Below are 48,485 nucleotides of genomic sequence, written 5' to 3' on the forward strand. Positions count from 1 at the left end.
ACCCGGGCAGCCGGCGGCAGTCGCATCCGCCAGATCAGGATCGGCAGCATCTATCCGGCCACCATGGGCATGCTGCCAACCTTCCTTGCCAAGATCGCCCGCAAGTATCCCGATGTCCGCATCCATATCGCGTCGGGCAATACCGGCGAGATCATCCGCGGCCTGGAGACCGGCCAGCTCAATTTAGGCTTCATCCGGCCGGTGGAAAACATCGGCTCCTTGCGCTTCGTCTCGCTTGCGCATGAGCGCTACTACCTGGCAGTTGGCCATGCCAATCCGCTGGCAGCCAAAGAGGAGATCAGCATCGACGATCTGCGCACTCAGAAGATCATCGCCTTCAACCGGCAGAACCTGTCGTTTTCGGAACGCTACTTCAATGAGAAGTTCGCGGAATACGACCTCACCGCCAACATTGCCTTCAGCTGCGATGACACCTATGCGCTGGTGTCACTGGTCTCTGCCGGGCTTGGCATCGGCTTTGCCCCGGAATGGACGCTTGATCTTCCCAATCGCGGCTTTGAACTGAAGAAGGTAAGCGGGATCGACTTTAGGATCGGGCTTGGCATTGCCTGGAGCAAAGAGGATCCAACCGCTGGCCGAGACGATATCGTCGACATCGCACGGTCGCTGGCTCGGGCAGGGCGGTGAGCGCTCGAGAGTGTGCCTGCGCTGGTGCCGACTTTTCCGCTGCTCCGGCAGATTGCCGAGCTTGGCTAGGCAGTTTTAGCTTAGCCCGAGGGGCCTGCCCCCTTACAATTCCAGTTTACGCGAGCTAGAAGTGGTTGCGTAAGGTTGAGGCTCGTCATGACCGTTACCATGCTTTCAGGCCGAGAACTCAATCAGGACCTCGGCCGCGCAAAGCGCGCCACCAGGGATGGACCGGTGATCATCACCGACAGGGGCCGGCCTGCGCATGTCCTCCTGTCGTTCGATGAGTACAAGCGGCTTATCGGTAAAATGCGGACGCTCGGTGACATGCTGGCCGCGCCCGGAGCGGATGATGTTGACTTACCGCTCCCGCAGCGCACGGAACATGCCCGGTCGGTTGACCTATCCTGAAACGAAACCGTCGATCCGGCCGAGACCCCTTCGGTTCGATTCCGTTCAAGACCTTCGTCCTACCAGACAAACTTAGGCGGGAACTGGAATACGGTGGGTGATGGCCAATCTCTGACAACCAGGCAATTCTCTCAAGCTGTCCTATACCGCAACTGAGATTCAAACTCGGATGGCAAGCGGGCTCAACCGACGAGATCTTTGATCGTTGCAATAGGCAGGAACATCCGCATCGGCATAGAGGGAAAAGGCTGAAACCCGTATCCGATGTAGAGGTCCTTGCGCTGCTGCGTTTTTCCGGGGTCTCCGCAATCGAGTACATCCAGGACGATGACGGCCGTGCCGATCTGCTCCGCAATCCGGACAATCCGTTGGAGGCAATCGGCAAGAAGAATGCCGCCGTATCCACCGCCTCTGAATCGTTCGTCGCGACCGACCATGGAGATGTACGCGGCAGGTATCGCGCCGTGCCCCGGACGATTGCGGGCGAAATTTTCCGGCAGTTCGTCGTAATAGATCGAATGAGCGTTGATCGCGTAGAACCCGATGATCGACTTCTCGTCCTCCGCCGTCAGCACCCAAACACGAAGATTATCTGCCTTCGTGAGCTTGTTGGCCGTCTTCTTGATAAAGTTATCGACTTGGCTAACGCCACACGAAAAAGCCGCCCGATCGTGTTTGGAAGGATCGAGCGGCTCGATGAGGAGTTTCGGCTTTACGTCTTCTGCCATTACTTGGAAACGACGGTCTCGCGATGACGCCTGAAAGCTTCCTTCAGGCTGTTCGTCGGCGCAGGCGGATTATCGAGAGCCTCGAAAAATGCCGTGTGATCGACAGCCTTAAGACCGGTCGCTTCGTGGGCCGCGATCGTTTCGATTGCAGACTTGTAGGCTGCATTGATCGTAAAGGCGGAATCGTCCATGCCAGAAAGCGCAGCCGCCCGGTGAATGGCATCCTTGATACGAGGCTTCGTACGGAAATTCATCCGCGCGTTGCTCGGCTCGTCGATATCGACAGTGATGTCTTTGAAAGCAACCATAGTCGCCTCCTGCCTTAGAAACTAGATCGCGTTGTACGCCTCATCGACGTACAAGGTCAAGTCATATTGCATGCGTCCGTCCGTGCGACGTACGTTGGAAGGCAACATATACGAGACTGATGATTGCGGCGACTTCCGGGGAGCAGGCCAAGAGCGCTCCAGAGACCGGTCGCCATCATTTACATCGGTCCCGACTATGAAATGGAGGTCGTAAGTGTGATGCAAGCCTGACTGATATGGAGATAGATGCGGCGAGAGCGGCATCGGGGTCGAACACGTTGGTCGCGGCGGATGTCTACCCCTTCGATAACTCCCGCTTTGACTTCTGGCCTGTCCCAGCGACCGTGGACCAGACAATCGTGGTCGGTGTCGCCTTCGATCCAGGGCGTCGACCGCCAAATGTTGATGCATTGATGGAGACGGTCGCGCTAGTCTTTGCAGCGACGATTGAACGCTACAAGGCATAGGTCGGCTGTCACCAAACTCCGCGGTGTGTTCTGGCACAGACGCGTCACCGTCGAGAACCGCGTCACCGCCGTGAAACATGGCATTTGTTGGAGCTATTTGCGTTCCGGTGGCGCAGGTCTTTTACCCGCCAGGACTGTTTCAGTTCTCGTCTTGGGAGCGTTTCCAACGGTGCGCCTGAGGCAGTCAAATGGCCTAGGCAGCAACAGGGTCGGCGGTTCGTCTCCGTTCAAGACCTGCGAAGCCTCCAGCTAAAAAGGTGGCAGTCATAGCCGACACCCGCAGTCGACCTCTTGGAAAGCAGCCCGACCCAATCGGCCAGCGTGGAGCGGACGAGGTCCTCAGGTGCAGGCAGAACAAGCTTTCTCTGCCGCGCTATCGTTCGCCAAGTCGAAAGGCGGTTCCCCGCAACGGGCCGAGGCTCTCCGACACGATCTGCGCATTGACTTCATCAGGCCAATGCCGAGATTTGCTAACGAGGCTGAGGATCAGCGCGTGGTTGAAGCCCGAGCAACAAGTTCAGGCGCAAATCGTTCCACCACCCGATCGTCGGCGCTTCCTTTCGATCCGGTCGAGGAGCCGACGCGTTGCGCGACGTGCAACCTCCTGGAAAGGCAGAAGCAATGTAGAAAGCGGTGGCTCCATAAAACGTGCGAAGGGGTGGTTTCCCCACCGCATAACCAACACATCATCCGGGATGCGGATGCGACGCTCGCGTAGAGCTCGGTAGAGGCCGAGCGCATAATAATCATCCCCGACCACGAACGCATCCGGTCGACGGCCGCGGTCCAGGAGGTCGCTGGCGACGCGATATGCGTCGTAAGCTTGCCAGGATTGAGAGACCCTACCCGGCCGTATGCCGGGGGAAGACGGTATTTCTATTCGGATTGCAGGAGACGCGGTAATCACTCTAGCGGGGGAAACCTCAAATACTTTAAAGAGGACCTTGAGAAGGTCTTCGCGATGTTCCCGCGCCTGAAGGAGCGCCAGGCTGCAGGATTTCCGTGCCGCCGATCATCACGACCGCGGCAACCGCGATACCCGGTCAGCGAAGGACGACCTTGCTGACCAGAATTTGTACGCAAACTTTGGACAGCTTGTCGCTGACCAGTATTTGTATATAATCTTTGGACATTGGAGAACCAATGCCCGACCCGACGTCAGATACCCTTGAGCAAATTCACTCCCGGATCAGCGCTGGCGCTCCTTCGGGTGTGTGGTCCCGCGGTGACTTCCTTGATATCGCCAGCCCGAACGCCGTTGAGAAAGCGCTGCAGCGCCTGACAAACCGTGGCGATATTCGTCGACCTTACCGCGGGCTCTACGACAAACCCTCTATCAGCAAGCTCACTGGAAAGCTGGTGTTCCCGCCGCGCGCATCATTCGTTGATGCAATCGCCCGCCGGGACAAGCTTCGGATACTCGTGGACGGAATGACCGCGGCTAATGATCTCGGGCTCACAACGGCTGCTCCCGCGCGATCGACAATCTACGCGGACACATATCCGCGGACGATCGAAATCGATGCAACCACCGGGGATCCCAAGGTARGCGCCCCGGTCATCTACACGCTCGATTTCAAGCGAGTCTCGGCTAAAGCCGCATTCTGGGCCGGCCGGCCGGCCATGCGCATAGTCCAGGCGTTAGCTTGGGTGCGCGATGATCGCAGCAATTTGGAACCGGCCATAAGCGGGATCGTCCAGAAACTGAGGAAGAGCCCGGACCGAGAAGCGATTTCGGATGATCTCCGATCCAACCTCTCGGCTCTGCCAGCCTGGATGTATTCGGCTGCGCAAGAAATAGCCGACGGCTTAGCACCACACGGCCAAGAAACGACGCCAGAGGGGACCGCCGATGCAGACCACGTTCATTGAGGTTCTTCGACCGAACCCCGACGAACGCCGTGCGCTGTATGCGGCAGCCGCAGCTGGCCTCCAGACGCGCGCTGAGAATGTCGAAAAGGATCTCTATGTCTGTTGGATCCTGGACTTTCTGTTCAATCAGCGAGATGGCGATCCGGTCAATCTCTACTTCAAAGGCGGCACCAGCCTGAGCAAGGCCTATGACGTCATCAAAAGGTTCTCCTAAGATATCGACTTTGGCGTCTATAAAGCCGACATTGAAGCACCCCTTGAAGACGAGATTGCCGCACAGGGCTCGGTGACCAAGCAACAGAAAATGCTCGCAGAGAAGGTCGACGATGCGGCGCGCACCTACATCTCCGGCCCTTTACGCGACCAGCTTCTCCGCAAGATTGCAGAGATCGAGGCGATAGTTGGCGAACAAGGCCATTTCACCGTCGAGTACGGCTACGATGCCTATCGGAAACGTGACGCGCTCGACATTCTTGTCGTCACCTATAAGAGCGTGCTTGGGACCGATGCCGATTATGTTAGGCCGGCCGTCCGGATAGAGGGCGGCGCCCGCCCTGATCCTGTTCCCGTCGAAGCTCGCACGATCATCCCCTACATCGCGTCCGAACTGACCTCCGCGGACGACTTGGCGGTCAATGGGGTAACGACCGTGAAGCCGGAAAGAACCTTCTGGGAGAAGGTGCTTATTCTCCATGCGATGACCGAAATGACGCAGAAGCGAGCCGACGAGCAGAACCCCGAAAAGCCGGTACCTGATCTCAACCGGTACTCGCGGCACTACTATGATGTCCATCAAATCTGGACGAACGGCGCTTATGGAAAGAAAACGGCCCGCATGAGTGAGTTGGCCGAGGCCTGCCGAGTGCACAAGGAACTGATGTTTCGGGCGCCAGATCATCGCTATGATCGCGCAGTGCCGGGAAGCTACCGGCTAAACCCAAATTCTGAGATGCTGGAAAAGCTCGCACGCGACTACGAGCGTATGTCAGCCATGATCTTCGGCGAAATCCCGAAATTCGGGGATGTGATGCGAAGCATTGCTGAACTCGAGCAGTTCCTGAATTCGGTTTCTGAAGAGAAAAATTGAGGAGGTCATGTCGGACTAGCTCCAGGTGCTGCCGTGACATTTGCGCGCCGTTTGGAGAAGCCCCAAGTGCATCACACCCGTCTTGCAGGGTAGGGGATCACGCGTCATCCTGCAATGCGCCATGAACACCTCGGCTGGAGTGTTGTAGCCAAGGCATTTACGGGGTTGGTCATTGACGGGCGAGTTGGATCAGGTCGCGTTGTGACACGGCGGCCAGATCTGTAGCTCCTGGCATGAAGCGGCGTAGGCGCTTGCTGGCGTTTTCCAGGGCTCCCTTTTGCCACTCTACACTGGGGTCGCAGAACCAGCTACGCGCGGATCCCCTTCGTCCAAAGCCCTGAATCCGGCAAACTCGGTACCGCGATCAAACATGAAGCTTTGACGCGCAAATGCCGGCAATGGAGAAAGAGCTCTGATGATTTTGTCCATGATCAGGGAGCGAATGCCGGCTTGGATTCTTGATGAGAACGGTGCAGCGGCTCTTGCGCTCCACGAAGGACGTGACATTGGCATGGCCGAGTGGACACTCAAACACGGTGACGGTCCAATTGCCTGCGACCATCACCGCGAGCTCCGCGCCGCCGCCATGAACCTTCGGACGCAAATCACTCGGGTATGACAGACGGATAGAGAACGGCCTGTTCGCCATTGGTCCGCCACCGTTAGGTGTACGATGCCAGCTAGTAGCATTCTTGAGAAACCACTGGCTAGCATGTAGCTCAGGATCAGCCCGAGTCATCGCGGCGGCGTTCGAACGACTTTATGGCCGCCGCAGCATCGAACGGCGTGCCATCTTGGAACTTTGACACCGTCAGCCTGAGCGAAAGGTGCGTCAGAGACCTTAGCAGCGTGCTCCGAAATCCTCTGTATGGCGCGTAGACGGTTAGCTCTCGACGGCTCAAGTTGCACGTGGTCGGGCGCCCTTCGCTGCCCGCAGGTGAAATGCCAGCTTGCGAGCGTAACTACTGCCTTACGAAGTCAAGAAAATTGCGACTTTCATGAATTTTGGCATTGACGCCACCGCGGATTGCGGGGCAGTTTGAACCACTTGGAAATTGGTTCGAACCAATAAGCAAAATGGCAGTACAAGGACTACCCGAAAATTCAACTTATGCTCTCGAGAAGCTCCGAGAGCTGCTGAGCTCTTCCGATCTTCCTGCGGACGGCAAGCTGCCGACCGAGCGTGCTCTCTCCGATCTGTTTGGCGTCAGTCGCCGCGCCATTCGCCGGGCGCTGGAAGTCCTTGATGCCGAGGGCAGGATTTCTCGCCGCCAGGGATCCGGGACTTACGCGGGTCAGCGAGCCGAAGGGCTTAGCCGGCATGTCGGCGCTATCGTCGCCGGAACCAATTTTCTGGAAATCATGGAAGTGCGGCTGCGAATAGAGCCGCAGCTGGCGCAACTTGCTGCCGTCCGTGCCAAGCCAGCCGACATCGAGCGCATGCGTGAATTGACGAAGAAGATCGTCGCGAGTGAGGATGCCGACGCGCGCGAATTGTGGGATGGCGCGCTGCACCGGCTGATCGCCCAAAGCGCCGGCAATCAGTTCTTTCTCGAAATCTTCGATGTCATCAACCATGTCCGCCAGGACGACGCCTGGCAGGCGATCCGCGAAATGGCTCGGCGCAGCCATAAGACGGAAGAGCGCGCTTATGCGCAGCACGCCGCCGTGATCGACGCAATCGCCGAGCGGGATCCGTTGCGCGCCGCCGAAGCGATGCGCCAGCATTTGCTGATGCTGCAGGAAAGCCTCATCCGCGTCACCTCCTTCGATCTGCCGGAAGAGGGAAGCGAAGAGAAACGAAAAGCTGACGGAGTTGCTCCCGACGCCTGACGATCGGCCGGCCGGGGAAGCCGGCCCGGAAAACTGGTTCAAACATAAGAGGGAACGAGATGAAAACTGCCAACTTCCTTGCTACTCTTGGCGCAAGCGTCCTGTTAGCGCTACCAACCTTTGCCGCCGAACTGAAGATCGGCCTTGCCGATGACGCTGACGTCTTGGATCCGGCACAATCGCGTTCGTTCGTCGGTCGTATCGTCTACACGGCGCTCTGCGACAAGCTGTTCGACGTCACGCCCGATCTCAAGATCGTCGGGCAGCTGGCAACGGATTACAAATGGTCCGCCGACGGCAAGGAACTGACGCTGACGCTGCGCCAAGGCGTGAAATTCCAGGATGATACGCCATTCAATGCCCAGGCCGTCGTCGACAACATCACCCGCGCGATGACCCTGCCAGAATCGCGCCGCAAGAGCGAGCTTTCCTCCGTCTCCAAGGTCGAGGCAACAGGGGACTACGAGGTGAAGTTCACGCTGAAGGCTCCGGATGTTACGCTGGTCGCACAGCTTTCCGACCGCGCCGGCATGATGATCTCGCCGAAGGCCGCCAAGGAACTCGGCGCCAAGTTTGGTGACCATCCCGTCTGCTCCGGCCCGTTCAAATTCGTTGAACGCGTGCAGCAGGACCGCATCGTGCTCGAAAAGTTCCAGGACTACTGGAACAAGGACAACATCTTCATCGACAAGATCACCTACCGGCCGATCCCGGATAGCGCGGTGCGGCTCGCTAACCTGCGCTCGGGTGATCTCGATCTGATCGAGCGCGTGGCGCCGACGGATGTCGAGACCGTGAAGGGCGATTCCAACCTGGACATGGTCGACAAGGTCAATATCGGCAACCTCGGCATCTACTTCAACGTCGGCAACGGCGCCCGCGCCGACAATCCGCTTGGCAAGGACAAGCGGCTTCGCCAGGCTTTCTCGCTGGCGATCGACCGCGAGGCAGCCATGCAGATCGTCTATGACGGGACGGGTGTTGCCGGCAACCAGCCGTTCCCGCCGTCGAGCCCATGGTTCAACAAAGATCTCCCGGTTCCGGCCCGCGACGTGGAAAAAGCCAAGGCCCTGATCAAGGAAGCAGGCTTCGACCGCGTTCCGGTCGAGCTCAACATGGCCAACGATCCGATCATCGCCCAGATGATGCAGATCATCCAGTCGATGGTCGCCGAAGCCGGGTTCGACGTGACCTTGAAGGCCACCGAATTCGCCACGCTGCTCAACGACCAGACCGCCGGCAACTACCAGGTCAGCCGCTCGGATTGGTCCGGCCGCGTCGACCCTGACGGCAACACCAACCAGTTCTACACCACTGGCGCGGGCCTCAACGACATGCACTACAGCAACCCCGACGTGGACAAACTGCTTGCCGAAGCCCGCCAGTCGCAGGACGATGCCGTGCGCAAGCAGAAGTACGATGCCGCCGGCAAGATCCTCGCTGAGGACCTCCCGATCGTCTACATCGGACATCAGGCCTGGATCTGGGGCTACAACAAGAAAGTCACCGGCTTTGTCCCGTCACCGGACGGCATGATCCGCCTCGTGGGCGTGAAGAAAGCCGACTAACAAAAGAACCGCCGCGCGGGGGTTGTCTCCCGCGCGGCGCCTGCAACGCGACTGACGAGCATCGGGATCTCCTCATGTATACCTACATCGGAAAGCGGCTGCTGCTTGCCATACCGACGCTGCTGATCATCTCCGTCTTCGTCTTCTCGCTTCAGAAGCTTCTGCCGGGTGATCCGGTCCTGGCCATGGCCGGCGAGGACCGCAGTCCGCAAGTGCTGGAGCTCTTGCGCGAAAAATACCGGCTGAACGATCCGGTGGTCTACCAGTACGGCTACTGGCTGGCGGGTGCGGTGAAGGGCGATCTCGGCATCTCGCTTAGGACGAACCAGGAAGTGACGACGCTGATCGCCGAGAAGCTGCCGGTGACGATCCAGCTCGCCGTGATGTCGATCGTCTTTGCACTGTTGATCGGCATCCCCATGGGCATACTCGCTGCAGTCAAGAAAAACACCGCGCTCGATCTTGTGGCCAATTTCATCGCGCTCTGCGGCCTGTCGATCCCGAACTTCTGGTTCGGCATCATGCTTATCCTCTTCATCTCGGTAAAGCTCGGCTGGCTGCCGGCCTCGGGCTACGCGCCCTTTTTCGAAGATCCGCTGCATTCGATCGAAACAATGATCATGCCGGCGTTCGTTCTCGGCAACGCGCTCGCAGCCACGCTGATGCGCCATACGCGCTCCTCGATGCTGAGCGTGCTCAGCGCCGACTATATCCGCACCGCCCGTGCCAAGGGTCTGTCGGAGGGGGCGGTCGTCTTGCAGCATTCCTTCCGCAACGCACTGCTTCCGATCGTCACCGTCACGGCGCTTCTCTTCGGCGAGCTGCTTGCGGGTGCTGTTCTGACCGAGCAGATCTTCACCATTCCCGGTTTCGGCAAGTTGATCGTCGATGCCGTGTTCAACCGCGACTATGCCGTCGTGCAGGGCATCGTGCTTTGTACCGCAACCGGCTTCATCCTGATGAATCTCGTCGCCGACGTGCTCTACGTCCTGCTCAACCCGCGCATGAGGACCGCCCTATGACCGCCATCGAGCAGTCGGCCACAGCAGTCGAGCCGCGTTCGCAAAACCGCGCCTGGCGCAAGATGAAGGCCAACAAGGGCTCGCTTGCTGGCCTTGTCATCGTCCTCTTCTTTGCGCTCGTCGCGATCTCCGCGCCGCTGCTGCCGATACCCGACCCGGCGGCGACGAGCTGGTCGGCGATCCGCAAGGCGCCGTCGCTTGCCCATCTTCTCGGCACCGACGAACTCGGTCGCGACATCCTTTCGCGCATGGTCTGGGGCGCCCGGGCATCGCTGCTGGCCGGCATCTTTTCGGTCGCGATCGCGGTTGTCGTCGGCGTGCCCTTCGGCCTGATCGCCGRCTATTTCGGCGGTTGGATCGACCATGTGATCTCGCGCATCATCGAGGCGTTCCTGGCGATGCCGTTCCTGATCACGGCGATCGCGCTCGCCGCCTTCCTGGGGCCGAGCCTCTCCAATGCGATGATCGCGATCGGGCTCTCGGCCATGCCGATCTTCGTGCGGCTGACGCGCGGCCAGACGCTCGCCGTCAAGACCGAGGAATTCGTGGAAGGCGCGCGCGCCATCGGGCTTCGACACTTCAATATCATCAGACGCTACGTCCTGCCGAACGTCTTTGCGCCTATCCTCGTGCAGGCGACGCTGACGATCGCCACTGCTATTATCGCCGAGGCAAGCCTGTCCTTCCTCGGTCTCGGCCAGCAGCCGCCGGCGCCGAGCTGGGGTTCGATGCTCAACGTCGCCAAGAACTTTCTCAACCAGGCGCCCTGGATGGCGCTGTGGCCGGGACTGGCGATCTTTCTCGTCGTCATGGGTTTCAATCTTCTCGGGGACGGCCTGCGTGATGCGCTGGACCCTCGCGAAGCGTAATTTCTTCGAAAGGAAATTGAGATGAGTACGTTCACGACCCGCCCCGAAATTCTCGGCACCTTCGGTGTCGTCACCTCGACGCACTGGATCGCCTCGGCCGTCGGCATGAGCATCCTGGAAAAGGGCGGCAACGCCTTCGACGCGGCGGTCGCGACCGGTTTCGTACTCCAGATCGTCGAGCCGCATCTGGTCGGCCCTGGCGGCGACCTGCCGGCGATCATCTATTCGAAGAAGAAGGACAAGGTCGAGGTCATCTGCGCCCAGGCGCCGGCGCCGGCCGGAGCCACGATCGAGCACTATACGAACGAGGGACTGAAGATGATCCCCGGCGACGGTCTGCTCGCGACCGTCATTCCGGGCTCCTTCGATGGCTGGATGCTGATGCTGCGCGACTACGGTCGCTTGAGCGTCCGCGACGTTCTCGAACCGGCGATCCATTATGCTGAGAACGGCCATCCCGTGCTGCCGCGTGTCTCGGCCACCATCGCCGGCCTTGCCGACTTCTTTGAAAAGGAATGGCCGACCTCGTTCGAAACCTGGTTGCCCGGCGGCTCTGCGCCGGCTCCCTGGTCCAACTTCAAGAACCCCGTGCTTGCCAAGACCTGGAAGCGCATCGTCTCGGAATCGGAGAGCAAGTCCGGCCGCGAAGCGCAGATCGAAGCCGCGCGCGACGCCTTCTATCGCGGTTTCGTCGCCGAGGCGATCGACACTTACCTGCGCGAGGCGGAAGTGATGGATGCAAGCGGCAACCACCACAAGGGCGTGCTGAGCGCGGACGACATGGCGAACTGGCAGGCGACCGTCGAGGCGCCTGTCACCCATGACTATCACGGCTGGACGGTCGCAAAGACCGGTCCGTGGGGACAGGGGCCAGTACTCCTGCAATCGCTGTCGCTGCTGAAGGGCTTCGATCTCGCCTCCATGGATCCGGCCGGTCCAGATTTCGTACACACCGTCGTTGAGGCGATGAAGCTCGCCTATGCCGACCGCGAGGTCTACTATGGCGATCCTGATTTCACCGACGTACCGCTTGAAGAGCTTCTGTCGGACGCCTACGCCGCCGAGCGCCGCAAGCTGATCACGAACGAAGCCTCCTTCGATCTGCGTCCCGGCCGTCTTTCCGGCTTCGAGGCACAGTACGATGCCACCATGGCGCTGCTTGAAGGCGCCAAGACGGGTGCTGTCTACGAGCCGACCATGGCGCATCTGAGCGAGAAGCGCGGCGACACCGTGCATATCGACGTCATCGACAGCGAAGGCAACATGGTGTCGGTGACGCCCTCCGGCGGATGGCTGCAATCCTCCCCGATCGTTCCCGGCCTGGGCTTCTGCCTCAATTCGCGCGCTCAGATGTTCTGGCTGAAACCAGGTCTGCCGTCGTCGCTCGCCCCGGGCAAGCGTCCACGCACGACGCTAACGCCTTCCATCGCCCTCCATGACGGCCGGCCGACACTCGCCTTCGGTACGCCAGGCGGCGACCAGCAGGACCAGTGGCAGCTCGCTTTCTTCCTGCGCTATGTCCATCATGGCATGAACCTGCAGGAAGCGATCGACCAGCCGCTCTTCCATACCGCGCATTTCCCGGGCTCCTTCTATCCGCGCACCCGGGCGCCGGGTGACCTGACGGCCGAAGCCAACTTCCCGGCGGCAGTGCTCGAGGCGTTGCGCCAGAAAGGCCATCAGCTCACGGTTGCCGATCCATGGACCGTCGGGCGCCTGACAGCGGCGCGGCGCGATGCCGACGGACTGTTGCGCGCGGCCGCCACGCCGCGCCTGATGCAGGCCTACGCGGTCGGGAGATAATCGCCATGACCTGGTCCATCGTTGCCCGCGAACCGGAATCCGGCCATCTGGCGATCGCGGTCGCCACCCGCTTCTTCGCCGCCGGCGGCGTCGTGCCGCACATTCGCGGCCGCGTCGGTGCGGTCGCGACACAGGCCTTCGTGAGCCCGCTCTACGGCACCGATGGCCTCGCCATGCTCGCCGCCGGCAAGTCGCCGGAGGAGATCATTCCGGCTCTGACCGGGCGCGACGAGGGGCGGGACCAGCGCCAGCTGCACCTCGTTGATGCCAAGGGCCGCAACGCGGCCTTCACCGGCACCAAGTGCATCGATTGGGCTGGCCATCTGGTCGACGACAACGTCTCGGTCGCCGGCAACATGCTGGCGGGACCGCAGGTGATCGCCGAAACGCTCGCCACCTTCAAGAAGACGGCGGGCAGGCCCCTGGCCGAACGGCTGCTCGAAGCCATGCAGGCCGGCGAGGACGCCGGCGGCGACAAGCGCGGCAAGCAGTCGGCAGCGCTCCTCATCTACCGCGATCAGGATTTTGCCTGGCTCAATCTGCGCGTCGACGACCACGCCGATCCCTTGGGCGAACTCAACCGGCTCTACGCCGTCGCCAAGGAGCGCTACCTGCATGTCGCCGAGACCATGCCGACCCGGGACAATCCGAGCGGCATGATCGACCGGCGCGAAATCGACGAGCGGATCGCAGGGCTGGAGGCGGAACGCGTGGCGGCCGGAAGACCGTCCGCCTCGTTCGCCACGCCGCTCAAAGCCGCGACCTGATGCAAATGGAAGGTGAGCCCATGACAACCGCAGCCGCCGTCAAGCCCGCCGCAGGCCTGGCACCCGTCCTGTCGGTCTCCGGCCTGACGACGTCGTTCAAAGTGGACGGCGCCTGGCGGCCGGTCGTGCGCGACGTCTCCTTCGACGTGATGCCCGGCGAAACCGTCGCCATCGTCGGCGAAAGCGGCTCCGGCAAGAGCGTTACGTCGCTCTCGATCATGCGGCTGCTTGCGAAAGGCAGCAGTCGCGTCGAAGGCCGCATCCTGCTCAATGGCAAGAATCTCCTTTCGCTCTCCGACAAGGAGATGCGCGGTGTCCGCGGCAAGGACGTCGCGATGATTTTTCAGGAGCCGATGACCTCGCTGAATCCGATCTTCACCATCGGGCGGCAGATTTCCGAGGCACTGACCTGCCATGGCAATCTTTCGGCGGCGGAAGCCAGGGCTGAGACGATCCGTCTGCTCGAAAAGGTCCGGATCCCGAATGCGGCCTCCCGCTTCGACGAATATCCCCACCAGTTTTCCGGCGGCATGCGCCAGCGGGTGATGATTGCCATGGCGCTCGCCCTGCGTCCCAAGTTGTTGATTGCCGACGAGCCGACGACCGCGCTCGATGTCACCATCCAGGGCCAGATCCTCGATCTCATAAAGACGCTGCAGGAAGAGGAGGGTATGTCCGTCCTTTTCATCACCCACGATATGGGCGTGGTAGCAGAGATTTCGGATCGCACCGTCGTCATGTATCGTGGCGAGGCCGTTGAAACAGGAAAGACGGAAGACGTTTTCCACCGCGGCCAGCATCCCTACACCCGCGCCCTGCTTTCAGCGGTGCCGCGTTTGGGTTCGATGACGGATCGTGCAAGCCCGCTTCCATTCCCGGTGGTGGACGCGGTGACCGGCCAGCTGAAAGAGGCCGCAGAGGCTTGCCGAACCGTTGACGATAACAGGAAGCCGGTCCTCGAAGTCAAAGGGCTGGTCACCCGCTTCGACATTCGCGGCGGGCTGCTCGGGCGCAAAACCGGTGCGATACACGCGGTCGAGAACGTTTCCTTCGACCTTCACCAGGGCGAAACACTCTCGCTCGTCGGTGAATCCGGCTGCGGCAAGTCCACGACCGGCCGCTCGATCATGCGCCTTCTCGATGCGCGGGCCGGCAGCGTTCGCTTCGAGGGGAAGGACGTGTTGAAACTCGACGGCACCAGCCTGCGCACCATGCGCCGCAACATCCAGATGATCTTTCAGGATCCCTTTGCCAGCCTTAACCCGCGCATGAGCGTCGGCACCTTGATCGCCGAACCCTTCAGCGAACACGGCCTTGGAACGCGCGCCCAGGCACGCGACAAGGCCGCCGACCTCATGGAACGGGTCGGGCTGAAGGCGGAGATGATGAGCCGCTATCCGCACGAATTCTCGGGCGGCCAGCGCCAGCGCATCTGCATTGCCCGTGCACTGTCACTTGATCCGAAGGTCATCGTGGCCGACGAAAGCGTTTCGGCGCTCGATGTCTCGATCAAGGCGCAGGTCTGCAATCTCCTGATGGACCTGCAAAAGAGCCTCGACCTGGCCTATCTCTTCATCTCCCACGACATGGCCGTCGTCGAGCGCCTCAGCCACCGGGTCGCAGTCATGTATCTTGGCGAGATCGTGGAAATCGGGCCGCGTCCGGCGGTCTTCGGCAATCCGCAGCACAGCTATACGAAGAAACTGATAGCTGCAGTGCCGGTCCCCGATCCTGCTCGCCGAGGTATCCGGCGAAACCTCGCGGCTGACGAGCTGAAAAGCCCGGTGCGTCCGCTCGACTATGTCCCACCCACACGCCAGTATCGCGAAGTCAGCCCCGGCCACCTGGTCAGGATCGACCAAGACGCCTAGGACCTAGGTTTGTGCCACTACGGTCGTGTTCTTCGACGTTTGATCGGATCGCGGGCGGACGGCGGGATTGAGAGATTCCCACCGGTCTGTGGCCCGCTTCTATCCGGAAAAACTCCTTAGCCTGCATCAGCAGGTTATAGGCGATCGCTTCGCTGGAAATACTAGATCCGAAGCCCTTCATGGACACCATTGCCGATTATGGAAGGACGACGGGAAGCAAAAGTCGTTTTGAGATGGATATGTTGACTCCTTGCAAACAGGGCTTCATGCCGCAAATGGATCACAACCTCACGCGTGATTGACTGGTCGGCCAATGACGGCCGTGCACCCTGGCAAAGTGAGCGGTCCGAGCGTTTGCGATAGGCACATTCTTTTTCGACATATTGCATCGCCGAATGGCTGTCATATTATGCGCATCCATTCGAAGTGATCGTGGTGACTAAATGCGCGATAGCGGTGGCTACGGGGAAGGCTTCGGCAAAAGGCTTGGCGCGCAGGCAACGTCCTTTGTCAGCAGAGCGCTTCGAAAATCGACGATCGCCGCAACCGAACTCCGATATGATAGTCCGAGCTTTGAACTCTCCACTCCTCCAAAGGAGGAAGATGCGTTCATGGTCGGGCACTATCTTGTCGGCTGTCCATCCTATCTTTACTGGGAGAGTGGTCGTCCCGCTCCGGCCTCGGCAATAGGTCAAGGGCAGACCATCATTTATGACCTCAAGCGACAGCCGACATTTCTCCTGAATCACGGCTTCCACACTGTTCACTACTATTTCTCCCGTGCCGCCCTAAGCGCCCTCTCAGAGGAAGCAGGTGCTTCTCCTATCGATGAGCTGCAATACAAGCCGGCATTGGCCACCGACGATCCTGTTATGCGGAATATGTCAGCCGGATTGTTGCCGTTCTTTGGGCGCCCCGAAGAAGCGAGCGTGCTCTTTATGGACCATGTGATGCTTGCGATCGGAATCCACGTGGCCGCTCGCTATGGCGGCATGAGGCTTAGGCGGGAAGGCGCGCGCGGCGGGCTTGCACCTTGGCAGGAGAAGCGGGCTAAGGAAATGATCGTGTCTAGACTTGGTGAGGATATCTCGCTCGCCGCAGTCGCCAGCGAATGCGGGGTGTCGGCCCGTCATTTTTCCCGGGCGTTTCGACAATCGACCGGTATTTCGCCGCACCAGTGGCTGACGCGGCAACGCGTGGAGACTGCGAAGCGGCTTCTCGCCGCCAACGAACTGAACCTCACCCAGGTGGCCCTGGCTTGCGGCTTTGCTGACCAGAGCCATTTCACACGAGTTTTCGTGGCGCTAACCGGAACGAGCCCAGGGTTATGGCGGCGGAATAACGCCATATGAGCGTTGTCAGGGCCGAGAGAACAGCGATCCGCCCTTAAACTTATTCCTGTCCGAATCAAACAATAGATGACCCGTCGCTTCCAGCGGCCTTCCAGTTCATCGCTTAGGATGATCCCGTCTTCAGTTGGAAACGCGGGAGAAAAAGATGGACTACGAGGCATTTTTCAATGAACGGTTGTCAGACCTTAGGTCTGAGGGCAGGTATCGGATTTTCGCCGATCTTGAGCGCACCGAGGGCACATTCCCCCGAGCTATGATTCATTCGCCGGACGGATCACGTGAAGTGATCGTGTGGTGCTCCAACGACTATCTCGGCATGGGGCAGCACCCTGCTGTCGTCTCCGCTATGAAGGAGGCCGTGGATTCATATGGGGCCGGAGCCGGGGGCACCCGCAATATCGCCGGTACCAATCACCTTCATGTCCTTCTTGAGAGCGAACTTGCCGCCTTGCATGGCAAAGAGGCGGCTTTGACATTCAGTTCCGGCTATATGTCGAACTGGGCCACTCTGACGACACTAGGCACGCATATACCCGATCTTATTGTCTTCTCGGACGCAGCTAATCACGCTTCGATGATTGAAGGCATCCGCCATTCGAGGTGTGAGCGCATTGTCTGGCGGCACAATGACATCCGCGATCTGGACGACAAGCTCCGTGCAGCCGATCCTCACGCCCCGAAACTGATTGCCTTTGAATCTCTCTATTCGATGGATGGTGACATTGCTCCCATCCGTGACATCTGCGACCTCGCCGAGAACTATGGTGCGATGACCTACCTTGATGAGGTCCATGCCGTCGGAATGTACGGGCACACCGGCGGCGGTATTGCCGAAAGTCAGGGTTTGTCAGACCGTCTGACGATTATCGAGGGAACGCTGGCCAAGGCGTACGGGGTCATGGGCGGTTACATCGCCGCGTCGGCAGCGCTCTGTGATTTCATTCGCTCGTTCGCCTCTGGCTTCATTTTTACGACAGCGTTGCCACCGGCGCTTACCGCCGGGGCATTAGCCTCGATAAGGCATCTTAAAAAGAGTCCATTCGAGCGCGCCCGGCATCAGGATCGGGTCGCCCGATTGCGCGCGCTTCTCGACCGAGCCGCCATTCCTCACATTGATAATCCCAGTCACATTATCCCGATCGTCATTGGCGACGCGGCCAAATGCAAGTGGGTATCCGACCTTCTCGTTCGGGATTTCGGCATTTACGCRCAGCCAATCAACTATCCGACTGTCCCCCGTCGGACCGAGCGTCTCCGGATCACGCCTACACCACTTCACACCGATGCGGACATCGAACACCTCGTTGGCGCACTCTCGTCCTTGTGGTCGCAGTGCGCGCTTTCCAAAGCGGCAGCCTGAGCCCGAGTATCGCGGCAATCGTTGCTGGCCGTCCGAACAAAGGAATTCGTCATGGAACAGCAGGTAAAGCCATCAGTCGCCCCACAATCCGGCATTCCACTTCGTCCCTTAGGCGCTGTGGAGCAATACTTCTGGCTTAGCGACCAAAATAGTCCCAAACACTTCTGCATGACGCTGCAGGTGTCGGGCGAAACGACAATTGAATCCTGGAAGAGTGCTCTCGAGGCTACCCGGTTGCGGCACCCACTCCTGCGTTCGAAGATCGCAAGGAATGAGTTCGGCGTTCCAAGTTTTTACATGGGCAGTGGTCGCCCGATCCCGCTAGAAGTCATCAGGTCCGAGCCGCCACATGCGTGGAAGACAGTGGTGTCGGATGAACTAATGAAGCCGTTCGAACAAACCGATGCGCCGCTCGTTCGCGCAGTTTTGTTTCACTCACCTCGCTATGCGACACTGGTCTTCACTGCGCATCACGCAGTAGCTGACGGCATGTCGATCGCATTTGTATTGCGAGACATGCTAGAGGTGATGAGTGGCGGTCACCGCGGACAGCTCGGGCTGGCCCTCGCGCAAGAGAGCATCGCCTCTGAATGGGACGTTAGTTCCGTCGGGGCAGCCCAGGGCGCAACGGCGATCCCGGCGCGAATGCTTGATAGGTCAAAGGGCTGGCCCGTCATTTCGAGCCTGCAACTGTCGCAGGAATTCTCAGCGCAGCTTAGGGTGGCTGTGCGGCGTCATGCGACGACCGTCCATGGCGCGCTCCTGTCGGCCATCATTCTGGCAGGTCGGCGGCTTTCAAAAGCATGGTGCGACGCGACAATCCGCGCCGTATCCCCGGTCAATCTCAGGCCGACGCTCGGTATCACAGACGACTGTGTTGTCTCCATCGTCTTCCCGATCGGCGGATACGCGCCGGGCATCGCGACCGGGCTCTGGGATTTGGCCAAGGATATCCGCCAAGACCTGATGCCGATGAAGACTCGAGAGGCAATTGTCGAGTCCTTCGGTGCGTTTCAGCATATCTTCGACACTTCGCCCTCGGTCGAGGAGCTCGCCGCCATCGAGTTGCAGGCTTGTGCTTGCGAAATGATGCTCTCGAACCTTGGGGAAGCGCCCTTGTCTGACGCGTACGGCGCTGTCCGTGTCGAAGCCCTTTGGGGACCATCGGTTTTTGTCGGCATCGAGGGCGAGCAGATGATCGGTGTAGCGACAGTCGGCGGCCGCATCCATTTGCTCCACACGAGCTTCACACCGATTCCCGGCCTTCTGAAGGCTGCCGAAAACCTGCTCCGGGAAGCCGTTGATTGATCATGAAGCGCAGACGATTTTGTCCTTTTTAGACAAAACATCGCCGCCCAGTTCACGACACCCGAGATGCCGCTACTAAACTCAACGAACACCAACGCGGTTCGCCGGAGGTATAGGCGATGGCTGATGTGATCGAAAACACCGAATTTGTCCCGGCCGAGGGAGCCGCGACGCCGGCGTCGATTGTGGCGGCCCTCAAGGCTGTTGCGGGCAATCCTCCAAAGGTTCGAGCAAGTTTCGCAAAGGGTCGGTGCGTACGCGGCCGCTACGTGCCTTCCGAGCGCGTAGCGGAAATTACACGTTCTGTGAATTTCACGAGACCAGGCCGTGTACTCGCGCGGTTCTCGATGGGTGGCGGCAACCCGAATGTGCCGGATACGAACAGGTTGGTGTTGCGCGGGTTCAGCTTTCGCATCGAGACCGACGGCGAGACGTCGGACATCCTTGTCGAAAGCGCACCGGTCCATTTCGCTCGCACTCTCGACCAGATGCTTGCCTTCCTTAAGGCCCGCATTCCCGGGCCGGACGGCAAACCGGACCCCGCCAAAGTCAAATCCTTTTCGGACGCCAATCCCGAGACGCTCAACCAGGCGAAGTACATTGCGGCCCGTTCGCTCCCGGCGAGCTTTGCGGGAACCACGTACTGGGGAGTTCACTCATTCCCCGTTATCAACGAAGCAGGCAAGACGAGATTCATTAAATTCAAGATCGTGCCACGGATCGGAGAGATCGTTCTGACCGATGAAGAGGCGAAAGAGAAGGCTGTGGACTTTCTCCACCATGACCTTGAGGATCGCATCCGGAACGGCGGGATAGAGTTTGACATTCTGGCGTTGCTCGATCGACCAGGCGATCCGACCATGGATGTTACCGCTCGCTGGCCCGGAGAAGATGAACGTGAAACAGTTGTCCTCGGTACGATCACGATCGATGCGATCGATAGTGATCATGCCTGCGATGTCTCGATTTTCGATCCGGGTACGTTGGCCCACGGAGTTGGCTATCCGCCCGACGAAATCTTCGCCGCGCGTCTGAAGGCCTATCGAATTTCCTTGGCAAAGCGCCAATAACGACCGATCGAACTACGAGAGCTGCCCGCGAGGAAACTGAGATGCGCAGTCAGGGAGTTTATGGACAAAGTCTCGGAGACCACTTTCACCTGGACGACGCTCCGGCCATCGTGACCAAGACGCTGAAGCGATCGGAAGTGGCAGTCACACACATTAAGTGTCGGAAACCTAGCCTGACGTCATCGATCCCGYCCGAAGATGCCTATCTGGTGGCGTATCAGATCGAAGACTGCATCGAGCACGAGCTTTGGATCAACGGCAAGGGTACCGGCAGGCTTCCCTTTTTCGGCGGCCAAACATCCTTCTACGATCTGCGTGAAGACCCAACGTCCTTCATCGGCGAAACTTCGAATTGCATGATGTACTACCTGCCGAAAAGCGCCATGGATATGATAGCGGAGGAACATGGCAAGCGATTTGGAGAGCTGGAGATGCGGTCCGACAAGCCCGCTGATGATCCGGTCATCGCCGCCCTTAGCACAACCCTGATGCCCGCTTTTGCAAATCCCGAATATGCGAGCCAACTCTTCCTCGATCACACGACGCTTGCCGTCGCCAATCATATCGCCCACCGTTACGGCGGTCTGCACGTGATTGCGCGGGCTGTCGCTGGAGGTCTCTCCGCGAAGAATGAACGGCGCGCGAAGGAAATCATCGACGCCAATCTTACGGGAGAGATTTCCCTCGCGGAACTTGCATCGCACTGCGGACTGTCGCCTCGCCATTTCGCGCGCGCCTTCAAGCAATCTACGGGAATGCCCGCGCATCACTGGATGGTGGTGCGGCGTTGCGATCGGGCAAAGGAGCTGCTTCGGGATACCGGATTGCCGATTTCCGACATTGCACTCGCCTGCGGTTTCGCAGACCAAAGTCATTTCACCCGCACCTTTTCCCGCATTGTCGGCATCTCGCCCGGCGCGTGGCGCAGGCGCGCTTAGGAGAACGATATGGAAGAGACCGGTGCTTACGGTGAGCGGTTGAGAAAGACTTTCAAAGTCGCCCGCGCGCCATCCCTTGTCGCCAAAACCTTGAAGAACGCCCGGATCGCCATCACGGAAATCCGTTGTGATAAGGCAAACACGGGCCTGAGCGAGCCGATCGCAGTCGAGGACGCGTTCCTCATGACCGTACAGTTGCGCGACGTTCCCGCTCACGACCTGTTCCTTGATGGCAAGCAAATGAAAACCGCGTTTCTGCCTGTGGGGACAACGAGCTTTTACGATCTGCGCTCGTCTCCGGTGGCCAATAGTATAAGCGCTTTTAACCACATTAGCTTCTATGTGCCCCGGACAGCATTGACGGCTATCACCGATAAGGAAGGAATTCCGTCGGTCGACGCTTTCAATCACAACCCGGGCGTTGGCGTGCAGGACCCCGTCATGCATAATCTGGTCCGTGCCATACTTCCGGCGTTCCGTTCCCCTGGTCTCGCCAATCAGTTGTTTGTCGACCATCTGACAGTTGCTGCAACCGCCCACGCAGTGCGCCATCACGCATGTGCGTTTCGACAAAAAGCGACGCGGCGCAAGACCTTGTCGGACGGAGAGGTCTCAAGAGCACAGGAAAAGCTCTCAGAACATCTGGACGGTGACCTCAGGCTGGAGGAACTTTCGGATGAGTGCGGCATGTCGCCACTAGAATTTGTGTCCGCCTTCGAGGAAACCGTCGGCGGCTCCGTTCACGCCTGGAGGGACGACCTCAGGATTGAGCGTGCGAAGCGCCTGTTGGTCCGCGGCTACGAAGCCGGAGAAGTGGCCGCGCTCCTTGGTTATGAGCAAGTTTCCGACTTCGTCGGCGATTTCATCCGAAAAGTCGGGACCGACCCGCGTGGTGTCCACTGACTATCACTACCGGTCGCTCTTTTGCACTTTCGTACGGATTCAATTTGCTCTTTGTTTGCCTCCTCTCCGCTCTATGCAATGGGTCGATCGTGCCAATAGTTGTTCGCCGCAGCGATGGCTTGAAAGTTCATCGCAATGATTTGGCAGGCCATTAAAATGGTTTCGGCATCGTCCTCGTAGATCACCACCAGCCGGTCCCGTATGCTCTTCGAAGGCTGGACCTTCCTCACCATTTCCCATGCAAGCCTGGCGGCCAGATCGACGCCTTCGCGGGGCGTTGCGGTTTCAAGTGATGCAGCGAACTCTTTCACGGATGCCTCCCAGCTTCTTTTGCCGTTGCAGGATAGTTCACTCAGGTTCGCAGGTATTGGACGGTGGCGCCGCTGCTTGCACTATCCGGCCATTCCGTACTGCACCTGAATGTTCAATTTGATGGCCCGATTTGGAAAAGAATGACAGTTGCGGAAAATCCGGATTGTGGCGTCTCGGGCAAAATTGCGTGGTGAATATAGCGAAAAGGAGCAATCGCATGTCGAACCTCACTTCCGCCAATTTCCGGATCAAACGTTGCCTGGCGGCATCAGTCTTTTGGGCCGCCGTGATAACGTCGGCCGCCTGGGCGGACGGGCAGAAAGAAACGCCGCAGGACCTCATAAACACACTCCACGGGACATTTGGTGCGCACCACGAACGGGCGGTGCACACCAAGGGCGTGATGGTCGTTGGTACATTCACGCCGACCAGGGACGCGAGTAAACTCACGAAAGCTTCGGTGTTCTCCGAAGGAAAACTCCCCGTCGTTGCGCGTTTCTCCCTTTTTGCCGGCGTGCCCGACATTCCCGATACGGCGAATGGCGCGGCACCAACCGGCCTAGCGATCAAAATCAAGGCCAAGGACGGGACTGAGTTTGATTTCGCCACCGATCAACACAACGGATTCGTCGTCGCGACGAGTGACGAATTCGCCAACTTTCTACGTTTGGTAGCCGCGAGCGGTCCGGGCGTGGAACATCCGACGCCGTTGGAAAAGTTCCTCGATAGCCATCCAATCTCTAAGCATTTTGTCGAGACACTCACGTCCCCCGCATCCTACGCAACTGCGACCTTCTTTGGGATCAACTCATTCAAATTTACCAATGGTGACGGAAAGTCGGCGTTTGTGCGCTATCGCTTTGTGCCGAAAGCCGGAGAGCATTACTTGAATCCCGAGGAACTCAACAGGATGGGACCGAACTATCTCCAAGAGGAAATCGTGTCGAGGATTTCCAAGAAGCCGGTCGTATTCGATTGGTATGCGCAGGTGGCCGAAGATGGCGACAAGATCGAAGACCCGTCTATTGCATGGCCGGAGAGCCGCAACCTCGTAAGGCTTGGCACATTCAACTTCGATGGCTTACCGCGCGATAAGGCCGTCGCCGACAAGCAAACGCTTTTCCTCCCGGGTACCAGTCACCCTGGTATCGAACCGGCTGACCCCATGCTGACGTTTCGCAACCACACCTATCCGATATCGTTCGGAGAGCGGCAGTAGGAAGCGCCAGTTGCCGGCCGCCGCCCTGTTGCGCCACGAACATTGAAAACAAAGCGCTTTTTTCGGGCGCAGATGGGCCGCGTTTCGCATCCGTTCCCCATCTGCGCCCATAATTATTTTGGGCGCAAGGGCAGGGCGACGTGTCTGCTTTGCGGCAAGAGCGATCATAGCCGTGCAAGTGAAGCAACGTCCTGTCGGCGATCTTGCGTTCTTTTGGAACCTTGACCTTCATGATGTTCGGCGCAGGACCCTGCCGGCAGATGACGTGGGAGAGCACCTCTGCAACCATTTCCTCGCTTGCATGCAGTTTGTGCTGCTGAGGCGCGCACGAAGTGGAACAAAACCACCATCAGTCCGCTCGAGGTCCAGGTCACGGTCTTGACGACCATCGAACGAGGGCGAGCAATGTGTTAATCGTCCTGGAAGGCATGAGATTAGAACGGACGCATCAATCGCTGGATCGGGCGGTGAACGCATATCTCGCAAGCTCGCGGCGCTGGCGGCCAAACTCCGGTGAAGCCGGCGGGCTGTCGAATGAGACTGCACAAAAGTCGTGAATACTCACTGAGGGATGAGGCAATGGACGAAGATCATACGAAACGCATGATCCTTGAATTCCTGAGGAAGCACACTTTGGCGGTCATTGCGACATGCCACGGCAATGGAACGCCGGAGGCGGCTACGGTCGACTTCTCGGTGCGGGACAATCTTGAGATCGTGTTCGACACTTTCAAAGACACCCGGAAGTTCAACAATCTTGCGGAGCGTCTCGGCGTCGCGTTCGTTGTCGGATGGGACGACAACATCACGGTTCAATACGAGGGTAAGGCCACAAGGGTTCCTGCCGCAGATATCGAACAATACCAGGAAGCCCATCTCAACAGCGTTCCGGCCGAAAGGGAGTTCATCGAGAGAGGGGCCGAGATGTTCAAAGCGACGCCGCGGTGGATTCGATATTCCGATTTCAACAAGGAGCCTCCCGAGCTGATCGAGATTCAATTCTGACAGACGCAACCGCTTCGGATCGCCGTCCGAGGGCGTCGGCAAAATCGTGACACCGGCCTTGAGGGCACGATAACCTAGAGGATCGCGGAGGCTCAGCAAACCCGATCATCAAGATAAATGCGGGCACTCCCAACGCTCGCGAATCGTGGGCTCGGCGACGCGTTTCGTTCTCGGAACGGCTGCTTTGGGTAGTGGGTTCAATTGATCGCCGCAACACATTCTGCAAATTTTTCCGCGGGCGTCTGATAAAGCAAGGTCTTTCTTGGACGTTCGTTGAGCTGCCAGGCGATAGGATTGAGCAGGGCTTGGCTATGTACGGACAGGCCGGGCGGAAAAATGGCCTTCGGGCCTCACGAACGAAGTCCTTTTGCAGGGCGACCTCGTCGATCGGAGCGAGCCTACTTGCCAGACAGCATCGTTTGCAGGACCCCATCGCGTCGAACTAGACCATGGAAGAGCGCTGCCGCCAGATGCACCATCACGAGGGCAAAGAACGCGAAGGCGAGATAGAAATGCGCGCTCCACAGCATTGTATGGAGGCTCGCGCTCTGCGGTAGGATCGGCGGAAGGCGGAACCCACCAAAAAGCACGATGGGATAGGCGGCTGCGGACATCATGGCCCAGCCGATCAGGGGCATGCCGATCATCAGCGCGTACAAGCCAACATGGGAGAGATGCGCAGCGAGTCTCATCGGCTCGGGAAGGTCTGCGGGCAGTGCTGGTGCGCCTGATACGAAGCGCACCAAAAGACGAACCAAGGCAAGAACGAGAATGGCGATTCCCAGCGTCTTGTGGGTTATCAGCAGCGGTACGTACTGCCGTCCGATGGTCGAGACCATTCCGACGCCGATGAACAGCATGGCCAGAATTCCGATCGCCATCAGCCAATGCAACAAACGCTGAACGGCGGAGAAGCGTGTTTTTATGTCCGTCATGGCTTTGCGCTCACTGCTGTTCGAGGATAGTGGTTCGCCTCACTGGTCCGCAGATCATAGGATCTGGCATAAGCTGCCGATCGGGCTGCCGGGAACGGATCATCGCCAACCTTGATACCGTCAGGCAAAATGGTCGGGTCAAAATTGATATCCCGGCAGGGACCATCAACCTCCGGCTCGATTTTCTGCACCACGAGCGTTCCAGCTTCGACAGTACGCCGCTCGGGCGGCCAGGCCCCCGTCGGATCCGATGTTGGATCTGAGGGGTCGGCAACTGTCAGCACGAGTGTCCAGCGCTGCGGCGATTTGGCAACGCGCTCAGTAATGTCTTCTTCGAGATGATTGGGGCCGAGTTTCGTGAAATCCGCGCCGGAGATTGGCACGGCCTGCGTTTCTGGGCGCAATGACCAACGCACTGCGTTCTTTGTACCCGCAGCATCCGTGAATATGAATGCATTGAGACTGTTAAAAGTCACCTCCGCGTAGCTGGCCGTCCAGGGAGCCGTGGTTGCCCACTCGCCAAACGCAGCAAATTCTGGATGTGCTGCCACGAAGCCTTTCATCGCTTCGGGATCCTTACTCTTCGAGGCCTCGAGCAGGTCGTAGAACCCGTGAGGCGTCGAGACCGCGAAGACGGGTGGGTCAATTAGTGCCATGCGCCAGACGCTGTTGTCAGGCGCTGAGATTTGCACGCCGACGCCCCGCACCCGCACCGTCGGATCAGCGGCGTTCGGATCAGGAGTTGCCAAGTTGAAGCGCCCGAGAACGGGGTAGTGTCCTGCGGTGAATACCGTTGCCTTCGAAAGCGCCACGGCGGTCCCATTCGATTCAAAGGTGCCAGTGAAGCAGACGCCCTTTGCGTGATTCCGCCGATGTCCCAGCGCGGGTCCGCCTGGAGGCGCCAGGGCGCTGACAAGTTCTGTTGAAGAAAGGCGGCCGGGCGAAAGCCATCCGGCAGTGTAGGCAAAGGCGCCGACGCTGAAACCGACCACCGCGGCAATCAGCATCAAGGATCCGAGAGCGGAACGCTGCGAGCCCGGCATACAAGCCTCTCCGTCTTTAGCAGTTTCTCTGCGATGCTAGGAAATCAAAGCTAGTGCGTCGACAGGCGACGACGCGGGTTTCAGCGCTTCTCCTGTTCTTGGGCCACGGAGGATGGCATTGTTGTTGAGCGCGGTCAAATCGGACTTCATAACGGGAAACGCATCCTCAATGGCCGGGATGGGGTACCTGGAAGAGGTGGCGAATCCGTGCTGTGATCGATGTTGGATGGAGCTGAGCGCCTCAAGTCATTCGACAGGTGAACTCGCTCTCCACTCGCAGTACCACGCTGTCAGCACGGATGAGCGTATTGGTGAGCCCCGGTCGGCAATCATGTCGGCGTGCCGCTGGGGCGGCTCGCGAGAACGGTATTGGTCGCTTTCATGGCTCCTTCCTTTTTCGAGGATCAAGCGGGCAAATCCGGATTCGCGCCATTATCAGGCAACATTGATGAGCGCCTTGATGTTCACGCGCGTTGCAAGCATGGACCGAAGCATCGAAGCTTCAGGCGGGGCACGGCTCGCCAGTCACTAATCGGGCGAGAAGATCTCCAGCCTCAGAGCCAGGGACACCGAGGTCGCGAACTGAGTCCATGTGGTTCCGAGCTGCCAGGATCTTCCGGACTGCCGGGAGCCCTTGCCCTCGCAAGGTAGACAGAAACGCATTAGATTGCGCATGAAAAGGATCTGTCTCTTTTGCGCCAACCGCTAGGATAACGCGGCAGTGCGGGTCGTGGTGGTGAGAGAGAGGTGTGAAGCGCGCCACCTCTTCATCCGATAGCGCAATCTCGTTTTGAAGAAACGACCGCTGCAATGGAGCGAGGTCGTAAAGGCCACCGAGCAAGAACGCACCTTCGATGCGGGAGGGGATGGTACTCCCATGAAATAGGAAGCTTGCGAGGTGTGCGCCAGCCGAATGCCCGCTCACCGTTAGTGTCGAGGGGTCGCCTCCATACTCTGCGATGCGGTCAATCACCCATCGTTTGGCGCGTACGACTTGGTCGACAAGGACCTCCATCCTGTAGGCAGGCATTAATGCATAGTCGACGATGACCGCGATCGCGCCTGCCTGGGTGATGGTGTTTGCAACACAGGAATAGTCGCGCTTGGAGAACATCCGCCAATAGCCCCCATGGATGAACATGTGGACCGGAAGGTTCTTTCGTGTCCCTTCCGGATAGAAGATATCCAAGCTTTCGGAGGGACCGTCGCCATAGACGACGTTCCCAGTCATTGATAGAGTTTCGCGAGTTCTTTCACTCGCTTTCACGATCTCGCTGACAATGCTGTCGAAGTGCGCAACATGATCACGTATGCGAAATGGGTCCGTTTCCACGATTGCTCCCCAGCTCAGAAACTTGTTGCGATATATTTCGCTTCCATGAATTCGGCAATGCCATGATGCTGACCACCCTCGCGGCCAAGGCCGCTTTGCTTCACACCGCCAAACGGGGCTGCAGGATCGGATACAAGACCACGGTTTAAAGCAATCATCCCAGCCTCGATGCCGTCGGAGACCCGCAGCCCGCGTGCAAGGTCGCGCGTATAGACGTAGGCAGCCAGGCCGTGTTCCGTGTCATTGGCTCTCCGGACGGCTTCTTCCTCGGTTTCGAAGCGATAGAGCGGCGCGACCGGACCGAAGATTTCCTCTGAGGCCATCTCTGACTCAAATGGTACATCCGCCAGAACAGTCGGAGGATAGAAATAGCCGTCACCTGCCGGGGCGTCGCCGCCACAGAGTACACGGGCTCCTCGGACCTTTGCATCGTCCACGAGGCGTGCGATCTTGTCGACCGCCTTGCGGGTGATCATTGGACCGCATTCGGTGTCCCCGGAAACTCCCGACCCCATAATGAGCGCGCCCATGCGCCTTGTGAGGCCTTCGGCAAATGCATCGTATATCCCCGACTGGACGTAGAAGCGGTTGGCCGCGGTGCAGGCTTCGCCGGCGTTTCGCATCTTGGCGATCATCGCACCGTCAAGGGCCGCTTCCAGGTCTGCGTCGTCGAACACCACGAAAGGTGCGTTGCCGCCCAACTCCATGGAGCAGGAGATGACGTTCTTCGCAGCCTCGGCCAAGAGGCCGCGACCGACACCAGTCGATCCTGTAAAAGAGAGCTTTCTGACACGTGGATCCGCGAGAACCTCTGCCGTTAATGGTCCGGGGTTGGTCGTCGTCAGTACGTTTACGACACCGTTCGGCACCCCGGCCTCCTCATAGATTGCAGCCAATGCGTAAGCAGTCAGCGGTGTTTCGCTGGCGGGCTTCAGTATCACGGTGCAACCAGCAGCAAGCGCAGGCGCGATCTTCCGGGTAGCCATCGCCGCCGGAAAATTCCACGGCGTGATCAGCAGGCAGATGCCTATTGGCTGGTAGTCGACGATGATGCGATTGGTGCCTGATGGCGCTATGCCGAACTCGCCCGTAATGCGGACAGCTTCTTCCGCATTCCAGCGGAAGAACTCGGCTGCGTAGGCGACCTCACCACGCGCGTCGCGCAACGCCTTGCCATTTTCCAGCGAGATCAGTGTCGCCAGCATCTCGGAGCGCTCGATCATAAGCTCGAAGCACCGGCGCAGGATCTCGGAGCGCTTGCGTGGGGGCGTAGCCCGCCATCCCGGCGCTGCAGTGGATGCAGCTTCGACACTGGCGCGGGCATCCTCGATCGTGGCATCCGGCACGGTGGCGAGAACCTCGCCCGTCGAAGGGTTCACGACGTCGATTGTCCGACCGGACCGAGATGGCTGCCAGGCTCCATCGATGTAGAGGCCGCGTGCGGTCGCCGTGAGATCCGGCAGTTGGTGGTCGACTTGAGGTATGTGTTGGGCAATGGTCATGATGCTTCCCCGATTCTCTTAGTTGGCGGATGCGACGAGATCGCCTTCGTAGGCCGCTCTGACGAGACGCTTCATGGCGTCGAGGTCAAAAGACCGCGGATTGTTTTTGATGAGCCTGTCGATGCCGAAGGCCTGTTCAGCGGTCCAGTCCAGCTTGTCGGCAGCAAGGCCCAGATCCGCGAGCGTCCGTGTAATGCCTATTGTTGCAAACAGCCTGCGGATCTCTTCGATAGCGGCGACTGCAAGTTCTTCGTCGCTACGGTTCGCGTTGTCGAGGCCGAGTGCGGTGCCGATTTCGGCCATCTCGGCAGCGGACACGGATCTGTTGTAATTCATCACATAGGGCATCATGGTAGCGACACCGAGACCGTGTGCTGTGTGGGTCAGCGCTCCGGCCGGATATTGGATCGCGTGAGCCGCAGCGGTCCCTGCAGTCCCAAAGGCACATCCGGCCGCCAACGCACCCATCATGACATCGGCCCGTGCGTCTTCATCGGAGCCATTCTTGCAGGCCCTCTCCAGGCTGCGGCCGAGAAGCTTGATCGCCAGCAACGCGAAATGATCGGTAAGAGCGCTCTTTCCGATGAATACATGGTTCTGAGCAAGCAGCGGATCGGTACCGCGTCGCGCCGCGGTGAAGGCCTCGATTGCGTGGGTGAGGGCGTCGGCCCCCGCAACCGCCGTCAGTCCGGGCGGGCAGGTCATCGTAAGTTCGGGATCGCAGATGGCGGTCGTGGCGATCAGATAGGGACTGGATATCCCAACCTTGAGCGTGCGTTCGGAATCGGAAATGACAGCGACGGGCGTGACTTCGGACCCCGTCCCTGCCGTCGTCGGCACAGCGATGATCGGAAGCGTCGGGCCGGGCACCTTGTACTCGCCGTAGTAGTCCTTCAACTGCCCGCCATGGCTAAGGAGCAAGGCGGCACACTTTGCCATGTCCAGACAGCTTCCTCCACCAATGCCAATCACCATGTCCGGGTGAAAGGTTCGTGCTTCCTCCACACAGACGGAAACTGTCTCGATGGGAACGTCCGGCTGGACACCATCGTGGATCAGTACTGTGATCGAGGCGGCCTCGAGCGCCTTCACGATATCCGCGAAGACGGGCGTAGCAGCGAACCGCTCGTCAGTGCATAGCAACGCACGCCTGCCCAGCTTCGCGGCAATGTGCGGGAGGGCATGACGTTGTCCCTTGCCGAAGAGAATTTCCTGGGGAAGCCGAATGGCGGCGAAAAGGGTCATTGTGCATGTCCTTTGACAAGTGCTTCGTTTGAGCGGGAAAGGGCGTTAAGTTCGTCCCAAAGCCTTCCAGGAATCTCGATTCCGTCGCAGAGCGCCTGCTGGCGGCGCGACCAGGTGCCGTCGCCAGGGACCGTTACTGGTCGTGTGGGCTCGGCTGGACGCGATTTCCGGATGCGATCGAGGTAGGTACTGAAGCAAGCGAGGAGGTCGGGCTGCTTGCCGGCGTCGATGGCAATCAACACGTCCCCCTTGTTGCAGATGGCATCGGCATCCAGCGTTCCCCGGACGTCAGGCGCAGTCGATGAGTCCGCAATCGAGGCCACCAGCAATTCAAGTGCCATACCAAGAGCGTATCCCTTGGCGTCGCCGAACGGAGCGATCGACCCGTTCATTGCAGCGGCGGCGTCGGTCGTCATTTCTCCGTCGCTGTCGCGTGCCCAACCCTCCGGGATCGCGCATCCGTTTGCCGCATGGTGATGGATCTTCCCCATTGAAACCACAGAGGTCGCGAGATCGACGACAAGCGGTCGGTCCGCAGTCGGCACGGCAATCGCAAGGGGATTGGTGCCGAGGAGGGGCGTTGTCCCGCCATATGGGTGGACAAGTGCCTCGCTCGAAGATAGCGCGATCCCGATGATGCCTTCTTTCGCGAGGTGCTCTACGTAATAGGCGAGCATCCCCAGGTGGTTTGAGTTCCTGATGCCAGCAACGGCGACGCCTGTCGAAGAAGCTCGTTCAGAGAGCATGGTGCATGCCTGGAGAGCGACCACTGGCCCCAGTCCGCGCAGCCCGTCGATCTTCAGGAATGACGGCGTTCGCCAGTGTGATTTCCCTTGGGTGCTTGGATCGATGAGACCATTGCCAATTCTCTGAAGAATCCTCGGCAGCCTTTGAAGGCCATGCGATGGATGACCTCTCAACTCTGCTTCGACGAGAACGTCGGTTTGCTGCAAAGCGTATGAACGAGGGGTCCCTTTTTCCTCGAGAAGGTTCCTCACCAGGTCCGCCGCTATCTCCCTCTTTACTCTCACGACAGCTCCAAATAAAATCCTATAGGATATAGTATTGAATATCGGCGAGCATCGTGTTAGCGATTGGTTCTGTCAAGAGGCAATAGATGATGCAGAATAGAACACCCACGATCCTTAACGATGCGCCGGACACGGGCGCGTTCATCCCGAGGGCCAATAGTCTTGCGGGAAGCGTCTATGAGGCAATCTTCGCCCAATTGATGGCTTTGAAGATTCCCCCAGGCGCAAGGATCAATGTCGATAATCTGGTGCGCGAACTGAATGTCTCGCAGACGCCCATCCGCGAAGCGCTTGGGCGGCTGGAAGGGGAGGGACTGGTAGTCAAGACCCACCTAATCGGTTACAGCGCGGCTCCCCAGATCGCCCGACGCCGCTTCGACGAGCTTTATCAGCTGCGTCTTCTGCTTGAGCCGGACAGCGCAGCCAGAGCGGCCCTCGCGATGGACGATGAAAAGCTTGCAACGCTTCGCGAAGCAGCCGGAGTGATGGGGCGACGTGATGGCACCGATGAGCGCCTTCGCTATTCGACCTTCGCGCGCCAGGACGCAATGTTCCACGACCGTATCCTCGAATATGCGGGCAACGAGCTCATCCGCGAGACGCTCAATCACCAGCACACGCATTTCCATATCTTCCGTCTGATGTTCCACTCACGGGTGACCGAGGAGGCTCTCGACGAACACGAAGCGTTACTGACGGCATTCGCTGCAGGCGACGCTTCCGCCGCCGAGAAGGCGATGCGCGTCCACCTTGAGCATTCGCGGGACAGGCTGCTCCCAGCTTTCGATTGAGGAATCTGCGATGTCGAGCGTTGTCAGCATTCAGAGAGATGGAAGAGCGCCCGTGGTTCAGGCCGATGACCTCGCACGTCAGCCGGTGTTGCGTGCCGAAAACCTTTCCAAGGAGTATGGCCAGGTCACGGTTCTTTCGGATGTGACACTGGACATCCTTCCCGGCGAGATTCACGCGATCATCGGCGAGAACGGTGCCGGCAAATCGACTTTCATGCGGCTTCTGTCCGGCTACGCCGAACCTACCGCAGGTTCGCTGAGCATGGACAAGGGCGTGGTCCGTTTTGTCGGGCCTGAGCAGGCCCAGCAGGCTGGTATTGTTCTGGTCCATCAGGAAATTCTGCTTGCCGATGCCCTGACTGTCGCGGAAAACCTGTTCCTCGGCCGCGAATTGATGCGCAACGGAGTCGTTGACGACCGGACGATGCGCCGTCTCGCCGCTGAGAAGCTGGCCGAACTCGGAAGCATGGTTTCCCCCAATGCGCTGGTGCGAAACATCTCGCTTGCCGACCGCCAGCTTGTCCAGATCGCTCGGGCGCTGCTGGATGATCATAGGCTGGTGATCTTCGACGAACCGACAGCCGTCCTTACGGGGGACGAGGTCGAGCGATTGCTCTCGATCATCTTGCAACTCAAGGCGCAGGAGATTGCTGTCCTCTATATCAGCCACCGTCTCGACGAGGTGCAGCGAATTGCAGACAAGGTAACGGTGCTGCGCGACGGCAAGCTGGTCGGCACGCACCCGGGCCACAGTCTCAGTCAGTTGGACATGGCGCGTCTGATGGTCGGACGCGACCTCGCGGCGCTCTATCCGGAAAAGTCACCCGCGGCCGCTGGTGAAAAGATGCTTTCAGTCCGCAACCTGTCAGTTCCGGGTTTTGCAAAGGAAATCACCTTCGACGTTCGCAAATCCGAGATTCTCGGCTTCGCCGGAATGATCGGGGCAGGCCGGACGGAGCTATTCGAAGGGATCATGGGGTTGAGACCGGCAACTGGCGAAGTCGAACTCGAAGGCAAGTCGATCAACATTCATTCGCCGCGGGCGGCGATCGACGCCGGGATCGGTTACTTGACCGAAGACCGGAAGGGAAAAGGACTTCTCCTCCAGGAGCGGCTTGCACCCAACCTCACCCTGTCCGCGCTTCAACGGTTTCATCCCGGTTTGTTGATGCGGCGACGCCGCGAACAGACCGCTCTGACACAGGCCATCGATCAATACGACATCCGATTGAAGAGTCTGGGGGTGAAAGCAGGACAGCTATCCGGTGGCAATCAACAAAAGCTCCTGCTTGCGAAGGTATTGTTGACCGCGCCCTCGGTCGTCGTCATCGACGAGCCGACGCGTGGCATCGATATCGCCAACAAGGCGCAGATCTACGCATTCATCCAGCGGCTCGTGGCTCAGGGGAAGGCGTGCGTCGTGATCTCCTCCGAAATGCAGGAACTGATCGGGATCTGCGATCGAATTCTTGTGATGCGGGAAGGGCGCATCGCGGGGGAGGTCTCAGGAGACGAAATGACGGAGCACAACGTCGCGCTTCTGGCGACAAGCGACGCTGCTCCGGGAAAAGGCGAGGGAGGAAACAGATGACTGTTATTACGGGTTCGACCCCGGTCAAACCGGAGCGGGAATGGAATATCGGATGGGCGGATGTGGGACCATTTATGGCTCTGATCGCATTGCTGGCAATCGGTTTTGCGGTCAATCCGGATTTCCTCTCCGCGACCAATCTCGGCAACGTCATCACCCGCAGCGCCTTCATTGCGATCATCGCGGTCGGCGCAACCTTCGTCATCTCGTCGGGGGGCCTTGATCTCTCCGTGGGCTCCATGGCCGCATTCATCACCGGGATCACGATCATGTTCATGAACCGGATGGCACCCGACTGGGGTGTTTCGGCAATCCCGGCCGGGATGGTGGTGGCGATTGCCGTGGGTCTCCTCTGCGGATTGATGAACGGTATTATTGTGACTGTCGGCAAGATCGAGCCGTTCATCGCGACGCTCGGAACAATGGGCATCTTCAGGGCACTGATCACGTACATGTCCGACGGCGGCACGATCCCGATCGATCGCACCCTCCGCGACGCGTACCGCCCCGTGTACTTTGGCACCGTCGCGGGCATCCCGTTGCCGATCCTGATCTCGATTGCCGTCGCTGTCGTCGCCTCGTTCATTCTCTACAAGATGAAGTACGGGCGCAAATGCGCCGCGGTCGGGGCCAACGAGGACGTTGCCCGCTATTCCGGCATATCGATAATCAAGACCCGCACGATCGCCTACGCCATCCAGGGTGCCTGCGTTGCGATCGCCGCGATCTGCTACGTGCCGCGTCTTGGCGCGGCCACCCCGACGACTGGCGTTCTCTGGGAGCTCCAAGTCATCACGGCAGTTGTCATCGGCGGAACCGCACTCCGCGGCGGCAAGGGTCACGTCTGGGGCACGGTCGCCGGAGCGGTCATCCTTGAACTCATCGCCAACCTGATGGTGCTGTCCGACTTCGTTTCCGAATACCTGGTGGCGGGCGTCCAGGGCGTGATCATCATCATCGCGATGCTCATTCAGAGGTTCTCGAAATAATCCGCGTCCGGACCGCGCGGCGAATGAATTTTGTCGGTCCTATTCTGGGAGGAATGAATGTTGAAGAGGAAATGGGTTGTGGCACTCGCCGCAAGCACGGTGCTGCTCGTGGGTCACGCATTCGGCGCCGACAAGAAAGTGGTGGCAGTGTCGATCCCGGCTGCCGACCACGGTTGGACGGCAGGCATCGTCTATCACGCGCAGGCCGCAGCAAAGGAAATCAATGCCGCGTTTCCGGACGTGGAGGTGGTGGTAAAGACCTCGCCTTCGGCAACGGCGCAGGTGAGCGCGCTTGAGGATCTGTCGGCCGGACGCAAACTCGATGCTCTGGTGATCTTGCCTTACACGTCCGAGGAACTGACGACCCCCGTCAAGGCGGTAAAGGATGCGGGAACCTTCATCACGGTCGTCGACCGGGGCCTGAACGATCCAACGATCCAGGACCTATACCTGGCTGGCGATAACATCGCCGTCGGACGCAACACTGCAAAATTCATGATCGACAAGCTGGGCGGCAAGGGGAACCTCGTCGTGTTGCGGGGAATTCCGACAGTGATCGATGACGAGCGCATTCAAGGATTCCAGGACGCCATCAAGGGCACTGACCTCAAGGTACTCGACATCCAGTATGCGAACTGGAACAGTGATGAAGCCTTCAAGCTGATGCAGGACTATCTGGCCAAATACCCTCAGATCGACGCCGTATGGGCAAACGACGACGACATGCTGCTTGGGGTGCTCGAAGCGGTCAAGGAATCCGGGCGCAAGGATATCAAGCTGGCACTCGGCGGCAATGGCATGAAGGACATCGTCAAGAAGGTCATCGACGGAGACGCCATGACCCCGGTCGAAACGCCATACCCGCCAGCGATGATCAAGACCGCGATCTACATGACGGTCGCCAACTTGGTCGGACAGGCTCCCACCAGAGGAAACGTCAAGCTCGACGCGCCTCTCATCACTCAGGCGAATGCGAAGGAGTATTACTTCCCGGACTCGCCGTTCTAATCATAGAAACAGGGGTGGCAAGGAGCCACCCCGCCGCATGAACAAAGAGGAGTAAATCATGCCAGGCAAGAAGATACTGATGCTGACCGGTGAATTCACCGAAGAGTACGAGATCTACGTTTTCCAGCAGGCGATGGAAGCAGTTGGCCATACGGTCCACGTCATCTGCCCCGACAAGAAAGCCGGAGATCTCATCAAGACCTCGCTTCATGACTTCGAAGGCGATCAAACCTATACCGAGAAGCTCGGGCACTTCTTCACCATCAACAAGACATTCTCAGAGGCGGAGGTGCAGCTAGACCAATATCACGCCGTTTATGCTGCCGGTGGCCGCGGTCCGGAATACATCCGCACCGACAAACGTGTGCAGGCCATCGTCCGTCATTTCCACGAGAAGCAGAAGCCGATCTTCACGATCTGCCATGGCGTGCAGATTCTTATTGCGGTCGACGGCGTCGTGCGCGGGAGGAAAGTCGGTGCGCTCGGCGCTTGCGAGCCGGAAGTCACACTCGCAGGCGGTACCTATATCGACCTTTCGCCGACCGAGGCCTACGTTGACGGCACGATGGTATCCGCAAAGGGATGGACGGCGCTCGCCGCATTTATCCGGGAATGCCTGAAAGTGCTCGGAACAGAGATTCACCACCGGGATGATGTTGCACAGGCAGCGTAACTCCTGCGACCTCTCCATTAGGGTCGCCGTCACTCGGCGGCCCCAAACCAGAAGTTTCACTGCTTCCGATGCACCCTGCGTTTGCGGCCAAGCTTGAAGGGGTGATGCACACTGCGGTCTGCATGGGATCTGTCGAGCTAAGGTTCACGGCCGCTTCTCCGTTCATCGCGCAAGCCGCTGGCCAATTGACAACTCGACATTATTTCTCGAATTTTCGCGTCAACGCGCCACTGGTAAACGCGTCCAAAGGCGGCTGTCGCTCCATGTGGGACCTGGCCCAGCGGTGAAAAGGGTCGTGGGCTCATCCAGCCGTCAAACGCATCCATTGAGGCCGAGTAATTCGGGGCCTCCTTCGGGTGGCTCGCCAGTAGGCGGCTAGGCGACTATGCGCAATGAAGGAGAAAAGTCGTCCGATCGGTGATCCCGCAGGAAATGGGATTTCGTCTGGCGCCCGGGCAAGCAATCTACTTCAAGTGGAATATCGCCCTCACACTCTAGGAAGTCGAGCATGAGCGACGAAGACTTCAAGAGGAATGAATTGGTCGTCCGTGGCGGCCAAAGGATCGCTGTCGGGGACAAATGGCTAGATATTCGCGACAACGGAGGTCCCGTGAGTTTTGTCGATATCATCACTGAAGCGCGCCACAACAACGGAGTCTTTGCCTCGCGTTTGGCTCCGCCATTGTGGACGGAAACAACAGTGGCATCTGCGACATCGCCAGCCGCTTGCATATGAACATGAGCACCGCACAGCTTGCATCGGCTTTTAGGAGATATGATAGCTGATGCCTTGAAGCCGGCGACGTTTCCAAGGCTAACTGAGCTTTGATCTTGGCCACATTACAGCCGGGCTCTCGGAGTCGCGGTGCATTTCCCGGCACCTCTCGATCAAGCGGCTCATCCTGTCTTTGTTCGCATTTGCTGGTCGTTTTGAGAAACCAAAGGTTCGTAACGAAACTTCGACTGCACCGCCATCAGATGTAACGGCAGGTTCAGAAGCGACGGCCTAATCAATCCTCCTTCGAAGGCTACGATCGAGGGACATATCACTCTTCTCGTTCGGCGCGCCATCGCGGCCGCCATCGCCAGGAAATTAGCCTCGGATGCAACATTCACCGGATCTGGGCAGACGCGACCAACGATGCAGTCATCAACAACGGCGGCACCGAGCAGGTCTATGGTCAGTGTCCCAAAAGCTGCCATTGAGTTGAGCGCCATAAAACTCAAAGACGACAGCAACGCCAGCCATGCTGGCATGTCGATGGCGACAGGTGTCACCCGGCACTGCCGGGTGACAGATCGCGCGGCCGACGTGGGGTGAAGGCCGCGGTCCGGTCGATGTGGTCAAGACCTGATGAACGAGAGCAGGTCGGGGTTGAGGACATCTGCATGTGTGGTCAGCATGCCATGGGGGTAGCCCGGATAGGTCTTCAGCGACCCGTTCTTGAGCAGGTCGACTGCACGCGGCACGGAACTTGCCCGCGAGTTGCTCTCCATGCGCTCTTGCTATCGGGAGGTGTTTCTGACCGTCAGGGCAATTGCCGCCCGCTTGCGAAAATACGGATCGCTGCCGTGTGGGCATATCATACAACTTGACTAATGAGATATGATGACAGATAGTATCACCAGTCGATCGGGAGTCGGCAAAGGAGGATTTTCGATGTATCACATGAAGGCAATGATTGCTGCAGCGGTTATCGGCGCAGCATGCTGGAGCGCACCGCTCCGTGCCGAAACGCCGCCAAACATGCTTGTTGTCGGCTTCTCGATGAACAATATCCTGACATTGGATCCGGCGGCCATTACCGGCAAGGAGACGGTCCAGGTTCTCGCCAACATATACGACAACCTGGTTTCACTCGATCCTGTCAACAGGTCCGAGGTCACACCTCAACTCGCGGAGAGCTGGGTCGTCAGCGATGACAAATCGAAGATTACGTTCACCTTGCGAGACGGGGCGACCTTTGCTTCCGGCAACCCCGTCACGTCCGAGGACGTCGTCTGGTCGTTGAAGCGGCTGATGTCACTGAACCTGGCCCAGGCGTCGTTTTTGAAGACCCATGGGTTCACTGCCGCCAACGCCGAGGCAAGCTTCACCGCTCCGGACGTCAAGACCGTGGTCATCACGCTTCCCAAGAAGGTTGACCCGGAACTTGTCATCATGACGCTGGGCATCGTTGGCCCGGGATCGATCTATGACAGCAAGACTGTCACGGAAAATGAAAAGGACGGTGACAAGGGTGCCGCCTGGCTGACGACGCATTCAGCGGGATCGGGACCATTCGTGCTTGGTGAATGGCGCTCGAACGAGCGCGTCGTTCTTGATCGCAACGACAAATACTGGGGCGACAAGCCGGCGATGCGCCGCATCATCATGCGTCATCTGGCTGAATCGCAGAGCCAGCGCCTGATGCTGGAGAAGGGCGATATCGACATTGCCTTCTCGATGTCGGCGGCCGATCTCAAGTCGCTGGAAGCCAACAAGGACGTAAAGATAGAAACAATCGGTGGCAGTGGCTTCTATTACCTTGCGGTGTCGATGAAGGATGAGAAGTTCAAGAACTCGAAGGTTCGAGAGGCGCTTCGCTATCTGATCGACTATCAGGGTCTCGACAAGACTGTCCTGCCTTATTTCGGCAAGCTACGCGATCGGCCGATCCCGAGCGGCATCTTCGGTGCATTGCCTGATGCCGGCTACAAGCTCGATGTCGAGAAGGCGAAGGCGCTGCTGGCCGAAGCAGGCTATCCGAACGGTTTTTCGACGACGCTCCGCGGTATTTCGGACGCGCCGTTCTTGAACCTCGCAACGGCTCTCCAGGCAACACTTGCGCAGGCGGGCATCAAGGCCGAAGTCATCACCGGGTCCGGCGATCAGATTTATGGCGCGATGCGCGAACGCAAATTCGAGTTGCTTGTCGGTCGCGGCGGCGGCGGACAGTTGCCGCATCCCGACTCCAATCTGCGCGCTATCGCCTACAACCCGAACAATTCGGACGAGGCAAAGCTGACAAACTTCCAGGGTTGGCGCACGTCGTTCTTCGACGAGAAGCTGAACAGCATGATCGATGCTGCACAGGTTGAAGGCGACAAGACTGCTCAGACTAAACTCTACGGCGATATCCAGGCGTATTATGCCAACCTCGTACCGGCGATCCAGCCGTTCTCCGAGGTGGTGGATACCGTGGGCGTGCGCGCCGATATCAAAGGGCTGGCGCTTAATCCGTCGTGGTCGACGCAATTGCGTACGGTCACCAAGGAACGCTAGGCCGCCAACACGTGCGACGGGTGTGTCCCGTCGCACATGCCATTTTGTGACTATGAAAGATCCAGCAATGAGCCATGATCGCATCTTTGCCACCGCGCGGCAGGCCGGCACCATTATGGTGACCTTGCTCGGCCTCCTCATCCTGACGTTTTGCATCGGTCGTCTGATGCCGGTGGATCCGGTGAGAGCGATCGTCGGGGAGGAGGCGGATCGCGCCACCTACGAGTTGGTCGCAGAGCGGTTGGGGGTCAATCTGCCGCTTCATACACAGTTCATCCGCTACGTCGGGGACGTGGTGCGCGGCGACTTCGGAGTTTCTATCCGCACGGGGCAACCGGTCATCAGCGACATTGCTCATGTCATGCCGGCTACGATTGAACTTGCCACCTTCGCCATTCTTTGTGGGGCTGGTTTCGGGATACCTCTCGGTATTTTCGCGGCGATCAATCGTAATCGGCCAGCCGATCACATCATCCGCTTCCTGACGCTGATCGGGCATTCAATGCCGATCTTCTGGACGGGCATGATCGGCCTCATTATTTTCTACGCGGTGCTTGGGCTCGTGGGCGGCGGCGGGCGGATTTCCGACTACTATATCGGCCTTGTGCCGGAGACGACCGGCTTCATGCTCATTGACGCGGCGATCGCTGGCGACTGGGAGGTCTTCGGCGATGCGCTCAACCATCTCATCCTGCCCGCCAGCATTCTCGGTTACTCGTCGATGGCTTACATCACCAGGATGACGCGAAGTTTCATGCTCGACCAGCTTGGGCAGGAGTATGTTACGACGGCGCGGGTGAAGGGATTGTCGAAGGGCCGGACGATCTGGCATCACGCCTTTGCCAATATCCGGGTTCAGCTCGTCACCATCGTTGCCTTGGCATATGGCAGCCTGCTCGAAGGGGCGGTGCTGATTGAGACGGTCTTCTCCTGGCCGGGCTTTGGACAATACATCACCAACAACATGCTCATCGGCGATATGAACGCGGTCATGACCTGCGTGCTGCTTGTGGGCGTTATCTTCATCGCGCTGAACCTGCTTTCAGACGCACTCTACAAGATCTTTGATCCAAGGACGCGGTGACATGGCACCAGGACATCTTGAAATGAGCAATCTTGTTTTGACTGAGCGTCGCAACGGACCTGTTGTCATGGCGGCCAGACGGTTCGCCGCGGTCATCGGCGAGTTGCTGGCGAACCCAACAGCTGCCTTCGGCGTCATCGTCGTCGCGATACTGCTGTTGACTGCGCTGCTTGCTCCCGTTCTCGCCAGCCATGACCCCAATGTCGTCGACCTCGGCAACGCTCTCGGCCGACCGAGCAGCCTTCATTGGTTCGGAACGGACGAACTGGGAAGGGACGTCTACAGCCGTCTCGTCTATGGAAGCCGGATCAGCCTGACATTCATTTTCATCGTGTCTATCATCGTTGGCCCGGTCGGACTTCTGGTTGGAACGACAGCCGGATACTTCGGCGGGTGGTGCGATACGGTGATGATGCGCATTACCGATATCTTCCTGTCGTTTCCGAGCCTGATCCTGGCGCTTGCCTTTGTCGCGGCATTGGGCGCGGGCCTGGAGAATGCGATCATCGCCATAGCGCTTACTGCCTGGCCACCGATTGCCCGTCTGGCACGAGCCGAGACGCTGACCTTTCGCGGGGCGGACTATATCGCTGCCTCGCGCATGCAAGGAGCCTCGCCACTGCGAATTATCGTAAAGTCGATCATGCCCATGTGTCTGCCCTCGGTCCTCGTCCGCATTACCTTGAGCATGGCGACGGTGATCCTCACTGCTGCTGGCCTCGGCTTCCTCGGACTTGGCGCGCAGCCGCCCTTGCCCGAATGGGGTGCGATGATGGCGACGGGCCGGCGCTACATGCTGGACAACTGGTGGCTCGTTGCGTTTCCAGGCGGCGCGATCCTGCTTGTCAGTCTTGCTTTCAACCTGTTGGGCGACGGTCTTCGCGACGTGCTCGACCCGAAGCAGAAGTGAGGAACGTCACATGGCCAATCTCCTCGATGTCCGCGATCTACATGTCAGCTATCGCGGCCGCAAAGGTGACAACCCGGTTGTCAAGGGAATCTCGTTCTCGCTCGGGCAAGAGAGGCTGGGTATCGTTGGTGAATCCGGATCGGGAAAATCCACCATCGGTCGGGCGCTACTGAAGCTTCTGCCGACGGCCAAAATTACAGCTGAGCGGATGCAATTCGGTGAAACCGATCTGCTGACCTGCCGCGAGAAAGAGATGTTGCAGGTCCGCGGACGCCGTATGTCGATGATCTTGCAGGACCCGAAATTCTCTCTCAATCCAGTCCACCGGGTCGGCGATCAGGTTGCGGAAGCCTATCGCATACACAGTGGCGCCTCACGCGGCGCGGCCAAGCAACGCACGCTTGAAATGCTGGAGGCGGTGCAGATTCGTGATCCTGAGCGGGTGTTCGGTCTTTATCCGCACGAGGTCTCGGGCGGAATGGGGCAGCGCATCATGATCGCGATGATGTTGATCCCCGAGCCTGAGCTGATCATCGCCGATGAGCCGACCTCAGCGCTCGATGTCACGGTGCGCATGCAGGTGCTGAAGATCCTCAATGACCTGGTGATCAGTAAGGGCATTGGGCTGATCATGATCAGCCATGACCTCAACCTGGTCCGAAATTTCTGTGACCGCGTTCTGGTGATGCGGTCGGGCGAGTTCGTCGAGGAACGGCAGGCGCGCGACCTGAAGAACGCGGAACATCCCTACACACGCGGATTGCTGGCAGCGCAGCCTCACATCGGCGGTGACCGCCGCCCACTGCCTGTCTTGAGCCGCAGCCAGACCATCAAAGTCGCAACAGTTGAGGGTACACCATGAGCGCGATCGAGATTGAGAATCTATCCATTTCGCTCGGCCTTGGCGTTCACGCAAAGCGCATTCTCGGGGGCGTGAACTTCAGCGTCGACAAGGGCGAGTCCTTCGGGCTTGTCGGAGAATCCGGTTCGGGCAAGTCGACAGTCCTGCGGTGTGTCGCCCGCCTGCTGAACGCGTGGGATGGTAGGATTGCCATCAACAACAAAGCCGTCCGCGATACGCCTCAGGACGAATACTGCCGTACCGTCCAGATGGTTTTCCAGGACCCCTACGGATCGCTTCACCCGCGCCAGTCGATCCAAACCGCGCTTCAGGAGCCCTTGCGTATTCAGCGTATGGATCGCCATCAAGAACGCATGGAACAGGCGCTGATCGAGGTCGGGCTCACTCCCGCCTTTCTCCAGCGCTATCCGCACGAGCTCTCCGGCGGGCAGCGCCAGCGCGTCGCCATCGCACGCGCACTCATCCTCGATCCTTCCGTCCTGCTGCTCGACGAGCCAACTTCGGCCCTCGACGTGTCCGTTCAGGCAGAAGTGCTGAACCTCCTCTCCGAGCTTAGAGCACGCAAGGGGCTGACCTATCTCCTCGTCTCGCATGATCTCGCGGTGATCGACCATATGTGCGATCGGCTGGCGGTCATGCAGCATGGACGCATCGTCGAGATCCTGGACCGTGCGGTCCTTTCGACGGGGCGGGCGACCGATCCCTACGCAAGGGAATTGATCCGAGCCAGTGTCGAGTACGACCAGGCCGTTTGAGCTGGCGCCAAGCGGCGCAATCGTGAGGTTGGCAGCGCCGGGCAATACGGATGAAGGCCAATGATCGATCGAGACAATCTTGCTTCCATCGCTCGACGGCATCGCGACACGTCAGCATTTCCGTTGAGGTTTGGCGGCTCTTCAGTCGACTTCGCGACGTGGCGTTCCTCGACATTGGCCTATGTCGTGCAGTCGATCGATCCTGACGCATGCCATGTCGACCGGGTGGAAACGATTGCGCAATGGGATTGCTCGTCTTTTGCCGGCAGACGGCTGAGCCTTCGATTTTCCAATGGCGAGGTGGCTGAGGCCCTTCTCCTTCTGCCACACCAACAGACACCTGCACCAGCCTTGCTGATGTTGCATGATCACGGTGCGACCTTTGATATCGGCAAGGAAAAGGTAGCCCCTGCGCCGTCAGATAGCCCGACGCGGGAAGCAGCGCAGGCGTGGGCAGATCGTTTCTATGGGGGACGTTTCCCTGGAGAGGAGGCGGCGCGGCGTGGCTATGTCGTTCTCAGCGTCGATGCGCTCGGCTGGTCAAGCCGTTGCGGTAACGGGTACGAAGCGCAGCAGGCGCTTGCCGCCAACCTGATGCAGTTCGGCGTCTCGCTCGCCTCAGTCGTTGCCATGGAGGATATCGCAGCCGCCAAATTTCTTGGCGAGCTGCCAGAGGTTGATCGGAAGCGCGTGGCAAGTTTCGGATTTTCCTTTGGCGGGTACCGCGCCTGGCAGGTCGCAGCTCTTTCTGCCGACATTGCGGCCTTCTGTGCAATCGGCTGGATGGGCACCTTGGAGGGGCTCATGCAGACCGGCGGCAACCAGTTGCGCGGCCAATCTGCATTCTACATGCTGCATCCACAGATCGCGGGCAAGCTGGACTATCCCGACTTTGCCGGCCTTGCAGCGCCGAAGCCGGGCTACTTTCTGAGTGGGCGCGAGGACCGACATTTCCCTCCAGCCGTCGTTGAGGCTGCGTTTGGCCGTCTGCGTGAGCTCTGGTCGGCCGGGCACGGGATGCAAAATCTGAAAACAACCATGTGGCAAGGCGGCCACGAGTTTCCCATCCCAGAGCAGGACGCGGCACTCAACTGGCTCGATGCGGCTCTAAGGGGCTGACAAACGACGCTTCGCCAGCCCCTCTTGTTCATGCCACCAAGTTCGCCTCGATGAAGGCGAAGTTGATGTCTTCTCCAAGACCCGGCTTATCGGAAAGGTGGACATAGCCGTGTTCGTCCATGGGATCGACAAGCGCGTTCAGATACTCGAAGCCGTCATCATACTCGAGGAAGGGATGCAAGAGGCCCCGCTCGTACCACTTGGCATTCTTGCTGCAGGCGGCGACGATCAGGTTCGGGGCGCCGTTGCCATGAATTTCGCAATACATGCCGAAGGACTCCGCAAGGTGCATCGACTTCATCGCGGGGCTGATGCCGCCGACATCGTGCACGCCTGTCCGCAGGATGTCGCAGGCATTCGAGGTGATCCACTCGGCGCGACTGAAGTGCTTTCCACCAGCGCTCTCCGGACCAAGAACGGGAATATCGAGATTGGCGGCAAGCCAGGCGTAGGAGGCCGAGCTTTGCTCGTCCATCGGCTCTTCGATCCAGTCGAAGCTCAGCTTTTCCAGGCCTTTGCCAAGTTCGAGCGCCTCGGTCCGGCTATACCAATGAAACGCATCGATCATCAGGTGGATATCGGGACCAACGGCCTCCCGCACGGCCGCGCAGGCCTTCAGATCCATCTTCACATCAGGTGCCCACGAGACCGGAGGCATCCAGGTATGCAGCTTGATACCCTTGTAGCCGCGCTTTACCAGCTTTTCGGCGAAGCGCCCGTAGTCTTCCGGCGTCGCAAGGCCGCCCTCTAGCTCATCGCCACACATGATCGATCCATAGGCCCGCACCTTGTCGCGATAGCCGCCGATAAGCTTGTGGACGGGGATAGCGAGCTTACGTCCGGCGAGATCCCACAGCGCGCAGTCCACGATAGCAAGGGTCCGGTCGGTCAGTTGCGCAGCACTGCCACGCTGCCAATGGGCGAGTTCCTGCCAGAGTCTCTCGCGATCAAATGGATCCTGGCCGATCAGTACCTTTTTGATGAACTTGTCGAGGACATGCGGACGAACGATTTCGGGCGGGGAGAAGCAGTAGCCCTCGGTGCCATCGTCTGCGACGATCGTCAGCAGCGCAAGGTTGACCTTGTGAGCCGGCCCAGGATGCGCATGCCCAGCCGTGTCGGCGTGGCGATAGGTCGTGTGCGCAAAGACGCGCACGTTAATATCGACGATCTTCAAGTCTTCTCCTCCAGGTTCTTTCTGTGTCCGGCCGGTGGCGGAATACGGCAAATGTCGAAGGTTCGATCCACAGTCCTGTCGCGTCATCGCCTGGACTGTTTTGGTGCTGACGTGCGCGGCGATGCCTTTGCCGAAGGCCTCCGGATGCTTACTTGTAATACGGCGTCACTAATGTCATAATATGTCTGACGCGTTCTGGTCAATCGGATTTTTGCAATCTCTTGACAGACGGGCGTCGTTCGGGATGTCTAGATCGACAGAGGGCGGGGACAAATATGGGGCGCAATGTGGTTCAGCAGACGGGGCCAGAGCAACGCAAAAGCGGTGAAACGTTAGTGGAAATGGTGGCGCGCCGCCTGCGCGACGCGATTGCGTCAGGGGCCATGAAGCCCGGCGATCGGTTGCCAACGGAAGGTGGTTTGACGCAGGAATACGAGGTCAGCCGAACGGTAGTCCGGGAGGCGATCGCTTCACTTCGCGCCGACGGACTGGTCGAAGCGCGCCACGGGGTCGGCGTCTTCGTCCTGACGCCTCCGGCCGGCGCCTATGACGGGTTCAAAAGCGCCGATCCCAATAAGATCTCCTCGTTGCTTGAAATGCTTGAGCTGCGGGCCGCGATCGAAATCGAGGCCGCCGGGCTTGCGGCCATACGGCGTTCGCCGGCCCAGGAAGAGGCCATTCTTGAGGCCTATGACGAGATCGAGCGACTGAAGCAGGATCAAAAGCCGACGGTCGAGGCAGATAGGGCGTTTCACCTGGCGATAGCTGATTCCACCAGCAATCCCCGTTTTCGTGAGTTTTTACAGCTGGTCGGCAAGCAGATCATTCCAAGGGGCGTCTTGGCTGAGGGTGATACCGAGAGATCCTCGCAGGAGTACCTGCAGCAGATTCAATCCGAGCATTTGCGAATTGCCCGGGCGATATCGGACCAGGATGAGGCCGCGGCGCGAGAGGCGATGCGTCTCCACCTGAAGGGAAGCCAACAGCGCTACCGGAATTTCATCAAGCGCGGCTGAGTGATCTCAATTATCGTATGATGAGTTATTGACAGTCATCATATCTCTGCTAGTTTCACTGCCATCGACTCTCGTTCTGTCCGGAGGATATCCATGGCACTGGACCCCATTTCTTTGAAGGCTGCTCTTGGAGCTGGCCTTCTTTCTTTCCCCGTCACCCCTTTTAACGACGACGATCGGTTTAATCGGTCTGTCTACGAAGACCATGTCGGCTGGCTTTCCGGTTTCGGCGCGAGTGTTTTGTTTGCCGCCGGTGGTACCGGCGAATTCTTCTCGCTAACCCCCGACGAGGTGCCGGAGGTGGTGCGTGCTGCCAAGGCATCAGCGGGCGCAACGCCGATCGTGTCGGGATGCGGATACGGCACAAAGATGGCCGTCCGGATCGCCAGATTGGCCGAAGAGGCGGGGGCCGACGGCATTCTGCTGCTGCCGCAATATCTTATCGATGCCAGCCAGGACGGCCTGTTTGCACATGTGAAGGCGGTCTGTGACGCGGTCGACATCGGCGTTATGGTCTATAATCGCGACAACGCCATCCTGTCGGCCGATACCCTTGCACGGCTCTGCGAGGTTTGCCCCAATCTGGTCGGCTTCAAGGATGGCTCGGGCGAAATCGGGCTGGTACGACAGATCACAGCAACCATCGGCGACCGGCTCACTTATCTCGGCGGCATGCCGACTGCCGAGCTCTTTGCGGATGCATATCTCGGCGCGGGTGTGACGACCTATTCGTCGGCGGTTTTCAACTTTGTACCGGCTCTGGCACAGGAATTCTACACGGCTCTAAGGGCCGGGAAGACCGAAACTACCAATCGCATCCTGCGTGACTTCTTCTTCCCGTTCATGGAGATACGCAACCGCCGCAAGGGCTACGCGGTATCCGCCGTCAAGGCAGGCGTGCGCCTGCAGGGCTTTGATAGCGGTCCAGTACGCGCGCCCCTGACAGACCTTACAGCAGACGAGGTCTCGATGCTTGAGAAGCTGGTAGCTCCGCACCGCAGATGACAAGCGGCACCGTCAGTATGTCGCTGACGAACTGAGAAACACAGACGGAAGGACGGCTTTTGATGAGCCACACTGATTTTACCAACCGCTATGCGATCGATCCGAAGACGGCCTCACGGTTCAGTACGGAAGAGCTGCGCGAGAATTTTCTGCTGCCACCGCTGTTTCTGGCCGGCCGCATCCAGCTTCACTACACCAATTACGACCGCATGATCGTCGGTGGTGCCATGCCGACTTCGGAAGCGCTTGACCTGGAGACGATCAAGCCTGCCGGGACCGACACGCTTCTGGCCCGGCGCGAGCTGATCGCTGTCAATATTGGTGGTGCCGGCATCGTCGTCGTCGATGGCGAAGAGTTTCAGGCCGGTACCCGCGACATGGTCTATGCCGGCATGGGGGCTTCGGTGACATTCCGGTCCGTATCGGCCGA

At 59.1% G+C, this 48,485-nt stretch carries 44 protein-coding genes and 5 pseudogenes; 34 read left to right on the forward strand and 15 right to left on the reverse strand.

All coding sequences use genetic code 11. From position 1 onward, the window contains the following. Together AC1DE4_RS26005 and AC1DE4_RS26010 are read left to right on the forward strand one after the other, a co-directional pair. A partial coding sequence (locus AC1DE4_RS26005; RefSeq protein WP_477883729.1) for a LysR family substrate-binding domain-containing protein occupies positions 1-648 on the forward strand: 648 nt, incomplete at its 5' end. A 156-nt stretch (positions 649-804) separates the two neighbouring features. After that, entirely contained in the window at positions 805-1,059 is a 255-nt protein-coding gene (locus AC1DE4_RS26010; protein ID WP_062369244.1) for a type II toxin-antitoxin system Phd/YefM family antitoxin, read from the forward strand. A 182-nt stretch (positions 1,060-1,241) separates the two neighbouring features. Here AC1DE4_RS26010 and AC1DE4_RS26015 read toward each other — a convergent pair whose 3' ends face one another. From AC1DE4_RS26015 to AC1DE4_RS26025, 3 genes are all read right to left on the reverse strand, one after another. Continuing rightward, the gene (locus AC1DE4_RS26015; RefSeq protein WP_169681591.1) at positions 1,242-1,787 is read right to left on the reverse strand and encodes a GNAT family N-acetyltransferase; all 546 of its coding nucleotides are present in this window, start codon (positions 1,785-1,787) and stop codon (positions 1,242-1,244) included. After that, entirely contained in the window at positions 1,787-2,095 is a 309-nt protein-coding gene (locus AC1DE4_RS26020; protein WP_169681589.1) for a type II toxin-antitoxin system TacA family antitoxin, read from the reverse strand. Before AC1DE4_RS26020 ends, AC1DE4_RS26015 begins: the two co-directional genes overlap by 1 nt. Before the next feature lie 984 nt (positions 2,096-3,079). Next, positions 3,080-3,469: a substrate-binding domain-containing protein gene (locus AC1DE4_RS26025; RefSeq protein ID WP_169681587.1), complete on the reverse strand. Its 390-nt coding sequence runs from the start codon at positions 3,467-3,469 to the stop codon at positions 3,080-3,082. A gap of 236 nt (positions 3,470-3,705) precedes the next feature. Here AC1DE4_RS26025 and AC1DE4_RS26030 point away from each other — a divergent pair, with 236 nt between their 5' ends. After that, a complete protein-coding gene (locus AC1DE4_RS26030; RefSeq protein ID WP_477883733.1) occupies positions 3,706-4,434 on the forward strand; it encodes a DUF6088 family protein in 729 nt (242 codons plus the stop codon). Then, positions 4,415-5,521: pseudogene (locus AC1DE4_RS26035) on the forward strand (nucleotidyl transferase AbiEii/AbiGii toxin family protein). The gene AC1DE4_RS26030 and the pseudogene AC1DE4_RS26035 overlap by 20 nt, the downstream one beginning before the upstream one ends. A gap of 99 nt (positions 5,522-5,620) precedes the next feature. Here AC1DE4_RS26035 and AC1DE4_RS26040 read toward each other — a convergent pair. Beyond that, a pseudogene (locus AC1DE4_RS26040) lies at positions 5,621-6,053 on the reverse strand (IS30 family transposase); the annotation flags it as partial. Positions 6,054-6,598: 545 nt separating this feature from the next. Between AC1DE4_RS26040 and AC1DE4_RS26045 the strand changes: the two are divergent. From AC1DE4_RS26045 to AC1DE4_RS26105, 13 genes are all read left to right on the forward strand, one after another. Beyond that, the gene (locus tag AC1DE4_RS26045) at positions 6,599-7,354 is read left to right on the forward strand and encodes a FadR/GntR family transcriptional regulator (protein ID WP_025661554.1); all 756 of its coding nucleotides are present in this window, start codon (positions 6,599-6,601) and stop codon (positions 7,352-7,354) included. Positions 7,355-7,413: 59 nt separating this feature from the next. Next, a complete protein-coding gene (locus AC1DE4_RS26050) occupies positions 7,414-8,922 on the forward strand; it encodes an ABC transporter substrate-binding protein (protein ID WP_169681583.1) in 1,509 nt (502 codons plus the stop codon). Positions 8,923-8,996: 74 nt separating this feature from the next. Continuing rightward, positions 8,997-9,944: an ABC transporter permease gene (locus AC1DE4_RS26055; protein WP_018858186.1), complete on the forward strand. Its 948-nt coding sequence runs from the start codon at positions 8,997-8,999 to the stop codon at positions 9,942-9,944. Continuing rightward, positions 9,941-10,813, forward strand: a complete 873-nt coding sequence (locus AC1DE4_RS26060; RefSeq protein WP_477883736.1) for an ABC transporter permease — start codon at positions 9,941-9,943, stop codon at positions 10,811-10,813. The genes AC1DE4_RS26055 and AC1DE4_RS26060 overlap by 4 nt, the downstream gene beginning before the upstream one ends. 21 nt (positions 10,814-10,834) lie before the next feature. Next, positions 10,835-12,616: a gamma-glutamyltransferase family protein gene (locus AC1DE4_RS26065; protein ID WP_169681579.1), complete on the forward strand. Its 1,782-nt coding sequence runs from the start codon at positions 10,835-10,837 to the stop codon at positions 12,614-12,616. A 5-nt stretch (positions 12,617-12,621) separates the two neighbouring features. Then, positions 12,622-13,383: a DUF1028 domain-containing protein gene (locus tag AC1DE4_RS26070; protein ID WP_169681577.1), complete on the forward strand. Its 762-nt coding sequence runs from the start codon at positions 12,622-12,624 to the stop codon at positions 13,381-13,383. Positions 13,384-13,403: 20 nt separating this feature from the next. Further along, complete coding sequence (locus AC1DE4_RS26075) at positions 13,404-15,254, forward strand: ABC transporter ATP-binding protein (RefSeq protein WP_169681574.1); 1,851 nt, start codon at positions 13,404-13,406, stop codon at positions 15,252-15,254. A 443-nt stretch (positions 15,255-15,697) separates the two neighbouring features. Continuing rightward, positions 15,698-16,606 (forward strand): AraC family transcriptional regulator, encoded by a 909-nt coding sequence (locus AC1DE4_RS26080; protein ID WP_169681572.1) that lies wholly within the window; start codon positions 15,698-15,700, stop codon positions 16,604-16,606. A 145-nt stretch (positions 16,607-16,751) separates the two neighbouring features. Continuing rightward, positions 16,752-17,966: a 5-aminolevulinate synthase gene (gene hemA, locus AC1DE4_RS26085; protein ID WP_169681570.1), complete on the forward strand. Its 1,215-nt coding sequence runs from the start codon at positions 16,752-16,754 to the stop codon at positions 17,964-17,966. Positions 17,967-18,017: 51 nt separating this feature from the next. Further along, positions 18,018-19,274 carry a condensation domain-containing protein gene (locus tag AC1DE4_RS26090; RefSeq protein ID WP_169681568.1) on the forward strand — a complete coding sequence of 419 codons (1,257 nt, stop codon included), beginning with the start codon at positions 18,018-18,020 and terminating at the stop codon, positions 19,272-19,274. A 119-nt stretch (positions 19,275-19,393) separates the two neighbouring features. Next, positions 19,394-20,344, forward strand: a complete 951-nt coding sequence (locus AC1DE4_RS26095) for a catalase family peroxidase (protein WP_169681566.1) — start codon at positions 19,394-19,396, stop codon at positions 20,342-20,344. Positions 20,345-20,385: 41 nt separating this feature from the next. Continuing rightward, positions 20,386-21,282 carry a helix-turn-helix domain-containing protein gene (locus AC1DE4_RS26100; protein ID WP_477883741.1) on the forward strand — a complete coding sequence of 299 codons (897 nt, stop codon included), beginning with the start codon at positions 20,386-20,388 and terminating at the stop codon, positions 21,280-21,282. 9 nt (positions 21,283-21,291) lie between these two features. Further along, complete coding sequence (locus tag AC1DE4_RS26105) at positions 21,292-22,185, forward strand: helix-turn-helix domain-containing protein (RefSeq protein WP_112658381.1); 894 nt, start codon at positions 21,292-21,294, stop codon at positions 22,183-22,185. Positions 22,186-22,256: 71 nt separating this feature from the next. Here AC1DE4_RS26105 and AC1DE4_RS26110 read toward each other — a convergent pair whose 3' ends face one another. Then, complete coding sequence (locus tag AC1DE4_RS26110) at positions 22,257-22,496, reverse strand: hexameric tyrosine-coordinated heme protein (protein ID WP_018858175.1); 240 nt, start codon at positions 22,494-22,496, stop codon at positions 22,257-22,259. Positions 22,497-22,714: 218 nt separating this feature from the next. Between AC1DE4_RS26110 and AC1DE4_RS26115 the strand changes: the two genes are divergently transcribed. Next, the gene (locus AC1DE4_RS26115; protein ID WP_169681562.1) at positions 22,715-23,716 is read left to right on the forward strand and encodes a catalase family peroxidase; all 1,002 of its coding nucleotides are present in this window, start codon (positions 22,715-22,717) and stop codon (positions 23,714-23,716) included. Between the two features lie 579 nt (positions 23,717-24,295). Beyond that, positions 24,296-24,721: a pyridoxamine 5'-phosphate oxidase family protein gene (locus tag AC1DE4_RS26120; protein WP_169681560.1), complete on the forward strand. Its 426-nt coding sequence runs from the start codon at positions 24,296-24,298 to the stop codon at positions 24,719-24,721. Between the two features lie 197 nt (positions 24,722-24,918). Here AC1DE4_RS26120 and AC1DE4_RS26125 read toward each other — a convergent pair. The 7 genes and pseudogenes from AC1DE4_RS26125 to AC1DE4_RS26155 form a co-directional block, all read right to left on the reverse strand. Further along, positions 24,919-25,056, reverse strand: a pseudogene (locus AC1DE4_RS26125) (IS30 family transposase); the annotation flags it as partial. Between the two features lie 63 nt (positions 25,057-25,119). Continuing rightward, entirely contained in the window at positions 25,120-25,656 is a 537-nt protein-coding gene (locus tag AC1DE4_RS26130; protein WP_112658375.1) for a cytochrome b, read from the reverse strand. Further along, the gene (locus AC1DE4_RS26135) at positions 25,653-26,699 is read right to left on the reverse strand and encodes a catalase family peroxidase (RefSeq protein ID WP_169681558.1); all 1,047 of its coding nucleotides are present in this window, start codon (positions 26,697-26,699) and stop codon (positions 25,653-25,655) included. Before AC1DE4_RS26135 ends, AC1DE4_RS26130 begins: the two co-directional genes overlap by 4 nt. Before the next feature lie 502 nt (positions 26,700-27,201). Beyond that, the gene (locus tag AC1DE4_RS26140; RefSeq protein ID WP_477883745.1) at positions 27,202-28,032 is read right to left on the reverse strand and encodes an alpha/beta hydrolase; all 831 of its coding nucleotides are present in this window, start codon (positions 28,030-28,032) and stop codon (positions 27,202-27,204) included. A 14-nt stretch (positions 28,033-28,046) separates the two neighbouring features. Further along, a complete protein-coding gene (locus tag AC1DE4_RS26145; RefSeq protein WP_169681554.1) occupies positions 28,047-29,534 on the reverse strand; it encodes an NAD-dependent succinate-semialdehyde dehydrogenase in 1,488 nt (495 codons plus the stop codon). 18 nt (positions 29,535-29,552) lie between these two features. Next, entirely contained in the window at positions 29,553-30,779 is a 1,227-nt protein-coding gene (locus AC1DE4_RS26150) for an iron-containing alcohol dehydrogenase (RefSeq protein WP_169681552.1), read from the reverse strand. Continuing rightward, positions 30,776-31,810: an Ldh family oxidoreductase gene (locus AC1DE4_RS26155; protein ID WP_083929876.1), complete on the reverse strand. Its 1,035-nt coding sequence runs from the start codon at positions 31,808-31,810 to the stop codon at positions 30,776-30,778. Before AC1DE4_RS26155 ends, AC1DE4_RS26150 begins: the two co-directional genes overlap by 4 nt. Positions 31,811-31,899: 89 nt before the next feature. Between AC1DE4_RS26155 and AC1DE4_RS26160 the strand changes: the two genes are divergently transcribed. The 6 genes from AC1DE4_RS26160 (at position 31,900) to AC1DE4_RS26185 (ending at position 37,598) form a co-directional block, all read left to right on the forward strand. Continuing rightward, the gene (locus tag AC1DE4_RS26160) at positions 31,900-32,601 is read left to right on the forward strand and encodes a GntR family transcriptional regulator (RefSeq protein ID WP_112648121.1); all 702 of its coding nucleotides are present in this window, start codon (positions 31,900-31,902) and stop codon (positions 32,599-32,601) included. A 10-nt stretch (positions 32,602-32,611) separates the two neighbouring features. Further along, positions 32,612-34,192 (forward strand): sugar ABC transporter ATP-binding protein, encoded by a 1,581-nt coding sequence (locus AC1DE4_RS26165; protein ID WP_210258250.1) that lies wholly within the window; start codon positions 32,612-32,614, stop codon positions 34,190-34,192. Then, positions 34,189-35,181: an ABC transporter permease gene (locus tag AC1DE4_RS26170; protein WP_169681550.1), complete on the forward strand. Its 993-nt coding sequence runs from the start codon at positions 34,189-34,191 to the stop codon at positions 35,179-35,181. Before AC1DE4_RS26165 ends, AC1DE4_RS26170 begins: the two co-directional genes overlap by 4 nt. A gap of 57 nt (positions 35,182-35,238) precedes the next feature. Then, positions 35,239-36,189, forward strand: a complete 951-nt coding sequence (locus AC1DE4_RS26175; protein ID WP_169681548.1) for a substrate-binding domain-containing protein — start codon at positions 35,239-35,241, stop codon at positions 36,187-36,189. A 58-nt stretch (positions 36,190-36,247) separates the two neighbouring features. Continuing rightward, the gene (locus AC1DE4_RS26180) at positions 36,248-36,862 is read left to right on the forward strand and encodes a DJ-1/PfpI family protein (RefSeq protein WP_169681546.1); all 615 of its coding nucleotides are present in this window, start codon (positions 36,248-36,250) and stop codon (positions 36,860-36,862) included. Between the two features lie 508 nt (positions 36,863-37,370). Beyond that, complete coding sequence (locus AC1DE4_RS26185) at positions 37,371-37,598, forward strand: hypothetical protein (protein WP_169681544.1); 228 nt, start codon at positions 37,371-37,373, stop codon at positions 37,596-37,598. A gap of 161 nt (positions 37,599-37,759) precedes the next feature. On the opposite strand, the gene AC1DE4_RS26190 is transcribed toward AC1DE4_RS26185, so the two are convergent. Then, positions 37,760-38,140 (reverse strand): hypothetical protein, encoded by a 381-nt coding sequence (locus AC1DE4_RS26190; RefSeq protein ID WP_169681542.1) that lies wholly within the window; start codon positions 38,138-38,140, stop codon positions 37,760-37,762. Positions 38,141-38,206: 66 nt separating this feature from the next. Further along, positions 38,207-38,341 (reverse strand): annotated as a pseudogene (locus tag AC1DE4_RS26195) (alpha/beta fold hydrolase); the annotation flags it as partial. Positions 38,342-38,531: 190 nt separating this feature from the next. On the opposite strand from AC1DE4_RS26195, the gene AC1DE4_RS26200 reads away from it, so the two are divergent. From AC1DE4_RS26200 to AC1DE4_RS26225, 6 genes are all read left to right on the forward strand, one after another. Then, complete coding sequence (locus AC1DE4_RS26200; RefSeq protein WP_477883752.1) at positions 38,532-40,127, forward strand: ABC transporter substrate-binding protein; 1,596 nt, start codon at positions 38,532-38,534, stop codon at positions 40,125-40,127. A 67-nt stretch (positions 40,128-40,194) separates the two neighbouring features. Continuing rightward, the gene (locus AC1DE4_RS26205; RefSeq protein WP_169681540.1) at positions 40,195-41,211 is read left to right on the forward strand and encodes an ABC transporter permease; all 1,017 of its coding nucleotides are present in this window, start codon (positions 40,195-40,197) and stop codon (positions 41,209-41,211) included. A gap of 67 nt (positions 41,212-41,278) precedes the next feature. Next, entirely contained in the window at positions 41,279-42,121 is an 843-nt protein-coding gene (locus AC1DE4_RS26210; RefSeq protein ID WP_169681760.1) for an ABC transporter permease, read from the forward strand. Between the two features lie 10 nt (positions 42,122-42,131). Continuing rightward, positions 42,132-42,983, forward strand: a complete 852-nt coding sequence (locus AC1DE4_RS26215; protein WP_169681538.1) for an ABC transporter ATP-binding protein — start codon at positions 42,132-42,134, stop codon at positions 42,981-42,983. Continuing rightward, positions 42,980-43,738 carry an ABC transporter ATP-binding protein gene (locus tag AC1DE4_RS26220; RefSeq protein WP_169681536.1) on the forward strand — a complete coding sequence of 253 codons (759 nt, stop codon included), beginning with the start codon at positions 42,980-42,982 and terminating at the stop codon, positions 43,736-43,738. Before AC1DE4_RS26215 ends, AC1DE4_RS26220 begins: the two co-directional genes overlap by 4 nt. Before the next feature lie 60 nt (positions 43,739-43,798). Then, positions 43,799-44,857, forward strand: a complete 1,059-nt coding sequence (locus tag AC1DE4_RS26225) for a dienelactone hydrolase family protein (RefSeq protein ID WP_169681534.1) — start codon at positions 43,799-43,801, stop codon at positions 44,855-44,857. A gap of 28 nt (positions 44,858-44,885) precedes the next feature. On the opposite strand, the gene AC1DE4_RS26230 is transcribed toward AC1DE4_RS26225, so the two are convergent. After that, entirely contained in the window at positions 44,886-46,034 is a 1,149-nt protein-coding gene (locus AC1DE4_RS26230) for a mandelate racemase family protein (RefSeq protein ID WP_018858153.1), read from the reverse strand. Between the two features lie 275 nt (positions 46,035-46,309). Between AC1DE4_RS26230 and AC1DE4_RS26235 the strand changes: the two genes are divergently transcribed. The 3 genes and pseudogenes from AC1DE4_RS26235 to AC1DE4_RS26245 form a co-directional block, all read left to right on the forward strand. Beyond that, positions 46,310-47,050: a FadR/GntR family transcriptional regulator gene (locus AC1DE4_RS26235; protein WP_169681531.1), complete on the forward strand. Its 741-nt coding sequence runs from the start codon at positions 46,310-46,312 to the stop codon at positions 47,048-47,050. Between the two features lie 93 nt (positions 47,051-47,143). Then, a complete protein-coding gene (gene kdgD / locus AC1DE4_RS26240; RefSeq protein WP_409564081.1) occupies positions 47,144-48,055 on the forward strand; it encodes a 5-dehydro-4-deoxyglucarate dehydratase in 912 nt (303 codons plus the stop codon). Between the two features lie 62 nt (positions 48,056-48,117). After that, positions 48,118-48,485, forward strand: a pseudogene (locus tag AC1DE4_RS26245) (5-dehydro-4-deoxy-D-glucuronate isomerase); the annotation flags it as partial.

It is taken from the genome of Rhizobium sp. 10N414 (assembly GCF_056394785.1).

Excerpts from the sequence above, each read along its gene's own strand:
- AC1DE4_RS26010 (WP_062369244.1), top strand. The coding sequence starts at position 805 with ATGACCGTTACCATGCTTTCAGGCCGAGAACTCAATCAGGACCTCGGC.
- AC1DE4_RS26015 (WP_169681591.1), bottom strand. The coding sequence starts at position 1,787 with ATGGCAGAAGACGTAAAGCCGAAACTCCTCATCGAGCCGCTCGATCCT.
- AC1DE4_RS26020 (WP_169681589.1), bottom strand. The coding sequence starts at position 2,095 with ATGGTTGCTTTCAAAGACATCACTGTCGATATCGACGAGCCGAGCAAC.
- AC1DE4_RS26045 (WP_025661554.1), top strand. The coding sequence starts at position 6,599 with ATGGCAGTACAAGGACTACCCGAAAATTCAACTTATGCTCTCGAGAAG.
- AC1DE4_RS26050 (WP_169681583.1), top strand. The coding sequence starts at position 7,414 with ATGAAAACTGCCAACTTCCTTGCTACTCTTGGCGCAAGCGTCCTGTTA.
- AC1DE4_RS26055 (WP_018858186.1), top strand. The coding sequence starts at position 8,997 with ATGTATACCTACATCGGAAAGCGGCTGCTGCTTGCCATACCGACGCTG.
- AC1DE4_RS26065 (WP_169681579.1), top strand. The coding sequence starts at position 10,835 with ATGAGTACGTTCACGACCCGCCCCGAAATTCTCGGCACCTTCGGTGTC.
- AC1DE4_RS26070 (WP_169681577.1), top strand. The coding sequence starts at position 12,622 with ATGACCTGGTCCATCGTTGCCCGCGAACCGGAATCCGGCCATCTGGCG.
- AC1DE4_RS26075 (WP_169681574.1), top strand. The coding sequence starts at position 13,404 with ATGACAACCGCAGCCGCCGTCAAGCCCGCCGCAGGCCTGGCACCCGTC.
- AC1DE4_RS26080 (WP_169681572.1), top strand. The coding sequence starts at position 15,698 with ATGCGCGATAGCGGTGGCTACGGGGAAGGCTTCGGCAAAAGGCTTGGC.
- AC1DE4_RS26090 (WP_169681568.1), top strand. The coding sequence starts at position 18,018 with ATGGAACAGCAGGTAAAGCCATCAGTCGCCCCACAATCCGGCATTCCA.
- AC1DE4_RS26095 (WP_169681566.1), top strand. The coding sequence starts at position 19,394 with ATGGCTGATGTGATCGAAAACACCGAATTTGTCCCGGCCGAGGGAGCC.
- AC1DE4_RS26105 (WP_112658381.1), top strand. The coding sequence starts at position 21,292 with ATGGAAGAGACCGGTGCTTACGGTGAGCGGTTGAGAAAGACTTTCAAA.
- AC1DE4_RS26115 (WP_169681562.1), top strand. The coding sequence starts at position 22,715 with ATGTCGAACCTCACTTCCGCCAATTTCCGGATCAAACGTTGCCTGGCG.
- AC1DE4_RS26120 (WP_169681560.1), top strand. The coding sequence starts at position 24,296 with ATGGACGAAGATCATACGAAACGCATGATCCTTGAATTCCTGAGGAAG.
- AC1DE4_RS26130 (WP_112658375.1), bottom strand. The coding sequence starts at position 25,656 with ATGACGGACATAAAAACACGCTTCTCCGCCGTTCAGCGTTTGTTGCAT.
- AC1DE4_RS26135 (WP_169681558.1), bottom strand. The coding sequence starts at position 26,699 with ATGCCGGGCTCGCAGCGTTCCGCTCTCGGATCCTTGATGCTGATTGCC.
- AC1DE4_RS26145 (WP_169681554.1), bottom strand. The coding sequence starts at position 29,534 with ATGACCATTGCCCAACACATACCTCAAGTCGACCACCAACTGCCGGAT.
- AC1DE4_RS26150 (WP_169681552.1), bottom strand. The coding sequence starts at position 30,779 with ATGACCCTTTTCGCCGCCATTCGGCTTCCCCAGGAAATTCTCTTCGGC.
- AC1DE4_RS26160 (WP_112648121.1), top strand. The coding sequence starts at position 31,900 with ATGCAGAATAGAACACCCACGATCCTTAACGATGCGCCGGACACGGGC.
- AC1DE4_RS26165 (WP_210258250.1), top strand. The coding sequence starts at position 32,612 with ATGTCGAGCGTTGTCAGCATTCAGAGAGATGGAAGAGCGCCCGTGGTT.
- AC1DE4_RS26170 (WP_169681550.1), top strand. The coding sequence starts at position 34,189 with ATGACTGTTATTACGGGTTCGACCCCGGTCAAACCGGAGCGGGAATGG.
- AC1DE4_RS26175 (WP_169681548.1), top strand. The coding sequence starts at position 35,239 with ATGTTGAAGAGGAAATGGGTTGTGGCACTCGCCGCAAGCACGGTGCTG.
- AC1DE4_RS26180 (WP_169681546.1), top strand. The coding sequence starts at position 36,248 with ATGCCAGGCAAGAAGATACTGATGCTGACCGGTGAATTCACCGAAGAG.
- AC1DE4_RS26185 (WP_169681544.1), top strand. The coding sequence starts at position 37,371 with ATGAGCGACGAAGACTTCAAGAGGAATGAATTGGTCGTCCGTGGCGGC.
- AC1DE4_RS26200 (WP_477883752.1), top strand. The coding sequence starts at position 38,532 with ATGAAGGCAATGATTGCTGCAGCGGTTATCGGCGCAGCATGCTGGAGC.
- AC1DE4_RS26205 (WP_169681540.1), top strand. The coding sequence starts at position 40,195 with ATGAGCCATGATCGCATCTTTGCCACCGCGCGGCAGGCCGGCACCATT.
- AC1DE4_RS26210 (WP_169681760.1), top strand. The coding sequence starts at position 41,279 with ATGGCGGCCAGACGGTTCGCCGCGGTCATCGGCGAGTTGCTGGCGAAC.
- AC1DE4_RS26215 (WP_169681538.1), top strand. The coding sequence starts at position 42,132 with ATGGCCAATCTCCTCGATGTCCGCGATCTACATGTCAGCTATCGCGGC.
- AC1DE4_RS26220 (WP_169681536.1), top strand. The coding sequence starts at position 42,980 with ATGAGCGCGATCGAGATTGAGAATCTATCCATTTCGCTCGGCCTTGGC.
- AC1DE4_RS26225 (WP_169681534.1), top strand. The coding sequence starts at position 43,799 with ATGATCGATCGAGACAATCTTGCTTCCATCGCTCGACGGCATCGCGAC.
- AC1DE4_RS26235 (WP_169681531.1), top strand. The coding sequence starts at position 46,310 with ATGGGGCGCAATGTGGTTCAGCAGACGGGGCCAGAGCAACGCAAAAGC.
- kdgD (WP_409564081.1), top strand. The coding sequence starts at position 47,144 with ATGGCACTGGACCCCATTTCTTTGAAGGCTGCTCTTGGAGCTGGCCTT.